General features: G+C 33.8%; 60 protein-coding genes and 1 tRNA gene (2 of these 61 only partly in view). 39 read left to right on the top strand and 22 right to left on the bottom strand.

The features are described from left to right. From C8N41_RS10635 to C8N41_RS10620, 4 genes are all read left to right on the top strand, one after another. Window positions 1-166, top strand: the end of a protein-coding gene (locus tag C8N41_RS10635; protein WP_092447139.1) for a PadR family transcriptional regulator. 176 nt of this gene lie to the left of the window's left edge; 166 of the gene's 342 nt are visible here — the last part of the coding sequence; its start codon lies beyond the left edge, outside the window; the stop codon is at window positions 164-166. Beyond that, window positions 163-1,989, top strand: a complete 1,827-nt coding sequence (locus tag C8N41_RS10630) for a PspC domain-containing protein (protein WP_115839242.1) — start codon at window positions 163-165, stop codon at window positions 1,987-1,989. The genes C8N41_RS10635 and C8N41_RS10630 overlap by 4 nt, the downstream gene beginning before the upstream one ends. Before the next feature lie 106 nt (window positions 1,990-2,095). After that, window positions 2,096-2,824, top strand: a complete 729-nt coding sequence (locus C8N41_RS10625; protein ID WP_115839241.1) for a head GIN domain-containing protein — start codon at window positions 2,096-2,098, stop codon at window positions 2,822-2,824. Window positions 2,825-3,081: 257 nt separating this feature from the next. Beyond that, entirely contained in the window at window positions 3,082-3,918 is an 837-nt protein-coding gene (locus tag C8N41_RS10620) for a GIN domain-containing protein (protein ID WP_244266673.1), read from the top strand. A 9-nt stretch (window positions 3,919-3,927) separates the two neighbouring features. On the opposite strand, the gene C8N41_RS10615 is transcribed toward C8N41_RS10620, so the two are convergent. The 4 genes from C8N41_RS10615 to trxB form a co-directional block, all read right to left on the bottom strand. Next, on the bottom strand, window positions 3,928-4,527 hold the full coding sequence (locus C8N41_RS10615) for a YceI family protein (RefSeq protein WP_115839240.1): 600 nt from the start codon (window positions 4,525-4,527) through the stop codon (window positions 3,928-3,930). Window positions 4,528-4,593: 66 nt separating this feature from the next. Continuing rightward, a complete protein-coding gene (locus C8N41_RS10610) occupies window positions 4,594-5,871 on the bottom strand; it encodes a hypothetical protein (protein WP_211318195.1) in 1,278 nt (425 codons plus the stop codon). Between the two features lie 33 nt (window positions 5,872-5,904). Then, a complete protein-coding gene (locus C8N41_RS10605; protein WP_115839238.1) occupies window positions 5,905-6,495 on the bottom strand; it encodes a YceI family protein in 591 nt (196 codons plus the stop codon). A 173-nt stretch (window positions 6,496-6,668) separates the two neighbouring features. Continuing rightward, entirely contained in the window at window positions 6,669-7,652 is a 984-nt protein-coding gene (trxB, locus tag C8N41_RS10600) for a thioredoxin-disulfide reductase (protein ID WP_115839237.1), read from the bottom strand. 160 nt (window positions 7,653-7,812) lie between these two features. Between trxB and C8N41_RS10595 the strand changes: the two genes are divergently transcribed. Then, complete coding sequence (locus C8N41_RS10595; RefSeq protein WP_092447132.1) at window positions 7,813-8,292, top strand: hypothetical protein; 480 nt, start codon at window positions 7,813-7,815, stop codon at window positions 8,290-8,292. 128 nt (window positions 8,293-8,420) lie between these two features. Here C8N41_RS10595 and C8N41_RS10590 read toward each other — a convergent pair whose 3' ends face one another. The 6 genes from C8N41_RS10590 to C8N41_RS10565 all read right to left on the bottom strand — a co-directional run bounded on the left by C8N41_RS10590 (window position 8,421) and on the right by C8N41_RS10565 (window position 11,034). Then, complete coding sequence (locus tag C8N41_RS10590) at window positions 8,421-8,582, bottom strand: DUF1328 domain-containing protein (RefSeq protein ID WP_092447131.1); 162 nt, start codon at window positions 8,580-8,582, stop codon at window positions 8,421-8,423. A gap of 196 nt (window positions 8,583-8,778) precedes the next feature. Next, entirely contained in the window at window positions 8,779-9,228 is a 450-nt protein-coding gene (locus tag C8N41_RS10585) for a ferritin-like domain-containing protein (protein ID WP_092447130.1), read from the bottom strand. Between the two features lie 326 nt (window positions 9,229-9,554). Continuing rightward, on the bottom strand, window positions 9,555-9,989 hold the full coding sequence (locus C8N41_RS10580; RefSeq protein WP_092447129.1) for a hemerythrin domain-containing protein: 435 nt from the start codon (window positions 9,987-9,989) through the stop codon (window positions 9,555-9,557). Between the two features lie 153 nt (window positions 9,990-10,142). Further along, the gene (locus tag C8N41_RS10575; protein ID WP_092447128.1) at window positions 10,143-10,349 is read right to left on the bottom strand and encodes a DUF6327 family protein; all 207 of its coding nucleotides are present in this window, start codon (window positions 10,347-10,349) and stop codon (window positions 10,143-10,145) included. A gap of 1 nt (window position 10,350) precedes the next feature. Next, window positions 10,351-10,698: a hypothetical protein gene (locus C8N41_RS10570; protein WP_115839235.1), complete on the bottom strand. Its 348-nt coding sequence runs from the start codon at window positions 10,696-10,698 to the stop codon at window positions 10,351-10,353. Window positions 10,699-10,701: 3 nt separating this feature from the next. Beyond that, entirely contained in the window at window positions 10,702-11,034 is a 333-nt protein-coding gene (locus C8N41_RS10565) for a YtxH domain-containing protein (RefSeq protein WP_092447126.1), read from the bottom strand. A gap of 195 nt (window positions 11,035-11,229) precedes the next feature. Between C8N41_RS10565 and C8N41_RS10560 the strand changes: the two genes are divergently transcribed. Together C8N41_RS10560 and C8N41_RS16950 are read left to right on the top strand one after the other, a co-directional pair. Further along, the gene (locus tag C8N41_RS10560) at window positions 11,230-12,594 is read left to right on the top strand and encodes an NAD-dependent succinate-semialdehyde dehydrogenase (RefSeq protein ID WP_115839234.1); all 1,365 of its coding nucleotides are present in this window, start codon (window positions 11,230-11,232) and stop codon (window positions 12,592-12,594) included. 12 nt (window positions 12,595-12,606) lie between these two features. Further along, on the top strand, window positions 12,607-12,759 hold the full coding sequence (locus C8N41_RS16950) for a hypothetical protein (RefSeq protein WP_170137114.1): 153 nt from the start codon (window positions 12,607-12,609) through the stop codon (window positions 12,757-12,759). On the opposite strand, the gene C8N41_RS10555 is transcribed toward C8N41_RS16950, so the two are convergent. After that, complete coding sequence (locus tag C8N41_RS10555; RefSeq protein ID WP_115839233.1) at window positions 12,756-13,721, bottom strand: bile acid:sodium symporter family protein; 966 nt, start codon at window positions 13,719-13,721, stop codon at window positions 12,756-12,758. The genes C8N41_RS16950 and C8N41_RS10555 overlap by 4 nt on opposite strands. Window positions 13,722-13,963: 242 nt before the next feature. On the opposite strand from C8N41_RS10555, the gene C8N41_RS10550 reads away from it, so the two are divergent. The 6 genes from C8N41_RS10550 to C8N41_RS10525 all read left to right on the top strand — a co-directional run bounded on the left by C8N41_RS10550 (window position 13,964) and on the right by C8N41_RS10525 (window position 19,942). After that, window positions 13,964-14,329, top strand: coding sequence for a hypothetical protein (locus tag C8N41_RS10550; protein WP_115839232.1), 366 nt, complete (start codon window positions 13,964-13,966; stop codon window positions 14,327-14,329). A gap of 307 nt (window positions 14,330-14,636) precedes the next feature. Next, window positions 14,637-15,560, top strand: a complete 924-nt coding sequence (locus C8N41_RS10545; protein ID WP_115839231.1) for a hypothetical protein — start codon at window positions 14,637-14,639, stop codon at window positions 15,558-15,560. Beyond that, window positions 15,560-17,548, top strand: a complete 1,989-nt coding sequence (locus C8N41_RS10540; protein ID WP_115839230.1) for a TonB-dependent receptor plug domain-containing protein — start codon at window positions 15,560-15,562, stop codon at window positions 17,546-17,548. Before C8N41_RS10545 ends, C8N41_RS10540 begins: the two co-directional genes overlap by 1 nt. 4 nt (window positions 17,549-17,552) lie before the next feature. After that, a complete protein-coding gene (locus C8N41_RS10535; protein WP_147298952.1) occupies window positions 17,553-17,990 on the top strand; it encodes a hypothetical protein in 438 nt (145 codons plus the stop codon). After that, window positions 17,977-18,843 carry an MbnP family protein gene (locus C8N41_RS10530; protein WP_092447119.1) on the top strand — a complete coding sequence of 289 codons (867 nt, stop codon included), beginning with the start codon at window positions 17,977-17,979 and terminating at the stop codon, window positions 18,841-18,843. The genes C8N41_RS10535 and C8N41_RS10530 overlap by 14 nt, the downstream gene beginning before the upstream one ends. A 73-nt stretch (window positions 18,844-18,916) precedes the next feature. Next, window positions 18,917-19,942: a cytochrome-c peroxidase gene (locus C8N41_RS10525; protein WP_115839229.1), complete on the top strand. Its 1,026-nt coding sequence runs from the start codon at window positions 18,917-18,919 to the stop codon at window positions 19,940-19,942. Here C8N41_RS10525 and C8N41_RS10520 read toward each other — a convergent pair. After that, complete coding sequence (locus C8N41_RS10520; RefSeq protein WP_115839228.1) at window positions 19,939-20,313, bottom strand: Fur family transcriptional regulator; 375 nt, start codon at window positions 20,311-20,313, stop codon at window positions 19,939-19,941. The genes C8N41_RS10525 and C8N41_RS10520 overlap by 4 nt on opposite strands. A 110-nt stretch (window positions 20,314-20,423) precedes the next feature. On the opposite strand from C8N41_RS10520, the gene C8N41_RS10515 reads away from it, so the two are divergent. Next, on the top strand, window positions 20,424-20,828 hold the full coding sequence (locus tag C8N41_RS10515) for a MerC domain-containing protein (RefSeq protein ID WP_115839227.1): 405 nt from the start codon (window positions 20,424-20,426) through the stop codon (window positions 20,826-20,828). A 380-nt stretch (window positions 20,829-21,208) separates the two neighbouring features. On the opposite strand, the gene C8N41_RS10510 is transcribed toward C8N41_RS10515, so the two are convergent. Beyond that, window positions 21,209-21,283: transfer RNA gene (locus C8N41_RS10510), tRNA-Pro, on the bottom strand. A 127-nt stretch (window positions 21,284-21,410) separates the two neighbouring features. On the opposite strand from C8N41_RS10510, the gene C8N41_RS10505 reads away from it, so the two are divergent. From C8N41_RS10505 to scpA, 6 genes are read left to right on the top strand one after another with little or no spacing between them, the layout of a single operon-like run. Next, window positions 21,411-22,511, top strand: a complete 1,101-nt coding sequence (locus C8N41_RS10505; protein ID WP_092447115.1) for a PQQ-dependent sugar dehydrogenase — start codon at window positions 21,411-21,413, stop codon at window positions 22,509-22,511. After that, entirely contained in the window at window positions 22,508-22,936 is a 429-nt protein-coding gene (locus C8N41_RS10500) for a c-type cytochrome (RefSeq protein WP_092447114.1), read from the top strand. Before C8N41_RS10505 ends, C8N41_RS10500 begins: the two co-directional genes overlap by 4 nt. Before the next feature lie 57 nt (window positions 22,937-22,993). Continuing rightward, window positions 22,994-23,599 (top strand): uridine kinase, encoded by a 606-nt coding sequence (gene udk, locus C8N41_RS10495; protein WP_092447113.1) that lies wholly within the window; start codon window positions 22,994-22,996, stop codon window positions 23,597-23,599. Further along, window positions 23,599-23,925, top strand: a complete 327-nt coding sequence (locus tag C8N41_RS10490; protein ID WP_092447112.1) for an FtsB family cell division protein — start codon at window positions 23,599-23,601, stop codon at window positions 23,923-23,925. The genes udk and C8N41_RS10490 overlap by 1 nt, the downstream gene beginning before the upstream one ends. Further along, window positions 23,918-25,300 carry a methylmalonyl-CoA mutase subunit beta gene (locus tag C8N41_RS10485; RefSeq protein ID WP_115839226.1) on the top strand — a complete coding sequence of 461 codons (1,383 nt, stop codon included), beginning with the start codon at window positions 23,918-23,920 and terminating at the stop codon, window positions 25,298-25,300. The genes C8N41_RS10490 and C8N41_RS10485 overlap by 8 nt, the downstream gene beginning before the upstream one ends. 55 nt (window positions 25,301-25,355) lie before the next feature. Continuing rightward, the gene (scpA, locus tag C8N41_RS10480; protein ID WP_115839225.1) at window positions 25,356-27,479 is read left to right on the top strand and encodes a methylmalonyl-CoA mutase; all 2,124 of its coding nucleotides are present in this window, start codon (window positions 25,356-25,358) and stop codon (window positions 27,477-27,479) included. Between the two features lie 56 nt (window positions 27,480-27,535). On the opposite strand, the gene C8N41_RS10475 is transcribed toward scpA, so the two are convergent. Continuing rightward, window positions 27,536-30,301, bottom strand: coding sequence for a M16 family metallopeptidase (locus tag C8N41_RS10475; RefSeq protein WP_115839224.1), 2,766 nt, complete (start codon window positions 30,299-30,301; stop codon window positions 27,536-27,538). A gap of 310 nt (window positions 30,302-30,611) precedes the next feature. Here C8N41_RS10475 and C8N41_RS10470 point away from each other — a divergent pair, with 310 nt between their 5' ends. The 9 genes from C8N41_RS10470 to C8N41_RS10430 all read left to right on the top strand — a co-directional run bounded on the left by C8N41_RS10470 (window position 30,612) and on the right by C8N41_RS10430 (window position 40,408). After that, entirely contained in the window at window positions 30,612-31,550 is a 939-nt protein-coding gene (locus C8N41_RS10470) for an alpha/beta hydrolase (RefSeq protein WP_147298951.1), read from the top strand. Window positions 31,551-31,652: 102 nt separating this feature from the next. Continuing rightward, window positions 31,653-34,490 carry a M16 family metallopeptidase gene (locus tag C8N41_RS10465; protein WP_115839222.1) on the top strand — a complete coding sequence of 946 codons (2,838 nt, stop codon included), beginning with the start codon at window positions 31,653-31,655 and terminating at the stop codon, window positions 34,488-34,490. Between the two features lie 138 nt (window positions 34,491-34,628). Further along, window positions 34,629-35,396 carry a ParA family protein gene (locus C8N41_RS10460; protein WP_092447106.1) on the top strand — a complete coding sequence of 256 codons (768 nt, stop codon included), beginning with the start codon at window positions 34,629-34,631 and terminating at the stop codon, window positions 35,394-35,396. Then, window positions 35,396-36,298: a ParB/RepB/Spo0J family partition protein gene (locus C8N41_RS10455; protein WP_092447105.1), complete on the top strand. Its 903-nt coding sequence runs from the start codon at window positions 35,396-35,398 to the stop codon at window positions 36,296-36,298. The genes C8N41_RS10460 and C8N41_RS10455 overlap by 1 nt, the downstream gene beginning before the upstream one ends. Beyond that, window positions 36,288-36,875 carry a DUF5683 domain-containing protein gene (locus C8N41_RS10450; RefSeq protein ID WP_092447104.1) on the top strand — a complete coding sequence of 196 codons (588 nt, stop codon included), beginning with the start codon at window positions 36,288-36,290 and terminating at the stop codon, window positions 36,873-36,875. Before C8N41_RS10455 ends, C8N41_RS10450 begins: the two co-directional genes overlap by 11 nt. A gap of 1 nt (window position 36,876) precedes the next feature. Continuing rightward, window positions 36,877-37,578 (top strand): 4-hydroxy-tetrahydrodipicolinate reductase, encoded by a 702-nt coding sequence (gene dapB, locus C8N41_RS10445; RefSeq protein WP_115839221.1) that lies wholly within the window; start codon window positions 36,877-36,879, stop codon window positions 37,576-37,578. Between the two features lie 62 nt (window positions 37,579-37,640). Beyond that, window positions 37,641-39,248, top strand: coding sequence for a signal peptidase I (gene lepB, locus C8N41_RS10440; protein WP_115839220.1), 1,608 nt, complete (start codon window positions 37,641-37,643; stop codon window positions 39,246-39,248). A gap of 178 nt (window positions 39,249-39,426) precedes the next feature. Then, on the top strand, window positions 39,427-40,047 hold the full coding sequence (locus C8N41_RS10435; protein WP_115839219.1) for a WbqC family protein: 621 nt from the start codon (window positions 39,427-39,429) through the stop codon (window positions 40,045-40,047). A 52-nt stretch (window positions 40,048-40,099) separates the two neighbouring features. Further along, a complete protein-coding gene (locus C8N41_RS10430; RefSeq protein ID WP_115839218.1) occupies window positions 40,100-40,408 on the top strand; it encodes a DUF6122 family protein in 309 nt (102 codons plus the stop codon). Between the two features lies 1 nt (window position 40,409). Here the strand turns inward: C8N41_RS10430 and C8N41_RS10425 are convergent, their stop codons facing one another. From C8N41_RS10425 to C8N41_RS10390, 7 genes are all read right to left on the bottom strand, one after another. Then, a complete protein-coding gene (locus C8N41_RS10425; RefSeq protein WP_092447099.1) occupies window positions 40,410-41,432 on the bottom strand; it encodes an endonuclease/exonuclease/phosphatase family protein in 1,023 nt (340 codons plus the stop codon). Window positions 41,433-41,529: 97 nt separating this feature from the next. After that, the gene (locus C8N41_RS10420) at window positions 41,530-42,399 is read right to left on the bottom strand and encodes a rhomboid family protein (RefSeq protein ID WP_115839217.1); all 870 of its coding nucleotides are present in this window, start codon (window positions 42,397-42,399) and stop codon (window positions 41,530-41,532) included. A 2-nt stretch (window positions 42,400-42,401) separates the two neighbouring features. Beyond that, a complete protein-coding gene (locus tag C8N41_RS10415; RefSeq protein WP_115839216.1) occupies window positions 42,402-43,223 on the bottom strand; it encodes a rhomboid family intramembrane serine protease in 822 nt (273 codons plus the stop codon). 3 nt (window positions 43,224-43,226) lie between these two features. Continuing rightward, window positions 43,227-45,086, bottom strand: coding sequence for a DNA mismatch repair endonuclease MutL (gene mutL / locus C8N41_RS10410; protein ID WP_115839215.1), 1,860 nt, complete (start codon window positions 45,084-45,086; stop codon window positions 43,227-43,229). Beyond that, entirely contained in the window at window positions 45,086-45,370 is a 285-nt protein-coding gene (locus tag C8N41_RS10405; protein ID WP_115839214.1) for a riboflavin synthase subunit beta, read from the bottom strand. Before C8N41_RS10405 ends, mutL begins: the two co-directional genes overlap by 1 nt. Window positions 45,371-45,849: 479 nt before the next feature. After that, the gene (gene ribH, locus C8N41_RS10395; RefSeq protein WP_115839213.1) at window positions 45,850-46,356 is read right to left on the bottom strand and encodes a 6,7-dimethyl-8-ribityllumazine synthase; all 507 of its coding nucleotides are present in this window, start codon (window positions 46,354-46,356) and stop codon (window positions 45,850-45,852) included. 3 nt (window positions 46,357-46,359) lie between these two features. Then, window positions 46,360-47,124, bottom strand: a complete 765-nt coding sequence (locus tag C8N41_RS10390; protein ID WP_115839212.1) for a tetratricopeptide repeat protein — start codon at window positions 47,122-47,124, stop codon at window positions 46,360-46,362. Window positions 47,125-47,264: 140 nt separating this feature from the next. On the opposite strand from C8N41_RS10390, the gene recF reads away from it, so the two are divergent. The 10 genes from recF to C8N41_RS10340 all read left to right on the top strand — a co-directional run bounded on the left by recF (window position 47,265) and on the right by C8N41_RS10340 (window position 56,249). Beyond that, window positions 47,265-48,344, top strand: a complete 1,080-nt coding sequence (gene recF / locus C8N41_RS10385) for a DNA replication/repair protein RecF (RefSeq protein ID WP_115839211.1) — start codon at window positions 47,265-47,267, stop codon at window positions 48,342-48,344. Then, entirely contained in the window at window positions 48,341-48,760 is a 420-nt protein-coding gene (locus C8N41_RS10380; RefSeq protein ID WP_092447090.1) for a hypothetical protein, read from the top strand. Before recF ends, C8N41_RS10380 begins: the two co-directional genes overlap by 4 nt. Window positions 48,761-48,812: 52 nt before the next feature. Beyond that, window positions 48,813-49,109, top strand: coding sequence for a DUF721 domain-containing protein (locus C8N41_RS10375; protein WP_092447089.1), 297 nt, complete (start codon window positions 48,813-48,815; stop codon window positions 49,107-49,109). 222 nt (window positions 49,110-49,331) lie between these two features. Beyond that, window positions 49,332-51,749, top strand: a complete 2,418-nt coding sequence (locus C8N41_RS10370) for a penicillin acylase family protein (protein ID WP_115839210.1) — start codon at window positions 49,332-49,334, stop codon at window positions 51,747-51,749. Continuing rightward, window positions 51,742-52,107, top strand: coding sequence for a hypothetical protein (locus tag C8N41_RS10365; RefSeq protein ID WP_115839209.1), 366 nt, complete (start codon window positions 51,742-51,744; stop codon window positions 52,105-52,107). Before C8N41_RS10370 ends, C8N41_RS10365 begins: the two co-directional genes overlap by 8 nt. Before the next feature lie 109 nt (window positions 52,108-52,216). Further along, entirely contained in the window at window positions 52,217-52,999 is a 783-nt protein-coding gene (locus tag C8N41_RS10360) for a hypothetical protein (protein ID WP_115839208.1), read from the top strand. Between the two features lie 197 nt (window positions 53,000-53,196). Then, the gene (locus C8N41_RS10355) at window positions 53,197-53,436 is read left to right on the top strand and encodes a ribbon-helix-helix domain-containing protein (RefSeq protein WP_115839207.1); all 240 of its coding nucleotides are present in this window, start codon (window positions 53,197-53,199) and stop codon (window positions 53,434-53,436) included. Beyond that, on the top strand, window positions 53,429-53,710 hold the full coding sequence (locus tag C8N41_RS10350; protein ID WP_115839206.1) for a type II toxin-antitoxin system RelE/ParE family toxin: 282 nt from the start codon (window positions 53,429-53,431) through the stop codon (window positions 53,708-53,710). Before C8N41_RS10355 ends, C8N41_RS10350 begins: the two co-directional genes overlap by 8 nt. Before the next feature lie 189 nt (window positions 53,711-53,899). Continuing rightward, window positions 53,900-54,583, top strand: a complete 684-nt coding sequence (locus C8N41_RS10345; protein WP_115839205.1) for a DUF6891 domain-containing protein — start codon at window positions 53,900-53,902, stop codon at window positions 54,581-54,583. Between the two features lie 289 nt (window positions 54,584-54,872). Next, on the top strand, window positions 54,873-56,249 hold the full coding sequence (locus tag C8N41_RS10340; protein ID WP_115839204.1) for an FG-GAP-like repeat-containing protein: 1,377 nt from the start codon (window positions 54,873-54,875) through the stop codon (window positions 56,247-56,249). Window positions 56,250-56,461: 212 nt separating this feature from the next. Here C8N41_RS10340 and C8N41_RS10335 read toward each other — a convergent pair whose 3' ends face one another. Beyond that, window positions 56,462-57,671, bottom strand: partial view of a T9SS type A sorting domain-containing protein gene (locus C8N41_RS10335; RefSeq protein ID WP_115839203.1) — the 3' portion only. It continues 266 nt past the right edge of the window; only the last 1,210 of its 1,476 coding nucleotides appear in the window; its start codon lies beyond the right edge, outside the window; its stop codon occupies window positions 56,462-56,464.

Raw genomic sequence — 57,671 nt, 5'->3', positions numbered from 1 at the left:
AGGATTACTCAACTACCGTTGGGAAGAATCAACTTCGGGTCCACCAAGAAAATATTATGGACTCACCGAAACTGGGAAATTATTTCTCAATGAATTAAACTCCACTTGGAGCGATTTACAAAACGCCGTTAACCTAGTAACCAATACAAAAACACCACAGAAATGAATAAAACAGTCAATATAAATTTAGCCGGTATATTCTTCCATATAGACGAAGATGCATACCTCAAATTATCACGCTATCTTGAGGCTATAAAACGTTCATTTACAGATTCTCAAGGTCGTTCTGAAATCATTGCAGATATTGAAGCTAGAATTGCTGAATTGTTTGCAGAACGCATTCAAAATGAAAAACAAGTTGTTGGTATTAAACTCGTTGACGAAGTCATCACCATTATGGGACAACCTGAAGACTATTTAGTCGATGACGAAATTTTTGAAGATGAACCACAACAACAGCACAAACAGAAAACTGGTGCAACCAGACGTTTGTTCAGAGATACAGACAACTCTTATGTTGGAGGTGTGTCGGCAGGTTTAGGGCACTATTTTGGTTTAGATGCTTTGTGGGTTCGTCTACTTTGGGTGCTTTTAATTTTTGGATTCGGAACTGGAATTTTACTATACATTTTGCTTTGGGCATTAATTCCGGAAGCTAAAACAACTGCAGAAAAATTAACCATGACAGGTGACGCTGTAAATATCAGTAACATCGAAAAAAAAATTAAAGACAGCATTGATACCGTATCCGAAAACTTTAAAAACGTAGATTTAAAAAAACACGGAGATAAAATAAAAGAAGGCTTTGACCATGTTTCAGATAATATATCCGAAACTGTGAAAAATGTCGATTTTCAAAAACAGGGTAGTAAACTCAAATCGAGTTCTCAATCTTTTTTTGAAACCATTGGTTCTATCATTATGTTTTTCTTAAAAGTGGTAGCGAAATTTATCGGTATTATCTTAATTATCGTCGGTATTAGCGTTTTAATTGGATTAATTATTGCGTTTTTCACAGTTGGAATTACAGACGCTTTACATTTTCCTGGTATGGATTTTATAGATGCTTCTAATGCTGCAAACATTCCGATTTGGTTAATGTCTTTATTACTATTTTTTGTAGTCGGTATACCCTTCTTTTTTGTCTTTTATTTAGGCTTAAAGATTTTAGTCAATAACTTAAAATCTATAGGTAATGTGGCTAAGTTTACCTTATTAGGCCTTTGGATAATGGCTATAATTGGCCTCATTATTATGGGAGTAAAGCAAGCTACTGAGTATGCATATGATGCTACTATTGTACAAGAAGAAAAACAACTAAATATTTCTGCCATGGACACATTGAACTTAAGTATGATGAGCCATGATATTTATAACGAAAATTTTTCTAGAAATTATGAGCATTATAAAATTAACCCAATAGACAATGGACAGAACATTATTTCTAGTTCAGATATTAGAATTGTGATTAAACAGAGTTCAGATTCTTTGGCTAGTATTAAAATTCACTCGTATGCAAGCGGAAGTAACTACGATTTGGCCCGAGAACGAGCTCAAAATATCCATTACAATTATGCTTTTAATACAAATAAACTGAAATTAGATGCCTACTTTACTACTGAAGGATTTAATAAATTTAGCGATCAGCATATAGAAATTTACCTTTATTTACCGGTAGGAACAGTGATCCATACCGATAATTATGTTTCGCGTTATAGAAAATTTTATAATTCACCACATAATTTGTTACAACGAGATATGGAAAATCATTATTACAAAATAATTTCAAATGATACCGAATGTTTAGATTGTTTAGAAGCAATTGAAGATGAAGAAATTGAAAAGGACGTAGATCTTGATGACGTTATAGAAGCAGCCGCTAAAAAAATCATTCTAGAAGACGAAGAAAGCTCAGATACCTCGGCCTCTGGCGTAAATATTAATATTAGTGACGATGATGGTGTTAATATTGAAGTTATTGACAATTGATACTTAAAATTCTACAACTCATCCTTTTAAATTAAATCATCAAATTTCAATCGTATAAATTTACATCATCAATAACATTTCATCAATCAAAAAACCAACAGAAATCATGACCACACTATCAAGAATTATTATCATCAGTATTATTAGTTTTTTATTGCTATCGTGCAATTTCTCTATGAATTTAGGTCCAGGCGTTGACGGCAATGGCAATGTCGTTACCGAAGAGAGAACGATATCACCAGATTTTAATGAAATAAAAGTCAGCCAAGGGCTAGACCTATACATTTCACAATCAGACGCTGTAGGTCTTAGTGTAGAAGCCGATGAGAATCTACAAGACTTAATTATGACGGACGTTGAAAATAGTATATTACGTATATATACTACAGAGAACATCAGAAGAGCTCAATCTAAAAAAATAATATTGAGTATTGAAACCATTTCAGCTATTAAAGCTACAAGCGGAAGCGATGTCTACTCTTCTAATACCATTTCTTTATCTAATCTAGACCTTCATGCTACAAGTGGAGCAGATATAACTATAGATGTTATTACGGAGACCTTAGAATGTAAATCTACAAGCGGAAGTGATATTAAGGTTACTGGTACTACTACCAACTTTATGGCTGAAGCTACTAGTGGTAGCGATATTGACGCTTCAAATTTAAAAGCAGAAATTTCAAATGTAAAAGCCACAAGTGGTGCGGATATTTCTGTACATACGTCTAAAGAACTCACTGCCAATGCTACTAGTGGTGGAGATGTAAAATATTCAGGAAACCCAAAAAAGGTAAACAAATCTGATAATTCTGCTGGTAGCGTAAAGCAACATTAAGTAATATCGCAAAACATTATTTTTTTTATTTATATTTACAGTAAACAACTACCAATCAACCAACTGCAAACCATCTTAAATTCTTTTTAGAGTTTGGGATGGTTTTTGCTTATCTTAGTTTATTAACTTTTAATTGACCAATATTAAGCAGAAATCCTTAATATTGACAATCGGAACATCATAACGTAGTCTAAAACATAATAAGTGACTTATCTTATGGGTTTTGTGTCTCTTAAAAAGACAGTAAACATTAGAACATGAAAAAAACAGTACTCATTCTGCTTTTAATGGTTGTTGCTTCACCACTAGTGCAAGCGCAAGCGGAAGACAAAATTAAAGGCGACAGAAATGTTACCATTAAACAAACATTTATCGATGAATTTAATTCCATTATAGTTGATGGTGATTTTTCCATTGAAATCGTATACAACAGTAAACCTTCTGTAAATATTGAAGCAGACGACAATTTACATGACGTTATTCAATTTGATGTTGTTGATGGTGTCCTTAAATTCACGGAAACCATTCGTATTACTTCAAAAAAGAAATTAAACATTACGGTTAATTATAGCGATGGTCTTAGTAATATTGAAACTAGAGGAGACGGAGAAATTAGATCGTTAACCTCAATGGAACTTGGTGATGTTACCTTAATTACTGCTGACGACTCTAGAGCGTATTTAAATGTTAATGCAAAAAATTTCACTTATAAAAGCTCTGGTAAATCAAAAACCAGATTAAATCTCACTGCAGATCAGACCAAGATAGAATTAACAGACAATAGTAAATTAGATGCTTTAATTACAAGCAAAGTAGCGGATTTTGATTTATACCTGCGTTCTGATGCTGTTATTGAAGGTAATGCCAATTCTTCTGTAATTAGAATGGATAATTCCACCAATTTTAACGGATCTAAATTTGATATTAAAACAGCGGAAGTTACTTTAGAGGATAATAGCGACTTAACCATTGCTGCTATAGACCACATTAGCATTGCAGCTTCTGGTAATAGTGAGGTTTACCTTTTTGGTAGTCCTGCTATTACAATTACGAAATTTGAAGATACCGCTAAACTGCAAAAGAAAAAGCGATGAATACAACACTTATGGCTCTAAGATTTTGAGAGAAAATTGAATCTCAATTATTGGAGAAACCTTAACCATACCTAACATTTTGGTTGGTGCCGTTAAATTAAAATCATTAATATCTAAAGGCATAACTCCGCTCACCTGAATATTGTGATCGTTGGTAATTGAAATTGGCACAGTATAAGACTTTACGATGTTACTAATAGTGATTTCGATAGTTGCCGTCGTAGTATTGTTTTGAGGCTTTACCTTAGAAATCTCTTTTAACTTCAGTATTATTTCAGGATACTCTTCCGTATTGAGAAGCTTATTAAAATCTTTATTAATTGCCTTACCTCCACAATTAAATTCTACATTTGGAAGAATTAACTTAGTGTCTGTAAACTTTATACTTTGATTGTAATCCTTGTAATGGATTCTTATAGCGTCTGAAATTGTAGTCATATCAAACTGACACTCAAAAGTACTAACATTGGTTTTACCTTTAATTTTTAAGTAACTTTCAGAAGATAAAACCACAACGGATTCTTTAGACGCTAACTCTTCTACATTAAAAAAAGTAGATAGCACAGCCCCTAGGAAAAACAATATGCTAAATGAAAATGTCTTAATCATAATTAAAAATAAAAAAATAAGACCTTCATCCCAAAGGAGTGAAGGTCTTTTTATAGAAACTAACCCTTAGAAGCTAATAACAGCTTCTAATATAACTCCATCAAATTTCCCTTCTTCAAGAAGGTCTCCCGTAGGATAATCGTTGTAGCTCTGACTAACATATTCTGCTTTCATAAGCACATTCTTTGTCATAAACCATCCAGCACCTAATTGAAATCTATCTACACTTACATCATCTCCGCTAGCTAATTCAGCACTTACCGTATTATAACGTCCACCTAAATACACATTTTCTTTTTCACCAAATCTGTAAATAACCTCTCCTGCATATTGATTAGCATCTCTTCGGTCTGCTTCTGATAATGCTTTTCCTGATGTTACTTCAATTGTACCAAATACTTCTAAGCCACCATATTTTACAAATGGATTAATCATTATTGCTGTAATTTGGTTTTTGAAGCCAGGATCAAAACGACCAGATCTAAAGTTATCACTTGTTGCTGTAGCATCTTGCATTATACTGTAATATCTAGAACCCGCTCTATCTGCAGAATATAAATACACGTTTGGTGCATAACCTGTGTTGTATAAAGATCCTGTTAATCTAAATCTAAAATCATCATTGATTTGCTTATCATATCCTACTTTAGCTAAGAATGCTGCACCACCTGTAGTTCCGTTAGATACTGTAGTACTCTGGTTTAATTTACCATTTGTAAATCCTACCATACCAAATAATCCATTATCTGCTGTATAATATACTTCTGCACCTACTTCAGTTGTAAAAGAATCCATTATTAAGTTACCTACAAATGGGTTGTAAAGTGCTTGTGCATTATCACTTCTTCTAAAGTGTGCATCACCATAGTTATTCTCCATATGACCAATTTTAATTGTCGTATGTTTCATAAGGTCTTCCATAAATCCTTCTTTGATAAAATCTAACTTATCAATTTGAAAATAACCTCCTTTTACGTAAGGCTCGTGGTGGTGTCTAGAAGATAAATACGTTCTTAAGTGCATGCTTACACCATCATATAACGCCACGTCTAAATCTAAATTAGCAGTCGCTAAGTTGAAGTTACTACCTACTTCTGATAACGGTGTTACACCAGAATTTTCATTATCTAATGCCTGATACTGAAGTGCAAATGAGCCTCCAATTCTAACGTATAGTTCATCAAACATTGTAATAGTGTCCTTTGGTGCTTCAAAAACGTTTACACCTCTTTGATCTGGTTGCCTGTAATTATTAAAGTCTCTTTTACTGGTTGTTTGCGCAGATACTGAATATCCCATTGTTAAAACAATGACTAGGGTTGCGAGTTTTAATACTGATTTCATAATTTATAATTTAAAGTTGATTTTGTGTTCTAATTATTTTTGCTCAAATACTGATTTGAATGCGATTTTAATTTTATCACCAGTTTTAATAGTACCTAATAAGGCTTTTGGCGGATCGACTCCAAAATCTGTCATATTAAATGATTTTTCTCCATTAAGTAGCACCTTGTTACCTTCTACTTTCACCGTCATATCTATGGTAATCGACTTTGTAACACCAGAAATGGTCATTTTTCCTAAAGCTGAAACTTTAAATGATTGATCTGAAACTTTAGTTACTTGTTTTAACGATGTTAAACTAAAATTCATCGTTTTATAATCATCTGTGTTTAACGCTTTGTAAGTGTTTTTATCCATTGTAGACTTACCACTCTTAAGACTCTCGGCTTCTACAGAAAACGTAAGACTACTAATCTCTAAGTCTTGAGCATTGGTAACAACTAATTTACCTGATTGCTTTTCTGTCTCTAACGTCCAATCGTGTAAAGAAGAGGTGCCATGTACTTCTAAAACAGAAGAAGAATTATTTAAAATATAGTTTTGAGATAAAGCCACCTGAAAAGAAAATAGACAGCTCGCTAAAACGGCTAAAAAGAATACTGGTTTTTTAATTGAATATTTCATAATTGAGTTTTAATGTTTCCGCAAAGATTTACATAAAAACGATTTTAAATTATGATAAAAGTCATGATTGCTCATTTTTTAGAAAATGCAATCAAAAGCCAGCTTAAATAGAAAGTAAAAAAGCCGAAGTGTTTAACTTCGGCTTTCTTTAAAATTATAAATTGTAGGTCGATTTAGTTGTAGGTTGATGTTGCTACTTCAAAATCGGAATCTTTAGATGCTAAATAACGTTCGGCATCTAAAGCAGCCATACAACCTGTTCCTGCTGCAGTAATAGCTTGTCTGTAGACATGGTCTGCCGCATCTCCACTTACAAATACACCTTCAACCGAAGTTTTACTAGTACCTGGTACAGCATTAATAATATACCCTGTTTCGTCTAAGTCCAAATAGTCTTTAAAAACATCTGTATTCGGTTTATGTCCAATAGCTACGAAGAAACCTGTAGCATCTATAACATGCTTTTCATTAGTTAGGTTGTTAAAAACTCTAACACCTGTTACTACTTGTCCGTCGCCTAAAACCTCATCAGTTTCTGTGTTGTACAAGATTTCAATATTTTCTGTATTTATAACACGTTGAGCCATAATCTTAGACGCTCTAAACTCATCGCGTCTCACTAACATTGTTACTTTTTTACAAAGTTTAGATAAATAATGAGCCTCTTCGCAAGCAGAATCTCCAGCTCCCACAATCACGACTTCCTGATTTCTATAAAAGAATCCATCACAAACGGCACAAGCAGATACACCACCTCCTAATTTTAAGTATTTTTGCTCTGAAGGTAAGTTCAAGTATTTTGCTGAAGCTCCTGTAGAAATTATGACGGTATCAGCATGGATTTCCTTCTCTTCATTTACCCATACTTTATGAATATCACCAGAAAAATCGACTTTGGTGATCCATCCATGACGAATATCTGTTCCAAATCGTTCAGCTTGCTTTTGTAATTGTATCATCATCTCAGGACCAGTGATGCCTTCAGGATATCCTGGAAAATTTTCTACATCATTAGTTGTCGTAAGCTGACCACCTGGTTGTTCTCCCTGATATAAAACAGGGTGCATATTTGCTCTAGACGCGTAAATGGCAGCTGTGTATCCTGCAGGTCCAGATCCTATAATTAAACACTTTACTTTTTCGATTGTATCAGACATATTATGTATTTTATTATATAAACAAAAGTAGGATTTTTGTACAAATCCTTACAATGAAGTTATTAACAGTAATTATACCGATATAAATTTTATAAATAGTAGCCCTTTTTACTTATAATTTCGTAATTTAAAGCTGTTTAATTGTAAAATCTTAGAAATCATGTCTTATAAATTACTACTTTTAAGTATATCCTGGATGTTTATATCTTCTTGTAAAGAGCAAAACCATGAAGTTGCAGAACATACAGAAACGACTGAAATTTTGGAAGCAACTAAAAGTCACCTCAAAGGAACATGGGAACTTGTAGGATTTTATAATTACAAAGATAATGTGGTTGTAGATTCGTTTTCTAATAATACCATATCGAGACAAGTTAAAATGTATACCGATAGTAAAGTGATGTGGTGTAAACTATTAAAATCTGATTCTATTGAATTCTTTGGCTATGGCTCTTACAAACATAATGACGATGGTTTAACCGAAACTTTAGAGTTTGGTTCTTCTTTTATGAACGATATTATACAAGAACAGCAAGAGTTTAATTTTAAGCTGGAGTTGTCTGAAGATCGCTTTGAACAAATTGAAATTGATGACGATGGCAACAAAATCTATTCTGAAAACTATATTAGAGTAGAATAATATTATTGTCTTTTATTGCGCACTAAAGCTAAGGCGATTTAATGTTTATGTAAAAAAAATACTATAAAAAATAGCCATAACAGATAATGTGTTATGGCTATTTATATGTAAAAAGTTACAATTTAACTTTATTTCTTAACGAAACCTCTTAACAATGAGATTACAAAAAGTATTAAGAAAATAAAGAAAATAACTTTAGCAATTCCTGCTGCAGCTCCTGCAATTCCTCCGAATCCAAGAACGGCTGCGATTAATGCGATTATAACGAATGTGATTGTCCAACGTAACATATTTTTTATGGTTTTAAGTTAATTGATTAGTACCTCTAACCTTCATTACAAAGATGGCGTTTAATGAGACAACAGCTTTGCTCATACGCTAGTAATCTTAATCATATCAAACGTTTACTAAGATCACAATATAAAAAAAGGAGCATATTCTATATGTAGAATATGCTCCATGTAGTTGAGAGATAAAAGTTAAATTTTATCTTAAATTCTCTAAAGATTTTACATTAGATAAATCGGATTGAATCTGATTTTTTTGTGATTCTAATATCGATTTAGTGCTACTTGGTAAAGTCGATTCCTGCAATACCTCTTCGTACTCATTTACAGAAGCTTTCTCTCCTCTTATAGCCTCTTCTAACATTGATTCTTCGTTGTCTGCAGAAAATAGTGCTTTAACGTCCATCCATGTTCTATGAGCAGATCCTGTAAAGCTACCTCCTTTATCGACTTCTTGTCCAAAGGATCTGATTTCAGATTTAAGATCGTGACCAAATGTTCTTCTTTCTTGCGACTTACGATTAAAGAAAGTTCTCAATCCTGAATGTTCTGTATTCTCAGCAGCTTTAGCATAACCTTTTTCTGCATCGTAATTTTTCTCTAATAAATCGTTGAGTTTGTTTCCTACTTGTTCTGTGTATGTTGCCATTTTTAGTGTGTGTTTTAATTATAAGGTAATTTGAAAATCAAGATGCTTACCTTTTAACATCTACAGTACTATATCTAGCACGTTTTCATTATCAAAATTAGTCATCTTTGGAGGGGTTTCTTAGTTCAAATGCTGTAGAAATTAACGCTATAAAATGTGATGATGTATCTTAACATTTTTTAAGAAAGATAAGGTTATCATAACAGTAAATTATTATGTATAGCATAAAAAAATCCTTCAAATTAAATGAAAAGAAGAGTATTCTAATTCATATACTTTAAAGGATGGTTATTAAGTTTTGCCATTAGGCCAACTGAAAGACATATTTATCTATGCGAATTCATATAATTATTATATTTTATGGCTAATTCTTTCTTTTGGTTGCTATCAAACACTTTTCCAGATAACTGAAAAAACGTGTGCTCTTCATCTTCTAAATGATGCTCTACTTTTTCTTTAAGGTTTTTAGCCACCTTTAACCATGCAGAAGAATCCATTTCTGTATTTTCTAATGCTTCTATAAGTTCATCAATTTCATGGTGCTCCGCAATTCCATGTCTGGCATAATCTTGCATCATATCTGTAGGAATTAGTGGTTTGTAAAAATGACGCTCTTCAGCGTTAGCGTGTAATGTTAGTTCTTTACGTAATGCTTTAAATAAATCGCTTCTAGTCTTTGTATCACCAGAAGTGTCTACTAATTTATCAAGTAAGTCGCGTTGAATGTCGTGATCATTTCTAATAGCTTCATATATATTCATAAGGCTTTTGGTTTTGGTTAATTTTAACTGATATCCTCAAAAATAAAGCTACAAATCCAGTCCATATGGCTGATATCATTTAAAAGTTAACGGTTTTACGAGTTTTAATTCCTCAAAGTAAATAGAGATACTAGATCACTATACATCAAATAGTTATTTTTTAAATAACCATTTTCTAATCATGGCTATAAAACTGTATTTTCCTGTTAATTTTAAGGCCGTACTAATCCAATTTAAAGGTTGTAAATCTTCTTTAAATTCGTGCTTCGTCATTCTTAATTCTTCCCAAGCAATATCGCGTTCTAATTTAAACCGTTTTAAATCGTTATCAATTTCTTCGAATGTTGAATATGTTTTCATATTAATTAAAAAATTTAAGCCCTACTTTTTTTATGATATACGCGTTGAATTTAGTCCTCAACTTATAAATGAGTAGTGCCAAAACCACATAAATACCACCTACAATTAGAAAACCAAGGGCATAGCTCTGTAAAGAATTGCCGATTTCTAAAGCAGCTGCAAAAGACAAGAACACGATGCCTGCAAATAGCAAACTCCCTACAGCAAACACTTTTGTCACTAAACTTAATGATAACGTTAGTTGCTGAAATATCTTTAATCTAAAGTATTGGTGAGACGCTTTAACGTAGCGCTCACCAACCTGAGATGCTTTTTCTGTTGTGTGGCTTATGTCGTCAAAAACACTCATTGTTTAGGCTTTTTTCTGTAAGTTCTTATTTTTTGCTTTCAGGTCTTTTAATTTAGCCTCTAGCGTGGTAATGACATCTTCTGCTTTATAACTGGCGTTAGATACAATATAATCTACTTGTTCATCCAAATTCTCTTTTTGAGATGCAATTGTACTACCAAGAGAATCTCTTAACTCAGATGCTTTTTCTGCCATTAAATCTCTTTTCGTTGCTGCTTCGTCAGCAATTCTCTGTCTTGTGACACTACCTTTTTCTGGAGCAAAAAGAATTCCGAGAGCAGCTCCTACTGCGGTTCCTGCTAATATTCCTAAAACTGTATTTCCGTTATTACTCATGATGTTTTGTTTTTGTGTTAATGTTTAATATTCAGCACGTTGCTGTGACACAAATATACTAGCAATACCAACCGTAGCTTGACTCTATAGATATTGATATTAGCTGAAAAACTAATAATGGTTAGCGTTAATCATTTTGGTAATAGAATTAATCAGTTTTATAGAGTACTTTTAAATTTGAAAAGCACTTATATTATGAAAACAGAACTTAAAACATATAACCCTTACAACGGTAATCTTCTTGAAACGTACAGACGTGACTCTGAAGCAACATTAAAAGACAAACTAAACGTAGCAGACCAAAGATTTACGTCTTGGAAACATGTTGAAATCACCGAACGTGTTGCATTGCTTCAAAACTTAGCTGACGAATTGTATAAACAGAAGAATTCACTAAGTCAATTAATGACAGAAGAAATGGGAAAACCCATTTTAGAAAGTGAAGCTGAAATTGAAAAGTGTATCTACCTTATTGATTTCTACATCAAAAATTCTGAGCAATTTCTACAAGACGATCTTATAGATACTGACGCGCATGAAAGCTTTATTAGTTACGATCCTCTAGGTTGCATTTTAGCTATTATGCCATGGAATTATCCGTTTTGGCAAGTTTTTAGATTTGCTATTCCTACGTTAACTGCTGGTAACGTTGCCTTATTAAAACATGCGTCTAATGTTACAGGTTGCGCGTTGGCTATTGAAAAATTATTTCAAGATGCAGGATTTCCTAAAGGTTGTTTTCAAACCTTAATTGCACACCATGAGCATATTGAAACGTTGATAGACCATGATATTGTAAAAGCTGTATCCTTAACAGGAAGTGAAAACGCAGGACGAAAAATTGCTGAACGTGCAGGTAGAAATTTAAAACCTTCACTTTTAGAATTAGGTGGAAATAATGCTTGTATAATTCTAGGCGATGCTGATTTAGATGAGCATATCGGTACCATTGTTAAAGCTAGAATGCAAAACTCTGGTCAAAGTTGTATTGCCGCAAAACGATTTATAGTTGTAGAATCTATTTATGATGCATTTATTGAAAAATTCACATCTAAAGTACAGGCGTTAAAATATGGTGACCCATTAGATGAGGATACCACAATATCTTGTCTTGCTCGTGTAGACTTAGCAGAAACACTAGAAGAGCAGGTGCAACAATCTATCGATTTGGGTGCTAAGGTGCTAATAGGTCATCAACGCGATGGAGCTTATTATCCACCCACAATAATAACGGATGTTACACCCAAAATGCCTGTATTCACAGCCGAAACTTTTGGACCTGTCGCTGCAGTGATTAAAGTAAAGACTGAGGATGAAGCTTATAACATGGCATCAGAAAGCAAATTTGGTTTAGGTACCATGGTTTTCTCTTCAGACTATGAAGCTGCAGCAGCACGCATTTCAGAAATTGCAGATGGTGCATTTTTTATCAATGAGATGGTAAAATCTGATCCAAGGTTGCCGTTTGGTGGTACTAAGATTTCAGGATTTGGACGTGAATTATCTAAAGAAGGGATGTTAGCCTTTGTAAATATTAAAACAGTTTATATAAACCAATAAAATATAATAATTATGAAATTTGTAAAAGATGAAGACGAAGAAAGAAGAGATTATGTTTTTCAAAAAGACACAAAAACAAGGTTTGGAGCTAAATTTATAATACTTGTGCTCATTATATTAGTAGGAGCTGTAGTGGCTTCAGGAATCCATTTTGCATGGTTTTAAGCCATTGAACTACTTTTTTGAGTTGCCAAGACACTGATAATTAATAGCTGAGTCGCATGAAATAACATTAACGGTAATAATATAATACCTAACGTAGCCATATTACCAAATAATATTTTTGAAAAAACCGTGCCATGAACTAAAGACTTTTTAGTACCACAAAATTGTGCTGTAATTCGATCTTGTATATTAAGGTGTAGTTTCTTAGCTAAAAAACCGGTTAACCCATAAACTACAGTAAACAAAACAATGACTCCCATAAAGAGTAATAATAAGTCGCTAATGGAAACGACACTAAACACATCATTCTCAAAAGAAGATGAAAAACTCTTATAAATGATTAATAAGATAATAGATTTATCAAACAAGGTTAATTTATTACTGTGCCTTCGAGCGAAATCTCCCCAATAGCGCTGAAGAATGAGACCTAAAACAACAGGAACAATAATCTGAAGAATGAGTTTGGAATAGATTGCCGTAAAATCAAAATTGGTTTGCGTACTATCTATAAATAATCCCATCCATAGAGGAGTAATTACAATACCGATAATTCCCGAAATACTAGCATTGAATATAGTCGCAGGAACATTTCCCTTAGCCATTGATACCATAACTACAGACGACGAAACGGTTGATGGCAAAGCCGCCAAGAAAAAGAAAGCCAACCAAATGGTGTCTTGCGCTTCATTTTGAATCCATGGCCGACATAGTAAAATCAACAATGGAAACATTAAAAAAGTAGAGCCCTGAACTAGAAAATGCAATTTCCAATTTTTAAGTCCTGCTTTGAGTTGCGTAGGATTCAGTTTTAAGCCGTAAAAAAAGAAGATCACGGCAATACCTATGGTACTAATCGTATCGATAGGAATCTTACTTTGCTCAGTTCCCCATTCTGGAAATAAATATGCTAATATTATAACTAGAATAATAGAAAGGACGAATTTATCAATCTTTATTTTCATTATCGACACCTTTATTTCTGTCCGTTAATTATTGAGTGCACTAAAATAACATCAAAATATTACATATAAGACAATAGCACAATCTTAATTTTAATACTAAAAAAGTGGGTTATTAAATATCAGTTGTAATTTTATTAAAAAAGCTACATCCTTTAACTAATAACGTACGCTAAAGCACTAGTTTAATGCGTTAAAAACTTAAAACGTTAGGTGATTATAAAAAAAATCAGGAACTTTGTATTGTGAAAACAGCAACCCTATTTTTAGCATTATTTATGCTTTTGAAACCGACAATTCCCTTTGTGGAATATGCTGCGTTTTACGATTATATTAAAAATGAGCTCTGTGTCAATAAGGATAAGCCTCAAATGGCTTGTAATGGTAAATGTCATTTAAAAAAAGAACTAGCTAAAGCCTCAGATTCTGATAAAAGTAACGATAAAAACCATTCATCATCTTCAGAACAACAAGTGGTTTTCTTTCAAGATATATTTGAAAACCGAATCGTTATTATCCCAACCGAAAAAAACCTAAAAATTGAATCGTCATATCACATCATTTATGAATTCGATTTTATGAATTTCATCTTCCATCCTCCTTTAGTTTAAGCCTAAATATATACTTATTAATGTATTGCATTTTTTACTGAGCAAAATCCTTGGGAAAAGAAGTTATATGTATCATTCTGTATACTCAGTATTGTATTTCAACACCTATAAAATTGAAATAACACTAGAGATGCCATACATTTTAAGTCGTCTACATTTTTCGTAGTCTTAACAAGAATCAAAGTTTCTGTTAAGTGTTTGTTATAAGGTAAAAGGTCTTTTATGAGCAATAAAACACTTCATAATCTTATGCACAACTGCTACATTTTATAAGTTTATTTTTTTTTAAATATAACACCTAAAAGTGATGAAAAAAATCATGTGCTTCGTGGCTACATTTGCTATTGTGGCCACATCATGTACCCTAGATAAAACGGATTACGAATCTGAAATTAGCACTATTGTCATAGAGCATTTTGATTACGAAGAAGCCGTTTCAATAAATGAAGGTTCTTACAAAATCATTATAACAGCTCTTAACGGCACATTTTATAAGGGTTATAATGATCTTCGATTAACCATTATAAATACCGAAACCAACGACACTATCAATTCCGCTGCTGTCACCTTTTTACCCATACTTACAAATTACAATGGCAATCATTCTTCATGTCCTCATCGCTACAATTTAGATGCAAATACTGAAGATGATTATTATAGTGGTTATGCCGTATTTACTAATGAATCGAGTGAGTTAGAAACTTGGACAATTTATATCTCATTCACTGACAACGGTCAGACTTACACTGTAAACAAGACTATTACAGTTGAAGAACAAGGTAATATGAATTTAAACATGACAGCCTTTACAGCCGATGATGGTGAACAATACTTTATTGCGTTGGTGGCTCCGCAAAAACCTAAAATTGCAGAGAACGAATTGGTTGCAGGCATATACACTTATAATTCACCGACTAGTGATGCCGGAACATTTCCCGACCCTTCTCAGTTTTCATATTCAGAAGTCGAAGACTACACCTTATTATTAGACCCAAGAATGCCAGAACCTTCAATGGGAAATCATTCTTCACCAAACAATCAAGATTTAATTCAAAGAGAAGATGGCCTATATTATGGAGTGGTCAACTATACGATGACAGGAAATTGGACATTAAATTTTAGATTACAAAATCAATTTGGAGCCATAATTAAAGGCACTGAAGTATCTACTGATTTTACACCAGGAATTGAAGGAGAACGCAGCGAACTGTATATAGACATATTATTCTAATGAGAACATTTCTTTTATTTACCCTATTACTCATTTCTTTCCGCTATTCTACTGCTCAACAAACTGAGAAAAAGAAAGATAGTATCGTTGCTTTAGACGAAGTTGAACTTATTACGGTGATTAAGAAAAAAATTGAAACAGATATGAAAATGGCCGTTTCAGTTGATGAATTCTTAGCGTCATCAGACCAAATTAGTTTTATAAAGCGCGGAGCTTACGCTTGGGAACCTTTATTAAATAATATGAGCTCTGAGCGCTCCACCATTACTATCGATGGGATGCATATTTTTGGTGCATGTACGGATAAAATGGATCCTATTACCTCGTATGTTGAAAGCAATAACTTGTCTAAAATTGATATAAAATCTGGCCAAGATGGAAATATGCATGGAGCAACAATAGCCGGAAGTATAGATTTGAAACGTAAGCACACTCCTTTTCATCCTTATAAACAATGGAATGGCGCCTACCAAACCGGATTTGAATCGAACAATAAGCAATTTTTCAATTTAGCAAGTGCCGCCTACACTAGTGAAAAGCTTGTGGTAGATGGAAGTTTAGCATATAGAAAAGCAGAAAACTACAATGACGGCAACTCAGATGAAGTACCACACTCCCAATTCACTAAATTTAATGCCTCACTTGGTGTTGCCTATAAAACAAGTACCTTATCCTCTTTAAAAGTTGAAGCCATCTATGATGAAGCCAAAGATGTTGGTTATCCTGCTCTGCCTATGGATCTGTGGTTGTCTAGAGCGCTCATAACCTCAGCCACCTATAAACAATTGTTTGAAGAAGGTTTGTTTAGAGCCCTAGATACCAAAATTTATTTCAATGCTATTGAGCATTATATGGATGACACTACACGTCCAGAAAACTTAGTACACATGGATATGCCTGGCTGGAGTACAACGTTTGGCTTACTCTCTAAGACTCATATTAAGCGTCATAATTTTAATTCAGAAATACAACTCAATGCTTACAACAATTTATCAACGGCAGAAATGCGTATGTATCCTCAAGACCGCAGCGAGCGCAGCATGTTTGCTTATAGTTGGCCTGAAGTCACAACTACATTTGCTGGTCTATCCGTAAATAACGCATGGGAAATTTCAGATAATAGTCAACTGAATTTTGGAGGATCTTTAGGAATACATTACAACCGTTCTAAATATGCAGAATTTAACTGGATTTTCCACCCAGGAACACCTCAAGAAAAAACGAGAGTATTACCAAGCTTACATACTAGCTACCAATTAAATATTAAGAACTTTGATTTTTCTGTAGGAGGAGGTTATGGACATAGAGCACCATCGGTTTCTGAAGGTTATGGCTATTATATATACAACAGTTTTGACCGTTACGACTATATAGGTAATCCTGATCTTAAAAATGAAATCTCGTACGAGGCTAATGCGAGTGCAGGTTTTAAAAATCATACGTTTAGTCTGCAAGCAAAAGTCAATTATTTCTATATTCAAAATTATATTATAGGTCGAATTTTAAGTCTAGGTAGTCCCATGAATTACCAATCTGTTGGTGTCAAAGGCTATACCGCTTTAGATTATTCTACGTTATTAAATTTTTCATTGAATGGAAGCTATACCATTTTAGATAATTTGCATTGGAAAGGCCATCTCACCTATGCACGTGGCAAAGACAATAACGCTAATAACTTACCTTTTATTAGGCCATTGAGCTACCAGACCTCGATGCATTACAAGTGGAACCAATTTAATGTTCAAACATCTATCAATGGTGATGTAGAACAAGTGCATTACAGTCCAGAATATGGAGAAGACCTAACACCATCCTATACGATTTGGAATCTATCTGCGGATTACACATTTAAAATTAAAGACTACAGAACAGTAATTCAGGTTGGAGCGGAAAATATACTCAATGAATACTATAGTACTTATGCCGATTGGGGAAATATTCCGAGAATGGGACGCAATATTTTTACCTCTTTAAAAATCAATTTTTAAATAAATGTATAAAGTTTTTAGTCTCATATTAACGTCTATCTTTCTATTTGTGGTATCGCAACAAGCAATCGTTATTATGAACTTTAAACTCAACCAAAAAGCCATTACAGAACAATTTTGTATCAATAAAGCCAAGCCAGAGCTTCAATGTAATGGAAAATGTCATTTAACTAAAGAGCTACAAGAGACCGAGCACACGGATTCTGAAAAAATAATGAATACCAAAAATTTTGATTTGGTGTACTATCAAGATTCAGAATTTAAGATTTCTAATTTTAATATCACTCAAATAAAAGTAAAATTAATTTATATAGAGTTTCAGCATTCAGAACCCTATTTAGAAGTTCTTAAACCACCTCCGCTATTAAATGAGACTCTAACATCAGTAGAATACAAAACGATTCAATTATTAATAAACAATTATAAAAATGAAACATCTTAAAAAATATATTTTATTAACCACAGTAATCTTTGCTTTTCTTTCTTGTAGCAGCGATGACGAAAATCGTGTAGCCAATAACGTTACTCTAGAATTTAGCAATACATTTAATGAAACACCTTTAGTGCTCGGTGACGCAAGCTCTAGCACAGCTACAATAAACACCTCTGATGCCGGACAAGTTCATCACTTTTCAGAATTAAAATATGTGATAAGTAATATTCGACTTATCAAAGCTAATGGTGATGAGATTCCGTATAATATTAATGATTTAGACAATGGTGCCACAGTTGTAGATCAGTCTAAACCAGAAACCTTGAATTATGTCTTAAATGAGATTCCTGTTGGAGATTATACCGAAATAAAATTTGGTTTAGGCGTAAGATCGGATTTAAATAACCTAGACGAAGTAAGCTTCCCAACATTTTATAACAATGCAGGTGCCAACGACACACAAATGCATTGGGAATGGGGAACGGGATACCGTTTTACAAAAATTGAAGGTTTCTACGATACCGATAATAAGGAACTATCCTTCCATTCAGGAAGTACATTAGAAGGTGAAGAAGGTAATTATACCCAAGGTGTTGATGCTTATAGAGACATTACCTTAGAACTACCTACAACCGCTACAGTTGGCAGTAATGCTCCTATTATATCAATCAAAGCAGATTTTGATTATTTACTTAGTGGATACAGTCATACAATAACTTTAGTGTCTACTGAGGATATTAGTAACAATGCCACACCAAGTGCTCATACAGCTACCGAAATGGAAAAGTTTGTAGATAATATTGGTGGTAATGGTACAACAGACCTTAGCGGTATGTTTTCTGTGACTTCTGTGGAAAATTAAACTTTAATGTAAAGAGTCGGCTTTAAGAAGAAAGACGTAAGCCGACTCTTTAATCCTATTTAAAATTGTAGTGATGAAAAATATATTAAGCCATATCGCATTGATGCTTTTACTGACAGGATGTGCTAGTGATCAGTCTAATTTAATAGTTTATGATAACCCTGAAATAGAATTAGAAATTCCATTAGACTTTCCTGAATTAAATAATTCAATTTATAACAATATGCCTACCCAATACGGAGTTGAGCTCGGTAAAAAATTATTTTTCGATACGCAATTGAGTACAGATAATACCATTTCATGCTCTAGTTGTCATATTCCAGAAAATGCATTTGCAGATCATAATCCAAAAGCTATTGGTATTGAGGGACGAATAGGACTTAGAAATGCTCCACCTGTACAAAATATGGCTTTTATGCAATTTTATAATTGGGATGGTAATAAACTTCAATTAGAAAACCAACCATTGGTTCCTATCATTACACACGAAGAAATGGACTCCTCTATTTTAGAGGTTATTGGTAAACTTGAAAGCGACCCTTCTTATATAGAGCTCTTTAATAAAGCTTTTAAAGGAGAAGGTATTACGGCAGATGGTATTTATAATAGTATTGCGCAATATGAATACACGCTTATAACTTCAAACAGTAAATACGATAGAGTTAAACGAAACGAAGGAGAAACATTTACAGAAAGTGAAGCACAAGGATATACTGTTTTTCAAAACAAATGTATAGGCTGCCACAGCACAGCATTATTTACAGATCAAAGTTTTAGAAATATTGGGTTTCCTATAAATCCGGATGCTGAAGAAGGAGGACGTGCCAGAATCACAGGACTTGTGGAAGATTACATGCGTTTTAGAGTACCTAGCTTAAGAAATATAGAATATACTGCTCCTTATGGTAGCTTCGGACAATTTGAAACTTTAGAAGACCTACTCGATTATTTAGATAACGGAGTATTAGAGGCAGATAACCTAGACCCTATTTTAAAAGATAATAACAACAGAATTCCACTTACAGCTCAAGAAAAAACAGATTTAATTGCTTTTATGAAAACCTTAAGCGATACCGATTTTACAGGTTTAGATAATTAAGAACAGGTGTCACAAACTCCGGTTAAAACACAATTTACATTTTCGACCAAATAACCTTCAGGAATAGAGAAATTGACTTCACTTGGTAAACATTCTATCGTTTCACACACCTTACATTTAAAATGAAAATGTTGATGCTTTTGATGGGTTTCATCACAACCATTACATAATGCAAAATACTGTTTTCCATCTTCTGCAACAACCTTATGAAGTACGCCATCATCACAAAAACGATTTAAAACCCGATAAATCGTAGCCCTATTAATATCAATTGCTATTTTTCGTTCTATCGCATCTTGGCTCATAGCTTTACCGGATTCGGTTAAAATATTTAAAACAGCCTCTTTAGTAGGTGTATTTCTTCTTTTCATTTTTAATGCGAATTATTTGCAATTACCTATTCCAACAACATTGCAATATTATAAATTAATAATATATTTGCAAAACTAAGTAATGCGACGATGTCGCCTTTATAAATAATATGACTCACAAAGTGAATAATACATCAAAAAATAACACCTTAGATCTCATTGCACTATCAAGCTCGTTAATCTGTGCAATACATTGCGCTGTTTTTCCAATACTGCTTTCATTTACCTCAATGAGTAGTCTGTATTTTTTTAATAACCCAATCATTGAATGGATATTTATAGGCTTAGGTATTGTGTTTTTGCTAACCTCACTTTGGCCAAGTTACAAAAATAAGCATCATAAGACTAAACCTCTAATAATTGCAGGATTAGGCTTTGTATTTATAGCTATTGGACGACTTCACTTTACCCATTTATGGGAAATTATCAATACTGTTATCGGCGCTGTATTACTGGCTTTAGCACATTATATGAATTGGAAATTATTACGCTTAAGGCTACAACAACAATCTTAAAACCCATTTTATAGTATTTTTAATAGACTTCAAAACAGATTTAAAAATAGCAGACGTCACTCGTTTTACATTAAAAACAGCCTCACATATTTCTTTTAATTCTTTTTTTTCCTTAAAAATGGTTGGACTTTATGCCTTCACACCTAAAGACGATAAAGATGAGGCCATGCATTGCGCTGTTGTGATTATACTATAATTTACAACCTTTAGAATGCGCCAACAACATAAAGTCGGCACTTTTTATTTAAAAAATTGATGCCTTTAGTCGTCATAACCTAATACAAAGTCCTACTATCTCAATAATGTATACAGAACCTTTCTAGATATAAAAAACAAAAAACTCTATAAATCAAAAGACTTATAGAGTTTTAGTTAAAAAGTCGGGGTGGCAGGATTCGAACCTGCGGCCTCCACGTCCCAAACGTGGCGCGATAACCGGGCTACGCTACACCCCGAAAATTTGTTTAAAATTAAAACCAAATGATTGGCTTTTCATTTTCGGAATGCAAATATAGATATTTTCTTTAATATCCAATAACATTTATTAACTTTAGTGTTTTAATCTTTTTATCCATTAATATCATGACTATGAAAAACATCATAATTGGATTAATTCTTACGAGTACACTTGCCTGTGCTCAAGATAAAAATCCTAAGAACATTGAGAATACGCATGAGGTTATAGTTTCTGATATTAATATTCCTTGGGGTTTTACATTTCTTCCTGATGAGTCTATGCTTATTACCGAAAAATCTGGGGAACTTATTCATTTTAAAAACGGTAAAAAAACGAGTATAAGGGGCTTGCCAGACATCTATCCACGTGGTCAAGGTGGATTATTAGATATTATTATACATCCTGATTACGACAAAAACGGTTGGATCTATTTGTCTTACTCCTCTTCAGAAGGTGAAGGTTCTGGCGGAAATACAACCATAGCAAGAGCTCAACTTGAAAACAATAGTTTAACAAATTTACAAGTTCTGTATAAAGCCATACCAAATACAACCAAAGGACAACACTTTGGATCACGCTTAATTTTTGATGATGCTGGCTACTTGTATTTTTCAATTGGAGAACGCGGTAACAGAGATGAAAACCCACAGGACATTACAAGAGATGGTGGAAAAATTTACCGTCTAAATGACGATGGTTCTATTCCAAGTGATAATCCTTTTATTAATAATTCCGAAGCCAAAACTGCTATTTACTCTTACGGTCATAGAAATCCTCAAGGGATGACACTTCATCCTGAAACAAGAGAGATCTGGACGCACGAACATGGTCCAAAAGGTGGAGATGAAATAAACATTATCGAAGCGGGTAAAAACTACGGTTGGCCGGTAATAAGTTATGGTATTAATTACATAGGAACAAAATTTACCGATATTACTAAAAAAGAAGGTATGGAACAGCCTCTACACTATTGGGATCCTTCAATTGCACCAAGTGGTATGGCTTTTATTAATAGCGACAAATATGGTGATTGGGATGGTAACTTATTAATAGGCTCTTTAAAATTTCAATATTTAGATATGTGCACCTTGCAAAACAACAAAGTCGTTAAAGAAGAACGTTTACTAGATGGCTTAGGACGTGTAAGATCTGTAGAACAAGGACCTGATGGATTTATTTATGTAGGCATAGAAAATTTAGGTATTGTAAAATTAATTAGAAAATGAAAAACGTTATTTTTTTAGGATGGTTCTTATTACTCTTGGCTTCGTGCAACTCTAATGCAAAAAAAGACAATCATGTTGCTCAAAAGCAGGATTCATCTGAGCTTAAAGCGAGTATACAACGTGGCAAAACGGTCTATAACGACATGTGTATAACCTGCCATTTACCCAACGGTAAAGGTGTACCAAAAGCATTTCCACCGTTAGCAGATTCCGACTATCTAAGAGAAAATCAAAAGCAAAGTATTAAAGCTGTGAAATATGGTATGTCTGGAGAAATCACTGTAAATGGCATTACCTATAATAGCACAATGTCTCCTTTAGGACTTTCAAATGAAGAAGTTGCCGATGTTGTAAATTATATTAATAATAGTTGGGGAAATACAATTGACCACTTTGTAACTCCCGAGAAAGTTTCCGAATTATAAATTCGCAATTCTACTTAAATAATTAAATTTGCAACCATCTAACAAATCAAAATTTATATGCTAATTATTGGGATCGCAGGTGGTACAGGCTGCGGAAAAACGACTGTTGTAAATACAATTTTAAAAGAACTACCTGAAGGACAAGTTGGTGTGATTTCTCAGGATTCTTATTACAAAGACACCTCACATCTAAGTTTTGAAGAGCGTGTTAAAATTAATTTTGACCATCCAAGATCTATTGATTTTGAATTATTAGAAGAGCACCTTATCGATTTAAAAAAAGGAAAAGCTATTGACCAACCTGTATATTCTTTTGTAAAACATAATCGAACAGGAGATATCATTGTCACAAAACCAAGAAAGGTTATGATTGTAGAAGGTATTTTAATTCTTTCTCATCCAGAAATTAGAGAGCTTTTTGATATTAAAATATTTGTACATGCGGACTCAGACGAGCGTTTAGTAAGACGATTAAAGCGCGACATTACAGAACGAGGACGAGACATCAATGAAGTATTGCAACGCTACCAAAACACATTAAAACCTATGCATCAGCAATTTATAGAACCAATGAAAGAGTATGCTGATATCATTATACCAAACAATAAGTACAATACCGTTGCTGTCGATATCGTTAAAACCATAATCAACGAACGCTTATAATGTCTAAATTCAACATAAAATATCTCAAACCCTTTAAGAACATTTACGTCATTGTTCTTATTGTTTTTGTGGTTTGGATGTTATTTTTTGACGCTCACTCATGGCTCTTTCACCATGAGCTAAACGGCGATATTGAAGAATTAGAATACCAAAAAGAGCACTACCGTAACGAAATGGCTAAAGACAATAAAGCCATAAAAGAACTTAGCACAGACGAGGGTATTGAGCGTACAGCACGCGAAACATACTACATGAAAAAGCCTAACGAAGATATCTTTATTATAGAATATGAAGATAGTATTCAGAAACCAAAAAAAGATGAGTAAATCATTATTTAAAGATTTTGAGTCCGTGTCTTCAAAAGCATGGAAACAAAAAATACAAGTAGACCTCAAAGGTGCCGATTATAACGATACACTAATTTGGAAAACTAATGAGGGGATTAACGTAAAACCATTTTATCACTCCGACGAATTTGATGTATTACCGGAAGTTTCTAATAGCAAAGCATCTCAATGGAAAATTAGTCAATCTATTGTAGTTAGCGATGCTAAAACAGCTAATGCAAGCATGTTAGAGGCTATTAACAGAGGTGCTGAACATTTATTATTACATGTTCAGTCTGAAACTATTGTAATTGAAGATTTATTTTATAATATCGATGTATCTCAAGTTTGTATAGACATTTCGTGCGATTTTATTTCAGAACCATTCGTAAAAGCAGTCTTATCTACCGTTAAAGATTCATATAGAGAGGTGCAGCCTCAAATTCATTTTCAAACGGATATTATAGGCCACATCGCCAAGACTGGTAATTGGTACAATAACCTCCGTGATGATCATCACAAACTGGATGCAATTGTGGAAGCAACGCATCAGATTAGTGTAAATGTAGATTTATATCAAAATGCAGGAGCTACACTAGTTCAGCAATTAGCCTATAGCATGGCTCATGTTAACGAATATTTAAACCATTTTAAAAGTCGTAACACCTGTTCAGACGCATTAGAGGTAACCTTTAACATCGCAACAGGTTCAAATTACTTTTTTGAAATTGCAAAAATCAGAGCCTTACGTCTCTTATGGTCTACATTAGCTTCGGAATACGGAGTAAACACCTCGTGTAGAATTATTGCTACTCCGAGTAAGCGTAATAAAACAATTTACGATTACAACGTTAACATGCTAAGAACTACCACTGAATGCATGAGTGCTATTTTAGGTGGCGCTAATGTGATATGCAACTTAACATATGATGCTTTATTTCATAACGCAAACGAATTTGGAGAGCGCATTTCTAGAAATCAACTTCTCGTATTAAAAAATGAGAGCTATTTTAATAAGGTAGATAACCCAGCAGACGGAGCATATTATATTGAAAATATAACCGATCAATTAGCTCAAAAAGCCTTAGATCTTTTTAAAAATATTGAAGCCAATGGCGGCTTTTTAAGTCAGTTAAAAGAAGGCACTATTCAACGAAAAATTAAGGATTGCGCCAATACTGAACAGTTAGATTTCGACTCACAAAGAATAGTATTATTAGGAACAAATAAGCATCCAAATGTCGCTGATAAAATGAGCGATAACTTAGAAGTTAATCCTTTTTTAAAAATCGAAAAACGAAAAACACTAATTGAACCTATTATTGAGAAAAGACTATCCGAAAAACTGGAAATCAAAAGACTAAGCGAAGAGTAAAACACACTATAGAAAAAACCTATTACAGTTTTACACTTAAATAAACACATTTACAATGTCTAGAAAAAATCTTCAACATATATCTCTAAAAAAGGAAGTTCCTCATTTAACAAATAGTGACAAACACGATTTTTTGACTGCTGAAAATATCCCAATAAAATCCTCTTATTCTAAGGATGATATTCAAGACTTAGAGCATTTAAATTTTGTGGCTGGGATAGCTCCAAATTTACGTGGCCCCTATTCAACGATGTATGTTCGAAGACCATGGACAATTAGACAGTATGCCGGATTTTCTACAGCAGAAGAAAGCAATGCTTTTTACCGTAGAAATTTAGAAGCAGGACAAAAAGGCCTATCCGTCGCATTCGATTTAGCGACACATCGAGGTTATGATTCTGATCACGAACGCGTCGTTGGAGATGTTGGAAAAGCAGGTGTCGCTATAGACTCTGTTGAAGATATGAAAGTATTATTTGACCAAATTCCCTTAGATAAAATGTCGGTATCCATGACCATGAATGGTGCAGTATTACCTATAATGGCATTTTATATTGTTGCCGCTGAAGAACAAGGAGTACAACCAGCACAATTAGCAGGAACCATTCAGAATGACATTCTTAAAGAGTTTATGGTGAGAAACACGTATATCTACCCACCTACTCCATCCATGAAAATTATCTCTGATATTTTTGAATACAGCAGTAAAAACATGCCGAAATTCAACAGCATCAGTATTTCGGGATATCACATGCAAGAAGCCGGAGCCACTTGCGATATAGAATTAGCATACACCTTAGCAGATGGATTAGAATATATAAGAAAAGGGCTTGAGGCAGGCATGGATATTGACACCTTTGCTCCAAGATTATCTTTCTTTTGGGCTATTGGCATGAATCATTTTATGGAAATCGCCAAGATGCGTGCTGCACGTATGTTATGGGCAAAACTTGTAAAACAGTTCAATCCTAAAAATCAAAAATCGTTAGCTTTAAGAACCCACTGCCAAACATCGGGTTGGAGCTTAACAGAACAAGACCCCTTTAATAATGTTGCCAGAACATGTATTGAAGCTGCAGCGGCTGCTTTTGGTGGCACACAAAGTCTTCATACCAATGCTTTAGACGAGGCCATTGCTTTACCTACAGATTTTTCGGCTAGGATTGCCAGAAACACTCAAATTTATCTTCAAGAAGAAACCCATATTACAAAAACAGTTGACCCTTGGGCTGGTAGTTACTATGTAGAAAAACTTACTGACGACATTGCTAAAAAAGCTTGGAAGCTTATTGAAGAAGTTGAAGATTTAGGTGGCATGACTAAAGCTATTGAAGCAGGCATACCTAAATTACGTATAGAAGAAGCTGCTGCCCGTAAACAAGCTCGGATAGACTCTACGCAAGATGTCATTGTTGGTGTTAACAAATACCGTTTAGACCAAGAAGACCCTATTTCTACCTTAGAAGTCGATAACCAAACCGTAAGACTGCAACAAATTGAACGCCTAGAGCGTATTAAAGCTAGCCGAGACACCACTGCTGTCACTGAAGCATTATCAAAATTAACAGAGGCCGCAAAAACAAGTGAAGGAAATTTATTAGCTTTAGCAGTCGATGCCGCAAGAAAACGTGCTACTTTAGGAGAAATAAGTGATGCACTAGAAGCCGAATTTGGACGATATAAAGCGCAAATTAAATCATTTTCAGGAGTGTATAGTAAAGAAATTAAAGACGATTCAAGTTTTCAAAAAGCCAGAACACTTGCCAATACATTTGCAGAACAAGACGGTCGGAGACCCAGAATTATGATTGCAAAAATGGGACAAGATGGTCACGATAGAGGTGCTAAAGTTGTTGCCACAAGTTATGCTGATGTAGGCTTTGATGTTGATATAGGACCGCTTTTTCAAACACCAAAAGAAGCTGCCAAACAAGCTGTAGAAAACGATGTTCATATATTAGGAATATCATCTTTAGCGGCAGGACACAAGACACTTGTACCTCAGGTGATTCAAGAATTAAAAAATTACGGACGAGATGACATCATGGTCATCGTTGGTGGTGTTATTCCTAAGCAAGATTATCAATTTTTATTTGATGCTGGAGCCGTTGCTGTGTTTGGCCCTGGTACAAAAATTAGTGAAGCCGCCATCCAGATTTTAGAGATATTAATTGATTAAAACAAAAAAATGCACTGTAAATAACAGTGCATTTTTTATTTGAGATAAACCGCAACCTAGTCGTCTATTTTTTTAGTATCTGTTTTCTTTATTTCAAAGTTTTCGTAATCTCCTGCATTTACTACAGTCCAGTTTTTAAATTCTTTAAAATAAGTTTTTATCGCTTTATTAACATCCTCAACAGTTAGACTTTTAACCTGTTCTTCAATTCCTTTTTGAAACATCATATCTCTATCATAATACAAGTTATTATTGATAGTGCTAGAAAGCTCATTATCTTTAGCTCTAGATACACTTTGCGCTTGCACCCAGCCTTTTACAGCATCATCTAATTCTTGCTGAGTAATACCATCCTTAATAAAACGTGCTATTTCTTCCTCAAAACCCTTTTGTACTTTGGCTTCATTTTCCGGAGCGTAAATTGCATAGATATACATCGTAGAGTTTTTATCGTCTTTATCTCCATCTACATTAACGCCTCCACCTGCTCCATAGCTTACACCGTCTTGCTGACGTAGACGCGTGGCAATACGAGAATTTAAGAACCCTCCACCAAACACAGAACCTGCAACTTGTAATGCTGCATAATCTTTATCGTATTCGCTTCCTTCAAAATTTAAGAAACCAAGTGTGAAAGCATTTTTCTTATCTGGAGTTATAATTTTTTCGTTTGCTGGCTTATTGGTTGCGTATGGATCTTTAATTTCAGAATACGGTAAATCAGATGTAAAATCAGCAAACTCTTTATCAAAATACGTTTTTAATTCCTCTTCATCTATATTTCCTATAGCAATAAGATTAGCGCTATTTGAAATACCATAAAAATCATCGTAATAAGCTTTTATAGCTTCAACCGTAATACTATTTACAGCCTCCACTTCTTCTTCTAAGGTCATATTATACAATGGATGCCCTTTTTTATACTTCTGATTGATCTCGCCTAAACGCTTTTGAACTAAAAATTGTGGCTCTGTTTTATTACTTTCTATGCTTGCTAATTCCTCAGTCTTAAGCTTCTCTAATTCTTCAGCATCAAAAGCAGGATTTTTTAACATCTCTGTCATAAGCACCAATGCCTCTTTTAGGTTATCTTTCGTAGAGCTTATATATGCTGTTGTTTTACTGTTAGAACCACTAAAGTAAATCGAAGATTTTAATTCACTTAATTTGTCTTCTATATCTTGTCTAGATTTTGAGGTTGTTCCTTTATTTAACATTCTAGCAGTATAACTTGCTAACTTCCCTTTATTCATTAAATCATCTACTCCACCGTTTCTAAACGTAAAAGAGAGGTTTACTGTCTCACCACGATTATCTTTTTCTATAAACCCATATTCAATTTTACTTTTTGAAAGTACACCTGAATCTAAAGCATTTTGAATATTTTCATAAGACACATCAAAAGCCTCGCCCGCACTCAAAGCCTCTTTGCCTTTATAGTTAGTTACCAACTCTTGCAATCCTTCTGTATGTGGAATTTCAATTCGCATAGGTGTTTTAGTCGGAATAAAATTCCCGACAGTTCTATTTGTTTTTATAAAGTAGCGTCCTAAAACTTCATTTACTTGTTCTAAAGTGGCCGACTCAATACGGTCTCTATGAATAAACATCAACCTCCAATCTCCGGCTCCAATAAATTCACTTGTATATGTCCCTAAATATGAAGAGTTTCTAAGAATCTGATCCATTTGCTTTGAGATATTTGCTTTAGCGCGTTTAAGCTCTTCTTCAGTGATTGGGTTTTCTCTTAAACCATCAAACAAATTAAGCATGGTTGTTTCAGCAGTTTCAAGCGATTTATCCGAAGGCACATCAACATTAAAATAAATAAAGCCAGGTTCTTTAGTAAAAGGAGTAAAACTCCATACCGACGATGCCTCTTTTGATTCTATCAGTGCCTTATATAAGCGCCCTGAAGGCTGATCGGTTAAAACATTTTCTATAATGTTCATAGGTGCATAATCTTCATGCGATCCTGCTGGTGTATGAAACAAAGCAGACACAAGTTGCAAATCTCCTACTCTACTAAGTTCTACTCTTTTTTCACCATCTTGAGCTGGCTCAATAGTTGGCACATCTACCAGAGACGTTTCCGGATTTTTAATTCCACCAAATTTCTCTTCAATTAAATCTAATGTTTTTTCTATATTAAATTTACCCGTAACCATTAATACAGCATTATCTGGCCTGTAGTATTTTTTGTAAAACGCTTTTAGATTTTCTATCGGTACGCGCTCAATATCCGACTTATTACCAATGGTTGATTGTCCGTAATTATGCCATAAGTAAGCTGCACTTATCACTTTTTGCATCAGTACTCTCATAGGGCTATTTTCACCAGATTCAAACTCATTTCGCACTACAGAGAATTCAGAATCCAAATCTTCTTTAGCTATGTACGAATTCACCATTCGATCAGCCTCTAAATCTAGAGCCCAATCAATATTATCTTCGGTGGCATTAAAAGTTTCAAAATAATTAGTACGATCATACCATGTGGTACCATTTGGTCTTGCACCTCGAGCTGTTAATTCTTTGGGAATATCAGGATGATTAGGCGTCCCTTTAAAGACTAAATGCTCTAATAGGTGTGCCATACCTTTTTCTCCATAACCTTCATGTCTAGAGCCGACTTTATACGTAATATTTACCGTTACGGTCTGCGAAGAATTATCCGGAAACAGTAAAACTTTTAAACCATTGTCTAACATGTATTCCGTAATGCCTTCTACAGAAGCCGTTTGTTTTGGCTGTGCTTCAATAAAACTAGATAAGCACAGTACTAAAAGCAGTACTACTGCTGAGCGAAAATTTGTTTTCATAATTGATGATGTTTTTAGTTACTTGAAAGATAAACATATTTTAAACAACCACAAATCAGTGCTTTATGTTTTTTACCATAATATAAACCCAATGATTTTTATTAGTAACTAAAACGTTCCGTGTGCTTATTTAACTAATTCTAAATTCAATAAATTCTGAACAAACAAAAAAAACCTAAACCACTTTAGTAAATGCTTTACAGAAGTGACACTAAAAGTTCTTATTTTAGCAACAAATCTAACACGTTTAAAGCAACTGCATAGACCTACTATAAAAGCACTGCCAACCCTTATTTTAAGCATCTTGGACATGTTAAAAAACAGAATTACTAAAATTTTTAAACGGACGTTTTTAATTCTGTTTGTGGTAGGATTATTGATTTTCTATTTTATTTTCCCACGTTTCATTATAGAAAGACGAAATCCGATATTAGAGTCATTTAAAACCCAAAATATTTATAATGACACTATACACCAAGAAGACGCTTCAATGTTAAAAAGAAAGAAACTAACGTTTTTAACTTATGACAACCTTGAACAATCCGCTCTATTAACCTACACACATATAGCAAAACCTAAGGGCACCATCATTTTACTACATGGTAGTAGTCATACAAAAGTGCATTTTTATGATTTAAGTAAATTTCTTGCTACAAACGGGTTTAATTCCGTGGCTGTAGACATTAGGGGATTTGGTGAAAGTGAAGGTCAGTTTTTTACGTTTGGAGTTAAAGAATCTAAAGACGTTAAAAAATTAGTCGATGTTTTAATCCATAGAGAAGGTTTAAACAATATTGGTGTTTGGGGTCAATCTGTCGGAGGTGCGCTCGCACTGCAAAGTATGGGGTCTGACCACCGAATTGCCTATGGCATTTCGGAAAGCACATACACGGATTTAAAATCGAATATACAAGGATTTTTTAAACGTCATACAGGTTTTAATCTTGCTCTTGTCAGTAATTTCTTAGTAGACAGAGCTGGGCATATTGGCGACTTTGATCCCAATGACGCTAGCCCTATTAAATATAGTAAGCAAATCATCCAACCTACACTTATTATTCATGGTGGTCAAGATGAAGCGATAGACATTTCTAATAGCGAAACTATATTTTCTACCATTAAAAGTAAGGACAAGGAATTTATAGAAGTTGAATCGGCTGGTCATATAAATCTTTGGGAAGTTGGTGGCAAAGCTCTTTTGGATAAGATTCTCCGCTTCTTAAATAATCAAGCCATAACTTACAACTAAGTATTTAGTTAAAATTATGTTATTCTTTTATATATCAATATATTATCCCTAAATTAGAAATCTATTCGGATAAAATATTAATCTATTAAAACCCATCGATCAATGAAAAAATTTATTTTCAGTGCAGCAATTTTGTTGTGCTTCACCCTTGTATTGCCTTTAAATGCTCAGAGTACAGTAGCGACTTCAAAGGTGTCTTATACGGCTACAAATCCTATTCCTTCAGATCCTAATGTTAAAACAGGAATCTTAAAAAACGGTCTTACTTACTACATTCAAAACAATCCTAAACCCGAAAACAAAGTAGAATTAAGATTGGTAGTTAATGCAGGTTCAATTTTAGAAGACGAAGACCAGTTAGGACTAGCACACTTTATGGAACATATGTGTTTTAACGGTACTAAAAACTTTAAAAAAAATGAATTAGTGGATTACCTGCAGAGTATTGGAGTAAAATTTGGCGCACATCTTAATGCTTACACTAGCTTTGATGAAACAGTCTACATTCTACCTATTCCCAGTGATGATCCTGAAAAACTTGAAAAAGGCTTTCAAATTATAGAAGACTGGGCACATAACGCACTATTAACCGATGAAGAAATAGACAATGAACGTGGTGTTGTACTCGAAGAATACCGTCTAGGAAAAGGCGCTAACGAACGCATGATGCAAACCTATTTACCTAAGATGATGCATGGCTCTATGTATGCAGAACGTCTTCCTATTGGAACAAAAGAAAATTTAGAAACATTTAAATACGAAAGCCTTAAACGCTATTATAAAGATTGGTACCGACCAGACTTAATGGCTGTTATTGCTGTGGGAGATATTGATGTAGAAACATTAGAGGAAAAGATAAAATCTCATTTTGGACATATAAAAAATCCTAAAAACCCTAAGCCAAGACCTGTGTTTGACTTGCCTAACCATGCAGAAACCTTTGTTGCAATCGCATCCGACAAAGAAGCTCCATTTTCAAATGTGCGATTAATGTTTAAGGACAAAATAAATTCGAAGCCAGATGAAACACTTGCCGACTACCGAAAATCTATGGTCGAAAACGTGTTTTCTCAAATGATTAACAATCGCTTAGATGAGATTAGAAATGGAGACAATCCTCCTTTTGTATATGGATTTACGTATTATGGTGGCACATATGCGCGAACCAAAAATGCTTTTCAATCGTCTGCTATGACTAGTCCCGAGGGTCAACTAGACGCTTTAAAAACGCTATTGGTAGAAAATGAACGTGTTCGTCAACACGGTTTTTTTAAAGGTGAATTTGAACGCGCCAAAAAAGATATTATGGCTCGTATGGAAAAAGCTTATAAAGATAGAGACAAGATGGAATCAAATAGACTTGTAGGCCTTTATATCAATAATTTCTTGGAGCAAAATCCTATGCCGAGTATGGAGTGGAGATTCGATTTTACAAAATCACAGTTACCAACCATAACATTAGACGAAGTTAATGCCTTAATTCAATCTTATATAAAAGAAGACAACCGCGTAGTCATCCTAACGGGTCCAGAAAAAGAAGGTCTAGAACAGGTTAAAGAAACGGAAGTCTTAGAACTTTTAGATCTTGTAAAGTCAATGGATTTAAAACCGTATGAAGACAAAGCAGTGGCATCGTCTTTAATGACCAAAATGCCCTCTAAAGGCAGTATAAAATCATACGAAACAGATGAAACACTTGGTACAACGACCTTAACATTAAGCAATGGTGCCATCGTTACCTACAAAAAAACTGATTTTAAAAATGATGAAATATTGTTTGATGCATTTAGTTATGGAGGAACTTCTCTTTATACAGATGAAGAATATAAAGCCACATCAAATGCCAATGGAGGTTTAACAGAAGCCGGAGTTAATGGATTTAATAAAGTAGAACTCGGTAAAATGATGTCTGGTAAAATTGCCAATGTAAGACTTTCAATAGGGTCTTATAGCGAAGGACTCTCAGGAAATACAACACCAAAGGACTTAGAAGCATTGTTTCAATTAACGCACTTGTATTTTACGGCACTAAATAAAGATGAAAAAGCATTTAAAAGCTTCGCTGATAAGCAAAAAGCATTTTTAGGCAACCTCTTATCTAGTCCTCAATTTTATTTTCAAGATCAACTCTCGCAATTTATTTATGGTAAAAACCCAAGATATACAGGGTTTCCAACTGCAGAAGACATGGACAATGCAGATTATAGCCTAGCCTACGAAAAATATAAAGAACGTTTTGCGGATGCCGGTGATTTCAATTTTTATTTTGTTGGAAATATCGATGAAAATAAACTTGTAGAATTATGCGAAACCTATCTAGCAAGTTTACCTTCAACAGGAAGCAATGAGTCCTATAAAGTTAGTGATTTTAGACCATTAACAGGTTCTCACAAAAGAATTATTGAAAAGGGAGAAGACCCAAAAAGCTCGGTAAGAATTACATATCATGGTCCTACAGAATACAACCAAAAAGAAGCACATGCCTTAAAAAGCTTAGCCGAAGTTTTAACCATTAAATTAATTGAAAAACTTAGAGAAGAAGAAGGTGGTGTATACGGAGCTGGTGCTAATGCAAGTATAAGCAATATGCCTTACGATTGGTTTAGGTTTAATATCAGCTTTCCTTGTGGGCCAGAAAACGTTGATAAGCTCATCGCTGCAACCATGAAAGAAGTGGATCTCTTAATAAAAGAAGGACCTACTGAAGAAGATTTAGAAAAAGTTAAAAAAGCTCAAATTTTAGATTATAAAGAAGATTTAAAAACAAATCGATTTTGGTTAGGGCAACTTAAAAATGCAGACTACCTAAATAAAAATCCTCATCACATCTTAAAATTTGAAGAAGCCGTAAATAGCTTAACGCGTGACGACCTTCATGAAGCCGCTAAAAAATATTTAACACAAGGCTATATTACTGGTATTCACAATCCAGAAAAATAGAAATACAACCTTAATATTGGGCAGTCTTTAATTTTTTTATTGAAGACTGCTTTTTTTTATAGAACTGTTAACAACTTCAATTTCTTAAAGTCGTAAATAATCGTAATTTTAAGCCCTTATATTTAACCAAATTATTTAATGGGTAAAATCATTGCAATAGCAAATCAAAAAGGTGGAGTTGGAAAAACGACCACCTCAGTAAATTTAGCAGCTTCCTTAGGAGCGCTAGAGAAGAAAGTACTGCTAATAGATGCAGATCCACAAGCCAATGCAAGTTCTGGTTTAGGAATTGATGTAGACACCGTTTCTTTGGGCTCGTACCAGGTTATAGAACACTCTGCAACAGCAAAAGACGCTATTATTGCGTCTAACGCACCAAATGTTGATGTGATGCCTGCACACATTGACTTAGTTGCTATTGAAATAGAACTGGTAGATAAAGAAGAGCGCGAGTACATGTTAAAAAACGCTATTATAGATTTAAAATCAGAATATGATTATATTTTAATAGATTGTGCACCATCTTTAGGCTTACTTACATTGAACGCTTTAACCACGTCGGATTCAGTTATTATTCCGATTCAGTGCGAGTATTTTGCACTCGAAGGTTTAGGCAAACTGTTAAATACTATTAAAAGTGTACAGAAAATACACAATGAAACGTTAGATATAGAAGGCTTATTACTAACAATGTTTGATTCGCGCTTACGCTTGTCTAATCAGGTTGTAGAAGAAGTACAAAAACACTTTAGTGATATGGTTTTTGATACTATTATTCAACGAAACGTACGTTTAGGCGAAGCACCAAGTTACGGAGAAAGCATTATTAACTATGATGTAAGTAGTAAAGGCGCGGTAAATTATTTGAGTTTAGCTAAGGAGCTGATTAAGAAAAATGAATTATAATGGCGAAAGCGACAAAAAAACAAGCATTAGGACGTGGACTTTCAGCTTTATTGAAAGATCCTGAAAATGATATCAATTCAGCAGAAGACACAAATGCAGACAAAGTAGTTGGTAATATTGTGGAACTCGATATAGAAAGTATTGAGGTCAATCCATTTCAACCAAGAACCAACTTTAATGAAGATACCTTAAAAGAATTAGCCTCATCCATCCGAGAGCTTGGTGTAATTCAACCTATAACGGTCAGAAAATTAGCATTTAACAAATACCAATTAGTCTCTGGTGAGCGTCGTTTTAGAGCTTCAAAATTAGTAGGTCTAGAAGCGATACCTGCTTACATTAGGATTGCAAATGACCAAGAGTCGTTAGAGATGGCTTTGGTAGAAAACATCCAACGTCAAGATTTAGACCCAATAGAAATTGCATTGTCGTACCAACGTTTAATTGACGAAATTCAATTAACCCAAGAGCAAATGAGTGAGCGTGTGGGCAAAAAACGATCTACAATTGCCAATTATTTGCGTTTACTAAAATTAGATCCTATTATTCAGACAGGTATTAGAGATGGATTTATTAGTATGGGGCACGGTCGTGCTATGGTAAATATTGAAGACCAAGTAGAACAACTTGAAGTTTACGAAAAAATTATTACCAATAAATTATCTGTAAGAGCGACAGAGCAATTAGTAAAAAACTTAAACGCTGAAGAACCAGCCAAACCTAAGGAACCTAGCTTTGAAATTCCTAAACACATTAAAAAAGGAGTTAAAGATTTTTCTGAATACTTTGGACATAAAATAGACGTTAAAATGACTAAGAGCGGAAGCGGTAAAATAACAATCCCTTTTCACTCTGAAGAAGATTTTAACCGTATTAAAAAATTAGTTCAACGTGACAAATAGAAGTTTCTACAGTTTTTTAATTGGCTTACTTTCAGTATTTTTTTCATTTGCTCAAATAGAAAAAGACAGCACAAGTATTGCCATAGAAGAAAGTCCAATTATCGCCAATGAAACTTTAGTAAAAAAAGAAATAGATCCTTTAAGACCGTCTAAAGCTGCATTTTATTCCGCAGTACTTCCTGGCTTAGGTCAGGCGTACAATAAAAAATACTGGAAAATCCCTATTGTTTGGGGTGCTATTGGTACCGGAATTTATTTTTATGTCAGAAACGATAAACAATTTGACCGCTACAGAGATGCTTACAAGCGTAGATTAGCAGGTTTTAAAGATGATGAATTTTACAATCTCATTTCAGACGACGGACTTATTAGAGCCCAAGAACAGTTTAGGAGAAATAAAGAAATGTCAATGTTAATTACAATAGGCCTATATGCTCTAAATATATTAGATGCCAATATCGATGCCCATTTACTTCAATTTAACGTTGACGAAAATCTAAGCCTAAGCCCACATTATCAATACAATGAACTGGAGAATTCTTCAGACTTAGGATTAACACTTAATTTTAAATTTTAACATGAAAATAGCTTTACTAGGTTATGGCAGAATGGGTAAAAGCATTGAAGCTATTGCAATACAACGCCATCATAATATAGTATTAAAAATTTCTGATGCGAATTCTAATTACGACTTTTCAGATGCAGATGTAGCTATAGATTTTAGCATACCATCAGCAGCAGTCACAAATATAAAAAAGGCCATAGACGCAGGTATACCTGTAGTTTCAGGAACCACAGGTTGGCTAGACGAGTATCCAGAGGTTATTGAATATTGTAAGAAAAAAGACGGTACATTTTTATATGCTTCAAATTTTAGCTTAGGGGTTAATCTCTTTTTTGAATTGAATAAAAAATTGAGTACCTTAATGTCTGGCTTTTCTGAGTACACCACAGAAATTGAAGAAATTCATCATACCCAAAAATTAGATGCTCCAAGTGGTACAGCCATTACGCTTGCAGAACAGATTATTGAGCAATCCGATTATAAAAATTGGACGCTAGATGAGCCTAAAGACTCTGAACTCCTTATTGAAGCCAAACGTATAGAAGGAGTGCCTGGCACACACGAAATCACTTATAATTCTGAAATCGATGCCATCAGTATTAAGCATAAAGCTCATAGCAGACAAGGGTTTGCGATGGGTGCTGTTATTGCCGCAGAATGGATTAAAGATAAAAAAGGCATCTTTAATATGAAAGATGTGTTAAACATTGGTTAATTTGCCAATGTTATGTAACGAATTAAAATAATTTTCAACCTACACAGACAAAATATAAGGTTATGAGCTGGACACAGTGGTTTATTTTTATACTCATTTTACAAGTTATTCATGGCTTAGGAACATGGAAATTATACATAAAAGCTGGTAGAAAAGCTTGGGAAGCATTTGTGCCAATTTACAATGCTATTGTCTTAATGAAAATTATTTCACGTTCTTGGTGGTGGGTGATTTTAATGTTTTTACCAATTGTAAATCTTATAATGATTCCTGCGGTTTGGGTAGAAACGGCCCGATCATTTGGAAAAGATACTAAGCTTGATGCGCTTTTGTGCATTGTTACATTAGGATTCTACCTCTATTATCTTAATTATGTTGCTGATGTAAATTATGTTGAAAACAGAGAACTAAAACCTAAAACAGCTACAGGCGAATGGATTACCTCTATTCTATTTGCAGTTGTTGCCGCCACGATTGTGCATACCTATTTTTTTCAACCTTTTGTAATTCCATCATCCTCTTTAGAAAAATCCTTATTAGTTGGCGATTTTCTAATCGTAAGTAAGTTTCATTATGGAGCTCGAGCTCCTATGACTACAGTTGGTGCTCCGATGGTTCATGATACCATACCTCTAATAGGAAAGAAATCCTATTTGTTTAATGATAATTTTGAAGAACGTAATACCTCTTGGATTAATAAACTTCAACTACCATTTTTTAGGTTTCCAGGTTTTGAAAGCGTTGAACGTAATGATATTGTCGTTTTTAATCAGCCAGCAGATACCTTGCTGAATATGAACGATTTTAAACCAGACCGAAATTATTACAAACCAATAGATAAAAAAACCAATTTAGTTAAACGTTGTGTCGGAGTTGCTGGTGATACGTTGGAAATAAGAAATGGTTACGTCTTTATAAACGGTAAACAGAATACATTACCTCCAAGATCTCACCTTCAGTTTTCATATGAGATAACCTTTAAAAGACAATTACAACCACTACGTATTGTTGAGATTTTAAAGAAATATGACATTACAGACGGATTAGGTTATGGTAGAACTGATGGTACATACGCTATACCTGCTGCTACAGATGAAGCTATTGCGAAACTAAGATTACATCCTGAAGTGGCATCAATTGTACCAACGAGGCAAGAAAAAGGAGTGAACGGAAATATTTTCCCTAGAGATCCAAACTACCCTTGGAACAGCGATTTTTTTGGCCCAATATGGATTCCTAAAGCCGGTGCAACAATAAATTTAAGTCCAGATAACATTGCACTATACAAACGTGCTATTGGAGAGTACGAAGGTCACAAAGTGGTGACGAGAGGTAATCAAATTTTTATTGACGATGAGCTAGTAACCTCTTATACTTTTAAGCAAGATTATTACTGGATGATGGGAGATAACAGACACAATTCTGTAGATAGCAGATACTGGGGATTTGTACCAAACGATCATATTTTTGGTAAACCTGTGTTTATTTGGATGAGTATTGATGGTATCAACGACGGACTTAAAAACTGGAGTTTCCGTTGGGATCGTATATTTACAACTGTTACAGGTTCAAAGGAACGTACCTCGTATCTTATTCCGTTTATTATACTTGTTTTAGGAATTACGTTCTTTAACAAATGGAGAAAAAAGAAAAAAGCAAATCAGAATTAATTGATAATGATTAGATGTCGTTTGAATTTATGCTTGTAATTACAAAAATTTAAAAGCAAACTTAAATAAAGCTTTCACCGCGAAGCAGTTTTAAAATGTATTGCTATGATCGTTTTTCAAACTCAAGTATATCCAATTAATTAATCATTAAATCTTAAATCCTCGATTCTCACAACAAATGAATGCTCTAATTTACCCAACCTATTTTCCAAATATTGCTCACTTTTGGACTGTGGTAAATGCGGATACCATAACTTTAGAAGTTTCTGATAACTATCAAAAACAATCTTACAGAAACCGTACGGAAATTTATGGAGCTAATGGTAAATTAGCCTTAACCGTACCAGTAAGTTATACTCAAAAAAACAGGCAGCTTTATAAAGATGTTAAAATAGCAAATGATGAACAATGGCAATTGTTACATTTAAAATCGCTGCAATCAGCTTACAGCATGTCTCCTTTTTTTGAATATTATATAGATGACCTAATGCCACTATTTGAAGCGCATTTTAAGTATATTTTAGACTTCAACTTAAAATGCTTTGAAGTGTTGCTAAACAGTCTTCAATTAGACATTCTACCAACTAAAACTACAATCTTTGAAAAAGAACCTCTATACAAAACGGATTACAGAAGTTTAGTAAAACGAAATTCAGACGTAAAACATATAATACCCTACACTCAGGTTTTTACAGAGAAGCATGGCTTTATTGCTAATCTTAGCATTTTGGATTTAGTGTTTAACGAAGGACCAAATACAGCGTTGTATTTAAAAAAACTAAATTTATCCATAGATTAATTTTTAGAGCTGTTTAGTAGTTATACGAGCTCATTATATAATTCATCCTGTTATGCTTCAATCCTTAATTCATTACGGTATACATTTTGGCTTGCCGTTAGTTATAGCCATCGTATGTTATAAAACGTATTGGTTAAAAGCGTATGCAATAATGCTACTAGGCATGTTAATTGATTTAGATCATTTATTGGCAAATCCTGTATTTGATCCTAACCGTTGTAGTATTAACTTTCATCCACTGCACTCCTACTACGCTATAGCAGTCTATTTATTTTTATTAATCCCAAAGAAAACACGAATAGTTGGCATCGGGTTGGTTATACATATTATAGCCGACTTTGCAGATTGTGCTCTAATGTAATTTATGGTAAGCTAAGTGTAGTTTTTATAGGATAATGATCAGATAACTTAACATCGAATGTTTTAAAGCTATTGACAGCAAACGCTTTATCTGCTAAAATAAAATCGATTCGCATAGGAAAAAACTTAAAATCATAAGTTCTACCAAACCCATTCCCAGCGGCTTCAAAAGCATCTTTTAAGTCCTCACCTTTTACTTTTCTGTAAATATAAGAGTAAGCCGTATTATTGAAATCTCCGGTAACAATCGTTTTATAATTGGACTTAGATTTATGCTCTAAAAATAATTCTACTTGTCCTTGCTGTGCTTTAAAAGTTGCTCCAACTTGCTTAAAGAGATGACTCGATGTTTCTTTCTTAAGTTTTTCTACATCGGTTTCAATACCTGAAGATTGTAAATGAAAGGTATAAACTCTAATGGTATCTCTTTGTTTGACGATATCAACAAAAATGGCATTGTTACTCGTATTCGGAAACTCTAAAGAGCCAGAATTAATAATAGGAAACTTTGAAAAAATCGTTTGTCCAGACTTTACACCTTCAACATGTCGTGCATTAAAATTGTAATAACCATCGAGATCAATAGGATCACCTGTTCTATATTCTTGAAGACATAAGATATCGGGTTGTTCAGTATTTATAAAATTTAAAATATCCTCTTTAACGGTAGGTTCTGGCAACCAACCAAACTTATTAAATAATCTAACGTTAAACGACATAACAGAAAAATCAGATGTTCCTATATCATCAGACGAATATGAAAATTTGTACATAGAATTAATATAGTTCCACCCCAACAATAATACCACCAAGGATAATAACATTTGTTTTTTAACACGAAGCAACCAATACATAAAGAATACACCGTTGAGGATAATAAGCAAAGGTACACCTAAGCTTAAAACAGATAATGACGCAAAACTTTTTGGCGGAATATAAGGCAAGATATAAGACGTAAGCAATAAAAATGCGACCAACGAATTGATGACAAATATAATTTTACTACCTAGTTTTAAACCTTTCATGTGCTTTTCTATTGTTCCATTAAGGTCGCATGCTGCTCGCTAGTAAACATTTTACTGTGGAAATTATATTTTAAATCGATTGGTTTCACTCTAATTACTATTTACCTGCTTTAAATAAAAACTCCTTTTCTTCAGCAGTTAAACTCTCGTAACCACTTTTGCTAATTTTATCGAGAATTAAATCTATTTTCTTCTGATTATTAAACGCATTAAATTCATCTTTAGTCTTACCTGCATACTGCTTTTTTTTAGGCTTACGATACACTGTTTTTAAGTTAGATTTTGGTTTAAACCAACTCATAACGGTATCCATAGTACGCTCAAAACCTTTTCCTATATCTGAACCTTTTAGCAATTTTGTAGCATATACATAGCCTAAAAGATAACCGCCAAAATGCGTCACATAACCACCTTGATTAAGACCCGATATCATTCTAATAAAATCTAAGCCTACAATTACCATCGCTACATGCTTCCATTTAACATTAAACGCATTAAACAATCTAATCTCTGTATTTGGCATGTAAGTCGCCACAAATAAAAGCAAGGCGCTAACACCAGCTGAAGCACCAACTAGTACTCCATTGACACCATAAAAACTAGAAGGCACCAAATTAGAGAACGCCAAATAGGCCAAACCACCAAAAATAATACCTAAGAAGTAGATATTCAATACCATTTTTGGACGAAATAAATTTGTTGTCATTTGTGATAAATAATACAAAAACAACATATTGAACGCCAAATGCAACAAGCCATTATGTAAAAATCCGTAAGTAATTATAGACCATGGTTGAAACAGGAAATCCATAATATCGGATGGCATTTCGAAATAAGTAAATAAGTTAAATCGTAATAAAGATTTAAAGATGAGTCCAATGATAAACACGATAACATTGATAGCTATGATTTTACCAAAGGCATCTAGGTTATTAAACTTATATTTTAAATCTTGAATTGTACTCATAATTAGTTCCAACGGAATTTATTCATGTCATTTTTTTTCCAATACCACATTATTAAAAAACCAATAACCGCTCCACCAACGTGTGCCATATATGCGGTATTGCTTGGACTAAAGAAAGAGGTTCCTGTAATTGCAGAAATCACATCTAAGAGTATAATTCCTGGAATAAAATATTTCGCTTTAATAGGTATAGGCAAGAATATCATCATGAGTTCAGCATTAGGATTCATCATTCCAAAAGCAGCTAAAACACCCATTATACAACCCGAAGCTCCTACCATAGCACTTCTATTTAAAACATTTAAATCGAATATGGCTTTAAACTGATCGTTAGAAATCGGTGTTGTAAAATTAGCCTCATTCAATAATGGTATCATTTTTTGATGCAGTATTTCTCCTTGAATATAATCTCCAGATAACGCATTGATATTCATTATTTGATGTAACAATTCAGATCCAAAATTTAAATCCGCTATACTTTGCATGGCCGAAAAATAATCGACATAATAGTAGCCTAACTGAAAAAGCAAGGCTCCAAAACCAGCAGAAAAATAGACAAATAGGAACTTTTTAGTCCCTAAACGCTGCTCTACAGGTGTCCCAAACATCCAAAGCGCAAACATATTAAATAGGAGGTGTGCTGGGCCAGCATGCATAAACATATGTGTAACCACTTGCCATGGCTGAAACATATCGTTTGTAGGAAAGAACATAGTAAATAAACTATCAAACAACTTACCATCTCCCAATGTTAATGTTCCGATGAACACGACAACATTAATGATTATTAAGTGCTTTACTCCGTCAGTTATATTAAATCTCATAGTCTACATGAATTTTTTTTCAATATCATCAACTGCCATTGTAATAAATGTTGGTCTATTAGTTGGTGACACATTAGGTTCCTTACAGGCAAATAAACTATTTACCATATGCTCTTGCTCTGTACTATTTAGCGATTGCCCATTTTTTATAGCCAAGCTCTTTGCCATTGATTTTGCTAATAAATCTGCAGCACTAAAATTAGTATCTGGGACATCATTTTCTACATCACTAATTAATTGTTCTAAAATAATAGAAACCTCACTCTCTGGCACACCAACAGGAACTCCTGTTATCGTAATACCATTTGCGTTTAATTCTGAAAACACAAAACCTGTGTGTTCTAAATCAGATTTAAGACTGTCAATAATTTTAGTTTCATTTGGAGTATAATGCAACTCTAACGGAAATAATAATTGCTGACTTGTAGCTTCCTTTATAGTTATGTGCTTTAAAAAGTTCTCATATAAAATACGTTGATGCGCTCTATTCTGATCAATGACTAGCATCCCAGATTTTAAAGTGCTTACAATATATTTTTGTTGTAATTGAAACGTTGTTTTGGTTGTTTCAATGGACGAATCACTAAAAATAGATTCGTTCTTAGTTTCACTTTCAAAAGTGACCTGACTAAACTCGGAAGATGAGTTATTGCCCTTTGATTCTAAACCAACATACAAACTGTCCCATGACGCTGTAGGTGCTGATTTAAATCCGGTATTATGACTTGTAGATCTTACTTTTACAGCAGACTCGTCCTGAAAAGGATTAAAACTACGATCGACTTCAATTGCAGGAGTAGATGCTTTTTTATCTTTATACTCGTATGGAGTATTTAGATTACTCTGATGTTCAAAATCTAAAACCGGAGCAATGTTAAATTGCCCTAAACTATGTTTCACCGCAGAACGTAAAATAGCATAAAGCGTGTGCTCATCATCAAACTTAATTTCAGTTTTTGTTGGGTGAATGTTAATATCAATCGATTTTGGATCTACGGTAAGATTTAAAAAATAACTGGCGTGATAACCTTCTTTTAGTAAGCCTTCAAATGCCGATTTAATTGCATGATTTAAATACGGACTTTTAATAAAACGTTGATTTACAAAAAAGAATTGTTCTGATTTTGTTTTCTTAGAAAAATTAGGCTTTCCTACAAAGCCAGAGATTTTTAACACCTCCGTTTCCTCTTCCACAGGTACTAACTTTTCATTGGTTTTAGTCCCAAAAATATGTACTACACGTTGCCTGTAATTTTCTTGTGGCACATTAAATAAATCATTTCCGTTATGGTAAAAAGAAAAAGCAATATTAGGATGCGCTAAAGCAACCCGATGAAACTCGTCTGTAATATGACGTAATTCTACAGCATCTGACTTAAGAAAATTGCGTCTTGCAGGAATATTAAAAAATAAGTGCTTTACAGCCACCGAACTCCCAGTTGGAGTAACAGTAACCTCTTGCGATTTTACTTCACTGCCTTCAATAATTATAGCTGTACCTAAATCGTCTTCAGCTTGTTTTGTTTTTAGTTCAACATGTGCAATAGCCGCAATACTCGCTAAAGCTTCACCTCTAAAACCTTTAGTATTGAGTTGAAACAAATCTTCCGCTGCACTAATTTTTGAGGTAGCGTGACGCTCAAAACTTAATCGTGCATCTGTAACACTCATACCCTTACCGTTATCAATAACCTGGACTAAGGTTTTACCGGCATCTTTAATAATAAGTTTTATTTCTGTGGCGTTAGCGTCAATAGCATTTTCTAATAGTTCTTTCACTACTGAAGCTGGACGCTGAACGACCTCACCAGCTGCTATTTGGTTGGCAACATGGTCTGGTAAAAGTTGAATAATATCTGACATTAGCTTTTTGGAAGAAAAATAGATAGGTCGAAACCAATAATAAATAAAAACAACAATAATAAAATCGCAACTATAATGATTACCCGTTTATTAACGTTTTCATCTGGATTATGCCTATAGTCATTAACTGCGGCATCTATTTTACCTTTTATTCCTTTGGCAGGAGACACTGTTGTTCGGTGTTCATCAAATTTATGTTTAAGCTCAAAAGGACTCCCTTCACCTTTATAAAAGCGAGGTTTATAACTGTACTTTCGATTCTTCTTCATTTTCATTAATCCCATAATTTCCTTATTTTATATATCCGTTGAGGATATAAATTAAAACAAAAAGCGAAACTAACATGATTATTAAAGCAGGAAGCGATGTTAAAATACTTCCACGTTTTTTACCATTGCTTTTAATCTCATTCCATTTCGTCTCAAAGTCGTCCTTCGACTCTTTTTCTTCGGAATCCTGAAAGCGTGGCTTATATGAAAAACGTTTATTTTTTCTTTGCTGAAACAAGTGACTCTCTAATTAAACTTGATTAATCTCAAAAGTACTGAAAATACAAGGAACTAATGCTTAAGGATTCCTTAAAATTATTAACAAAAAGAATGCCATAGTTAGCTGCAGACGGTTGGCAGAAGTAATTCTGATAATTACTAAAACTGTAAATTAACGTCGTTTTACAAAAACCTTAAAGTGTTATTGCCATGGCCTACACAAAACCAATGAACAACAAGCGCGATAGTTTAAAAGTTAACAAAATGGCAAAAACTTATAAAGTTTCCTTACGTAAAGCGGCCATTTTTATAGCAGCAATTGCGGCTTCTGTACCTTTATTGCCATGGATTCCTCCAGAGCGGTCAATAGACTGTTGCTCGGTATTATCGGTAAGAACACAGAAAATAACAGGAATATCGCCTTTTACATTAAGATCTTTAATGCCCTGAGTAACACCTTCGCAAACAAAATCGAAATGTTTTGTTTCTCCTTGAATCACACAACCAATCACAATAATAGCATCTAACATCCCAGAGCCTGCATAAATACTTTTGCTCATTCTTGATGCTCCATAGGTCAATTCAAAAGCACCAGGCACATTCCAGCGTACAATATTTTCTTTTACAGCTCCACAATCTAGAAGCGCATCGAATGCTCCTTGCCATAAGCCTTCGGTAATTTTGTCATTCCATTCTGAAACAACAATCCCAAACCGAAAATCTTTCGCGTTTGGGATTGTTGTTTTATCGTAAGCCGATAAATTATGATTTACAGTAGCCATACACTATAAGCTTGCTTCTACTTTTCCTATTAACACATCTGCCGTTTTTGCTTCAGTTGAAGCAGAAAACTCATTTTTTATACGCTTTAAATACTCTAAAGCTTTAGTGTTTTCACCCAAATCGATAGCCACACGAGCAGCTTTCATTAAGTATAATGGAGTTGTAAAATCATTAACATTAGCTTTAAATGCTTGTTCGTAATATCCTAAAGCATCCGATTTTTGATTTAACTGCACAAATGCATCACCAATTCCGCCTTTAGCGATTGGGTTTAACATCTTATCTTCACTAGAAAAATTCCCTAAATGCTCTACTGCATTTTGATAATCTTTTAAGTTTAAATAAGCCATACCAGCATAATAGTTAGCTAAATTGGCTGCAGGTGTTCCGCTATATTCATTTATAATATCTAGCATACCGTATTTACCTTCACCACCTTCTAAAGACATTCTATAAAGAGAGTCTGAAGACACACCAATTACAGCATCATCAAAATACTTTTTAGCAGTATACATTTCGTTCATAGCCTCCTTTTGTTGTGGCTCGGCTACTAAATTATTGTAACCTAAAACTGCGAGTACCACTAAAGCTACGGCTCCGACGATACCTAGAATATATTTTTGATTTTTAACAGCCCATTCTTCTGTTCTTGAAGCACCTTCATCTAAAGTGTTAAACACTTCTGCTGTTGTTGATTCTTCTTCAAAAACCTCTTCCTTCTCTTTAACTGCCTTCGGTTTGTAGCCTCTTTTCTTATACGTTGCCATAAATTGTCATTTTGTGCGTCCGCAAAAATAAAATTTTTATTGGGATTTAAAAGCCTATTTATTTGTTATTTTTGAATTATTAATTACAAGCTCAAAATGCGTTGTTACATCAGTAAAATTAGGCATAACGTTATCTTTTCATGAATCTAAACACACTATCTTTAGTTAATTATAAAAATTTTGAAAGTCAGGTTTTCGATTTCGACGTCAAAATCAATTGTTTTGTTGGCGCCAATGGTATCGGAAAAACAAATGCGTTAGATGCCATTTATCATTTAGCGTTCGGAAAAAGTTACTTTAATCCTATTGCAGTTCAAAACATCAATCATAATGCAGGTTTTTTTGTAGTTGATGGTCATTTTACTAAAAATGATCGATCGGAAAAAATTATAGTCTCTTTAAAACGTGGTCAGAAAAAAGTCATCAAAAAAAATGGCAAAGCATATGAAAAATTTAGCGAGCATATTGGGTTTATTCCATTGGTCATTATCTCGCCAGCAGATCGCGATCTCATTATTGAAGGTAGTGACACCAGAAGAAAATTTATAGATAGTGTGATTTCGCAGAGTGATAAGAACTACTTATCAGAACTCATAAATTATAATAAGGTATTATCGCAGCGAAATGCATTATTAAAATATTTTGCACTAAATAATACCTTTAATGCAGATACGCTTTCTATATACAACGAACAATTACATAACTACGGTACTGAAATCTTTACAAAACGAGATCGATTTTTAAAAACCTTCATACCTATTTTTAAAGCGCGGTATGAAGCCATTAGTCAAAGCAAAGAAGCCATAGATTTAAAGTATAAAAGTGATTTGTTTGAAAATAAATTATTAGACCTCTTAAACAAAACCATTAATAAGGATAAAGCCTTACAATATACTAGTGTTGGAACCCACAAAGATGATTTGGTGTTTCTTATTGATGACTTTCCTATTAAAAAATTTGGAAGTCAAGGGCAACAAAAATCATTTTTAATTGCCTTAAAGTTGGCACAATTCGATTTTATTAAGCAGCAAAGTGGAGTGTCGCCTATACTCTTATTAGATGATATCTTTGACAAATTAGATGAAAACCGTGTGGCACAAATTATCAATTTAGTAGATGATGAGCATTTTGGACAAATTTTTATTAGCGATACGCATGCCGAACGCACTGAAGATGTCATAAAACAAACGCATCAATCGTATAAAATTTTTAAATTATGAAAAATTATTTTTGGCTGTTCTGCCTGTTTCTTTGCAGCTGTTCAACCAATCCAGAAACCTATATAGCACATGTAGAAGGCTATTGGGAAATTGATGAAGTAACTATGGCTGATGGTAGCACCAAAGCTTATAAGTTTAATGAAACCATAGACTATATCAGTATTAACGATAGCTTAAAAGGGTTCAGAAAAAAGCTAAAACCAGGCCTTAATGACACCTATTACACCTCTGATGATGTGGAGGCAATTCAATTAAAAATGGAAGCCAACCAACTAATGATCTATTATACGACTCCATATGCCAAGTGGTCTGAGCGTGTGTTAGAAGCCACACCAACCCATTTAAAACTTATTAATGACAGCGAAAATGTGTATCTTTATAAACGTTACACTCCGATAAAACTAGATTTAGAGTAATTTTGGCAATCTAAATATCAAAATAACTACAATTCTTAAAAGACAATAAGCCATGGCAAAACGAAATAACGACAACCAACCGATACAAGATATTTTAAAAGAATTTGTACAAACCAACAACTTACAATCGGGTTTAGATAAGGTCGATGTTCGTGAAGCTTGGGCAAATCTTATGGGCAATGGTGTTAATAATTACACAACCGCCATTGAGTTAAAACACGATACACTTTATGTACAGCTTAGCTCTAGTGTACTCCGTGAAGAATTGAGTTACGGCACCGAAAAAATCATTAAGATGCTTAACGAATCTCTGCGGAAGGAAATCGTAAAAAAACTAGTACTGCGTTAAAACTAGCGCCTTATTATTAGCTTTTATATATTCCATTCTCAACACTCACTTTTAGTCCTTGGTTCCATAACCTTAATATGTTTTGTAATGAGGAGCTCTTAGCGTCATAAAACCAAAATACATTCAACTCTATTTATTAGAAATTCGCTGTTATAATTCATGCTATAGTAATTGACTTTAACAATAATTTTCCTATTTTTAAATTCTCTATAAACTAATTTCATGAACTATTCTAAACTCATTCTTTCCTTCGTGCTGACGATAGCCATTTTCTTTGCGCTAAACTCGAAGTTCGGATCCATTCCTCCTATTGGCAAATTCTTAAATCCATATACTGGAGTCTGGCAGAATGAAACCGACGAATCCATCTCTGGATCTATCTCGATACCTGAGTTACAAGATGAAGTTACGGTACATTATGATGCCCAATTAATTCCGCATGTATTTGCACAAAACGACGTCGATTTGTACAGAGCTCAAGGTTATATTACCGCAAAACACAGGTTATGGCAAATGGAGTTTCAAACCTTTGCTGCTTCTGGTCGTTTATCTGAAATTATTGGCGATGCAGCGCTAAATTACGACCGACAAGAACGCAGACGTGGTATGGGTTACGGAGCCGAACAAACATTAAAAAAAATGGCTGAGGACAAAACCACAATGGCTTTGGTACAAGCTTATGCAGATGGTGTAAACAGTTACATTGATCAATTAGACCCTAAAGATTTACCGGTTGAATATAAATTACTCGATTACCAACCTGAAGCATGGACTCCTAAAAAAACAGCACTATTATTAATGTATATGACCAAAATGTTGGCTGGTGGAGACGAAGATATGGCAAACACTAACGCTTTACGTTTGTTTGGAAAAGAACGCTTCGATTTACTGTTTCCTGATTTTTTTGATATAACAGATCCTGTGATTTCAAAAGAAACGGATTGGAGTTTTATTGATGTTCCACAAACACCATCACCTCACAGCGACCCTGTTTTAGATTCCATTTCCGAAATTATAGACCAACCAAATCCTGATAACGGAAGTAATAATTGGGCTATTTCTGCTGACAAATCGGCTACAGGATATCCAATTTTAGCTAATGATCCGCATTTAGGGTTAAACCTTCCTTCGATTTGGTTTGTAATGCAATTAAGCACACCAGATCACAATGCCTTCGGTGCCACGTTACCAGGAGCACTAGCTGTGATTTCGGGTTTTAATCAATATATTGCTTGGGGAGAAACCAATGCCACCAGAGACGTTATAGATTGGTATAAAATTGAATTTAACGACGACCGAACGCAGTATAAACTAGATGATAAATGGAAAGATGTTTCCGTAAGAGTTGAAGAGATTAAAATAAAAGGAAAACCAACATACAAAGATTCTGTACGCTACACACACCATGGTCCTGTTGTCTATGATAAGAATTTTAAATCTGACGAAGCGTTAGCTGGCTATGCTATGCGCTGGACAGGGCATATTCCTGGCAATGGGCAAAAAACGTTTACGGAACTCAATAAAGCCAAAAATTACAATGATTATTCAAAGGCTCTAAAAAATTGGGTAGCACCTGCACAAAACTTTGTGTTTGCTTCTACGGAAGGGGATATTGCATTATGGATACAAGGGTTGCTTCCTAATAAATGGGAAGGACAAGGCAAATTTATTATGGATGGTAGTAAATCTGAAAACGATTGGCAAAGTTTTATTCCGCAAGAATTTAATGCACACACAAAGAATCCAGAACGCGGTTTTGTAAGTTCTGCAAATCAGCATCCAGTTGATGAAAAATATCCGTATTACGTATTTAATGATGGTTATGAAACCTATAGAAATCGCGTCATTAATGCATTCTTTAATGCTAAAAAAACATTTGATGTTCAAGATTTTAAGGATTTACACAATAATAATTACAACCTAAAAGCCGCAGAAATAGTACCATATATGTTAGAACACATGGATCGCTCTAACCTTACTCCTGATGAAAAGGCGATCTATAATGAGATTAAAGATTGGTCATTTAACAATGATATTAACGAAGTTGGCCCTAGTATTTTTAGACAATGGTTTGGAAAACTGTATGATTTAGTTTGGGATGAATTTGATGTAGACGACACTGTTTTAGAAAAACCATATACCTACCAAACCATCTATTTATTAAAAAATAAAGGAGATGATGCCTTTATGGATATTGTAGACACACCAGAAAAAGAAACCGCTAAAGATTTGTTTTTAATAGCTTTTAAAGAAGCCGCTATACGACTTAAAGAGATTAAAACCGAAAAAGGAGATTACACTTGGCTTCGCTACAAAGCCACGCATGCCGATCATTTATTACAAGGTTTACCTGCGTTTTCTGTTTTTGATATTCCCATTGGAGGAGACCGAAGCATTGTCAATGCCACCTCAGAAGACCATGGACCATCTTGGAGAATGATTGTGGAAATGACCTCACCTCCAACAGGCTTGGGCATATATCCTGGAGGTCAATCTGGAAATCCTGGTAGTAAATATTACGATAATTTTATAGACGATTGGGCAGCTGGAAAGTATCACAGTTTAAATTTTCTACAATCTTCTACAGCAACTGATGCTATTATTAGCACACAAACTTTAACACCAACAACTGATGAGTAAAAATATTATCAATTTCATAATCACTATTGTATTAGCTTACGTGTTATCCTTATTTCTACCATGGTGGTCTATAATGACAGCCTCGTTAGCTACGGCATTATTTATACCTTTAAGAAAGGTAGCGGTATTTTTAGTTCCATTTTTAGCCATTCTATTGCTTTGGTTTGTGTTAAGTTATTTCTTAAGCAGCGGGAACGACTTTATTTTAGCCAAACGTATAGCTATTCTCTTACCTATAGGAGGAAATCCTTATGTTTTGATGTTAGTTACTGGAATTATTGGTGGTTTAGCAGCAGGAATTGCAGCTGTTTTTGGAAAGCAGCTAAGTATCGCTCTAAAAGCACGCATACAAGCTTAAAAAAGTGCACTTATCCCTAGAATATAATGGGATTCAATTAATATTTATTTGGATATAACTAGTTGGCAACAAGCTGAAAAAAAAAAAACCTTAACTAAAAATTAAAAATATGATTAAAAATTACATTTTCGTTTTATTTACACTTCTGATTTTAATCTCTTGTGGAAAAAGTAAAGAGGAAATAGAATTAGAAAAAGCCAAAATTGAGTTAGAAAAAACCAAACTTGAATTAGCAGAAAAAACGAAACTTGAATTAGCAGAAAAAACGAAAAAAGAAGAGGAAAATAAGGTTAAAAAACAAAAAGCGGAATTAAACAAAATTCACGAACAAAAAGTTAACGTTGGTAAAAGAAAAAAAATTACCGAATTGAATTTAATGCTTCAAAAATTACCTCAAGCAATCGAAAAGGCTGAACAGAACATTAGAGAAATAAATCAATTCAAAATTGGACGTTCTTCTTCAACTAAAGAGAAACAACTTCAAGAAGCGAGAACTCAACTTCGTGAAATTCGTGACTATGGAGAAAAAATAAAAAATGAAATTGCTCAATTGGAATATCATAAAACATTTGATTTCCAAAAAGCCCCAGCAAGTGTTATGAAATACATTTTTGAGTCTGCTAAAAAAGGAGATTTTTCAAATTTTAGAAATTTATGCGACCCTTATGGAGAAAATGATTCTGACGTTAATCAAATTTGTTATGCAGAAATGCTAATGGAAAAGCAACAAGCGGATTTAAAGAGGGAATTTGAAAATGGTCGAGTAATAGGAAAAGCCAAAATTAATGGAGATAAAGCGGAAGTTGAATTCGCATTTGGACCAAGTGCAAATCGACTTGAGAAAATGAAAATGATTAAGCGAAATGGACTTTGGTATTTAGGAGCATTTTAGAATAAAGCCAGTTGCCAACAACGTATAAAATTAATTGCTGGTTTTAGCCTATTTACGAAAGTCCTCGCGGACTTTCTATCTGTGATTTATTTGCTAACTTTAGTGCTTAAAACGCGCAACTAATCTTATACAAACACGTTAGCCACAATTTTTAAATGATTCGTTTTTGGTGTATATTTACATCAAATAATTAAATTATGTCAAGACAAAGTATATCTTTTACAAAACCAAACGATGAGTGGTTAAAAGCCCAAGTGGACAATAAAGAATATACTAGCAAAAGCGAATTAGTGAACGATTTAATTAGACAAGCAAGAAAACAGCAAGTTCAAATTGACTGGATTCGAGCTAAAATCGAAAAAGCTGAAAACAGTGGATTTACGAATGACAGTAAAGAAAGTATTTTAGCTCAATCGAAGTCTTTGCTAAATGGCTAAATACAAACTAACAAATGAAGCGAAAAATGACATGATTCGGTTTCACCATTACGTAGTTAAAAAATTTGGAATGACCCTAGCGGACAAATATTTTGAGTCTTTTTTTGGATATTTTGATATTATTGCTGAACGTCCTTTTTCCTTTGAATCTGTTGACTATATAAAAAAAGGATACAGACGTTATGTCTGTGAAGTTGATAGTATTTTCTATAAAGTCAATGAAAATATTGTTGAAATAATGACAATAGTTGGAAGACAAGATTTGAAGGAATAATTATAATGGAATAAAAATAACTGTAGCTAACAAAGTATATAATTTATTACTAGTTCTTACCTCCTTACTAATACTACTGCGGCATATTCTATTCGGTTTTTATTTGCTAAATCAGGTGCTTAAAAACATAACTACTCATTGCCGAGACCATTGGGCGGAATGCAAAAAAACAACGAACTACTATAAAATATGAAACAAGAAATCAAAGACGAAGCAATTGAACAACTTGAAAAGGATATACTTTTTGGGTTTGAAAATGAAGATGAATTACTTGATAGTATATGTGCAATGTTTTATGACGAAAGTGATTTTGATGAAAAATGGTTAAAGCAAGAAATCGACATCAGATTAAAAAAACATCAAGCTGAAAGTCAACAATGGGAAAAACCAACAGATTTTGATAGATTGGTAAAATCCTTTGATGAACTGAATAAAAATAAAATCGTTTCTCTTCACAGAGCTGGTTATACGAAAAGCGACGGAGAAGAAGATTGTTATGAAATTATCACCGACCTGAAAGAAATCGGAATTAGCGTTAAAGGATATTGCTATTATCATACACAGGATTTAGAAAGAGCAATTGGAGAAGAAAAGATGCTTTTTATAGGTTTTGACAGTTATAATCATGATGATGAACTTGCGAAAGAAGTTGCCGAAAAAATTGTTAGTGTTTTAACTGATAATGGATTTAAAACTAATTGGAATGGTTCAGTCGACTCACGAATTGAAATCTTAAATATCGATTGGAAAAAAACAGTTGATAATATCGATTACAATTATGGACGAGTATTTGAGATTATCAAAAAATACCATAAACCAGAAACAGAGAATACTGAAGAAAAGCGTAAAAACTCATTTTGGAAAATATGGTAGAGGAAAAGTACTATACACAGATATAAATAAAATTAATTGCTAGAGTCTTTCCTACTTGAGAAAGTACTCGAAGATTTTCTACGCGGTTTCACTTACCAACTGAAAAAAACTTATGAGATTCAGTTTAATGTATAAATTGGAGTTTATGACATTATAGTCATCAAAATAAATTTATATAAATAAAACCCATTACAATATCAACATCATTCACTCTGACAACCTAACCTACTCACAAACATATACATAGATTTTAACTTCCATTTATATTTACTAAATTAGAGGAAAAACTATGCCAAGCTTTTATCATATTAATGCTCAAGGAATGAATCGATTTAAAACCGTTACTAACCTCATCGTTACCATTGTATTATTATATACCTCAAATATATTTGCGCAATTTGCCGATCCTATACTCATAGAGTCAAACACTGGCCTAATCACTAATATTATAACAGCAGACCTCAATAACGATAATCTAGAAGATATCATTATTATAAAAAAGTTTTCTACCAATAGCCTTATATCTTATTACTTAAACCTAGGAGACCTTAATTTTGGTCCAGAAACAACCATTGCTACAGGAAATAGCCAAGTAACCAATATTGCGGTTGGTGATTTTGACCATAATAATTGGCTAGATATTGTAAGTATCGGTGATGCTAGTAATGCTGTGACGCTACATATGAATAACGCCTTATCATTTACCTCAGAAATCATTGATACGTTTTCGTTTTTTGAAAGTGATATTGCAGTCTCTGATATTGATAATGACAATGATCTCGATATTATTGCAATTGGAGGTTCTACTTTTAAAGTGTATTCTAACGATGGCTCCGCCGATTTCACCTCTCAAACCGTAACTGGCCCAATCGAAGATTTTTTTGATATTACTATAGGAGATATTAATGCCGATGGCTTTACTGATGTCATTACAGGAGGGAGCAATATCTCTGTGTATAAAAATAATAATGGTAACTTTAGTTACGACGACGAGCTAAGTTCTCAGATACCAAATACATTTAATTTATTTGTAAGATTAAAAGATATTGACAATGATGGAGACTTAGACCTATTTAGCGAAGACAACAACTCTAATGGTGTGAGATGGATGAAAAATGATGGTGACGGTAACTTTTCTAATTTGCAACTTATAGATCCCACAGCCCTGAATATACGATCTGGTGCTTTACAAGACTTTGATAATGATAATGATTTAGACTTTATAATCATTAAAGATTTTAACCTGTATTTATATGCGAATGATGGTTTTGGTAATTTTAGTGCACCAACTCACGTTCAGGATACCGAAACAATTATCAGCACAATTGCAGCTGCGGACTTTAATAATGATGGACGAGCGGATATTGTATGGTCCGCTGATTTATCCATTCAAGAAAATACATTTCCATTATCTCATACAGACTATGTCAACCCTTCTAATTTTATAAACATCTACCCAAACCCTACTTCCAAAATTGTGTTTGTTGATAGTCCACAGGAAGGCACTTTGAGTATATTCAACTCAAAAGGTCAAGTCGTTTACAATCATATCGTTTTAAAACAGGGAATAAATGAGTTAAATACAGAGTTAAGTCCTGAGACTTACATCTTTAAAATAGATTTAAAACCAAATATCTCATTAACAAAGAAAGTCATAATAAAATAGATCGCTGTAAGGTTAATTAATGACTTATTTTAAAGTGCTTTAAAATTTCTATATCGTTTTTAACCTAACAAAAATGAATAAGTATTAAGATTATCCTTGACGTCTATACGGTTTTGTAACATTAGAATTACACTCAACCTTCTTAAAATAAATAAAGGTTATCTAAAATTTTCATTTCAGATAACCTTTGTACTATCGAAGTGTAAAACGTTTTATTTAATTACAAGCTTTTTTGTTGCTCTAGCATTTTCACCTTGCAACTCTACCAAATACATACCAGCACTTAAATTAAGATTTAAAGCATTTGATCCGACATGTAGTGACTCTTGCATAATTAATTTCCCTTGAATACTATATACATTCATTTGGGTAAACAATGTATTATGATCCAAGTTAAGGTTACCAGTTGTTGGGTTAGGATATAAACGCACTTCATTAGAGGTCATATCATCCACACCTAAAAATCCACAATCCACAGGATCGAAAGTTACCAAACCTAAACTTGGAATATCATTTTGGTGTGAAATTACAGCTTCCGCATCAGCAAGTGTAAGTGTGGCGTTGGTTTCATCCCAGCAATTGTGCATGGCAGTTAATGCATTGTCTGTATTGTTGTAAAGTGCAAATGTAAGACCTCCATTACCATTTTCAGAAAATACATTCTGACCAATATTACCATCATTGTCACCTAGGTTAATCATAGATTCCCCTTGAAGTGTGATTCCCCATAAATTTCTACGAATTTCATTTCCACTTGCAATAATTTCATTGCCTTCTGCAGATGCAACCAATGAAATACCACTACCACCAAGATTTGGATTACCCTGAGTATCGTTGTCTTCAATTACATTATTTCTAATAAACGCAGAAACATTGTTACTCTGTATAGTAATTCCATAACGGTTATTAGTTACAGTATTATTATCGATAACAGCATTTACACCTGCTGTACCTAATAAATCTGAAACTGATACACCACCCACAGAGGTTAAAGTTCTATCTCCTATAATAATATTCTGTATAATTTCAGTTGGACTATCAGTTAAAGAAGGTCCTAAATTAATTTGAGGACGGTTAGAGTTTGCCTGATTATTTCCTTCAATATAATTATTAAATATATAAGGTGATACTTGGTTTGTAGCTCCAGAACCTATAGCTGTTGTTTCATTAAAAGTAATCGTATTATTTGTAATTTGAGGAGTCCCTCTAGATAGACCAAGAACACCACTAGAAGAGACACCAGAAACGTTGTTTGTTAATAAACAGTTATCAATAGTGAATGTTTCGGTAAGGACACGCAAACCACCTCCATATTGTATCGTTGCATTTTGAATGGAGATATCTGAAAATTCTTCAAATCTAAAACCATCATAAGGCGCTGCTGTATCTATAGCCGTGAAAACAGCATTATCTGCATCTACA

This window comes from Winogradskyella sediminis (assembly GCF_003387355.1).
Classification (GTDB): domain Bacteria; phylum Bacteroidota; class Bacteroidia; order Flavobacteriales; family Flavobacteriaceae; genus Winogradskyella; species Winogradskyella sediminis.
Note: the sequence above shows the minus strand (reverse complement) of the source record. Positions and strands in the feature narration are given on the sequence as shown.

What these genes read in the sequence shown, in the direction of transcription:
- mutL (WP_115839215.1), bottom strand. Translation starts at nt 45,086, where the DNA reads ATGTCAGATATTATTCAACTTTTACCAGACCATGTTGCCAACCAAATA.
- C8N41_RS10350 (WP_115839206.1), top strand. Translation starts at nt 53,429, where the DNA reads ATGGCTAAATACAAACTAACAAATGAAGCGAAAAATGACATGATTCGG.
- C8N41_RS10630 (WP_115839242.1), top strand. Translation starts at nt 163, where the DNA reads ATGAATAAAACAGTCAATATAAATTTAGCCGGTATATTCTTCCATATA.
- C8N41_RS10420 (WP_115839217.1), bottom strand. Translation starts at nt 42,399, where the DNA reads ATGAGTACAATTCAAGATTTAAAATATAAGTTTAATAACCTAGATGCC.
- C8N41_RS10475 (WP_115839224.1), bottom strand. Translation starts at nt 30,301, where the DNA reads ATGAAAACAAATTTTCGCTCAGCAGTAGTACTGCTTTTAGTACTGTGC.
- C8N41_RS16950 (WP_170137114.1), top strand. Translation starts at nt 12,607, where the DNA reads ATGAAATTTGTAAAAGATGAAGACGAAGAAAGAAGAGATTATGTTTTT.
- C8N41_RS10560 (WP_115839234.1), top strand. Translation starts at nt 11,230, where the DNA reads ATGAAAACAGAACTTAAAACATATAACCCTTACAACGGTAATCTTCTT.
- C8N41_RS10530 (WP_092447119.1), top strand. Translation starts at nt 17,977, where the DNA reads ATGAAACATCTTAAAAAATATATTTTATTAACCACAGTAATCTTTGCT.
- C8N41_RS10590 (WP_092447131.1), bottom strand. Translation starts at nt 8,582, where the DNA reads ATGTTACGTTGGACAATCACATTCGTTATAATCGCATTAATCGCAGCC.
- ribH (WP_115839213.1), bottom strand. Translation starts at nt 46,356, where the DNA reads ATGGCTACTGTAAATCATAATTTATCGGCTTACGATAAAACAACAATC.
- lepB (WP_115839220.1), top strand. Translation starts at nt 37,641, where the DNA reads ATGAGCTGGACACAGTGGTTTATTTTTATACTCATTTTACAAGTTATT.
- C8N41_RS10585 (WP_092447130.1), bottom strand. Translation starts at nt 9,228, where the DNA reads ATGGCAACATACACAGAACAAGTAGGAAACAAACTCAACGATTTATTA.
- C8N41_RS10380 (WP_092447090.1), top strand. Translation starts at nt 48,341, where the DNA reads ATGAAAAATTATTTTTGGCTGTTCTGCCTGTTTCTTTGCAGCTGTTCA.
- C8N41_RS10425 (WP_092447099.1), bottom strand. Translation starts at nt 41,432, where the DNA reads ATGAAAGGTTTAAAACTAGGTAGTAAAATTATATTTGTCATCAATTCG.
- C8N41_RS10370 (WP_115839210.1), top strand. Translation starts at nt 49,332, where the DNA reads ATGAACTATTCTAAACTCATTCTTTCCTTCGTGCTGACGATAGCCATT.
- C8N41_RS10545 (WP_115839231.1), top strand. Translation starts at nt 14,637, where the DNA reads ATGAAAAAAATCATGTGCTTCGTGGCTACATTTGCTATTGTGGCCACA.
- C8N41_RS10615 (WP_115839240.1), bottom strand. Translation starts at nt 4,527, where the DNA reads ATGATTAAGACATTTTCATTTAGCATATTGTTTTTCCTAGGGGCTGTG.
- C8N41_RS10360 (WP_115839208.1), top strand. Translation starts at nt 52,217, where the DNA reads ATGATTAAAAATTACATTTTCGTTTTATTTACACTTCTGATTTTAATC.
- C8N41_RS10520 (WP_115839228.1), bottom strand. Translation starts at nt 20,313, where the DNA reads ATGAAAAGAAGAAATACACCTACTAAAGAGGCTGTTTTAAATATTTTA.
- C8N41_RS10460 (WP_092447106.1), top strand. Translation starts at nt 34,629, where the DNA reads ATGGGTAAAATCATTGCAATAGCAAATCAAAAAGGTGGAGTTGGAAAA.
- C8N41_RS10535 (WP_147298952.1), top strand. Translation starts at nt 17,553, where the DNA reads ATGTATAAAGTTTTTAGTCTCATATTAACGTCTATCTTTCTATTTGTG.
- C8N41_RS10565 (WP_092447126.1), bottom strand. Translation starts at nt 11,034, where the DNA reads ATGAGTAATAACGGAAATACAGTTTTAGGAATATTAGCAGGAACCGCA.
- C8N41_RS10595 (WP_092447132.1), top strand. Translation starts at nt 7,813, where the DNA reads ATGTCTTATAAATTACTACTTTTAAGTATATCCTGGATGTTTATATCT.
- C8N41_RS10345 (WP_115839205.1), top strand. Translation starts at nt 53,900, where the DNA reads ATGAAACAAGAAATCAAAGACGAAGCAATTGAACAACTTGAAAAGGAT.
- C8N41_RS10430 (WP_115839218.1), top strand. Translation starts at nt 40,100, where the DNA reads ATGCTTCAATCCTTAATTCATTACGGTATACATTTTGGCTTGCCGTTA.
- C8N41_RS10340 (WP_115839204.1), top strand. Translation starts at nt 54,873, where the DNA reads ATGCCAAGCTTTTATCATATTAATGCTCAAGGAATGAATCGATTTAAA.
- recF (WP_115839211.1), top strand. Translation starts at nt 47,265, where the DNA reads ATGAATCTAAACACACTATCTTTAGTTAATTATAAAAATTTTGAAAGT.
- C8N41_RS10505 (WP_092447115.1), top strand. Translation starts at nt 21,411, where the DNA reads ATGACTATGAAAAACATCATAATTGGATTAATTCTTACGAGTACACTT.
- C8N41_RS10465 (WP_115839222.1), top strand. Translation starts at nt 31,653, where the DNA reads ATGAAAAAATTTATTTTCAGTGCAGCAATTTTGTTGTGCTTCACCCTT.
- C8N41_RS10485 (WP_115839226.1), top strand. Translation starts at nt 23,918, where the DNA reads ATGAGTAAATCATTATTTAAAGATTTTGAGTCCGTGTCTTCAAAAGCA.
- C8N41_RS10355 (WP_115839207.1), top strand. Translation starts at nt 53,197, where the DNA reads ATGTCAAGACAAAGTATATCTTTTACAAAACCAAACGATGAGTGGTTA.
- C8N41_RS10525 (WP_115839229.1), top strand. Translation starts at nt 18,917, where the DNA reads ATGAAAAATATATTAAGCCATATCGCATTGATGCTTTTACTGACAGGA.
- C8N41_RS10575 (WP_092447128.1), bottom strand. Translation starts at nt 10,349, where the DNA reads ATGAAAACATATTCAACATTCGAAGAAATTGATAACGATTTAAAACGG.
- C8N41_RS10470 (WP_147298951.1), top strand. Translation starts at nt 30,612, where the DNA reads ATGTTAAAAAACAGAATTACTAAAATTTTTAAACGGACGTTTTTAATT.
- C8N41_RS10540 (WP_115839230.1), top strand. Translation starts at nt 15,560, where the DNA reads ATGAGAACATTTCTTTTATTTACCCTATTACTCATTTCTTTCCGCTAT.
- C8N41_RS10625 (WP_115839241.1), top strand. Translation starts at nt 2,096, where the DNA reads ATGACCACACTATCAAGAATTATTATCATCAGTATTATTAGTTTTTTA.
- scpA (WP_115839225.1), top strand. Translation starts at nt 25,356, where the DNA reads ATGTCTAGAAAAAATCTTCAACATATATCTCTAAAAAAGGAAGTTCCT.
- C8N41_RS10605 (WP_115839238.1), bottom strand. Translation starts at nt 6,495, where the DNA reads ATGAAATATTCAATTAAAAAACCAGTATTCTTTTTAGCCGTTTTAGCG.
- C8N41_RS10580 (WP_092447129.1), bottom strand. Translation starts at nt 9,989, where the DNA reads ATGAATATATATGAAGCTATTAGAAATGATCACGACATTCAACGCGAC.
- C8N41_RS10515 (WP_115839227.1), top strand. Translation starts at nt 20,424, where the DNA reads ATGACTCACAAAGTGAATAATACATCAAAAAATAACACCTTAGATCTC.
- C8N41_RS10375 (WP_092447089.1), top strand. Translation starts at nt 48,813, where the DNA reads ATGGCAAAACGAAATAACGACAACCAACCGATACAAGATATTTTAAAA.
- C8N41_RS10620 (WP_244266673.1), top strand. Translation starts at nt 3,082, where the DNA reads ATGAAAAAAACAGTACTCATTCTGCTTTTAATGGTTGTTGCTTCACCA.
- C8N41_RS10390 (WP_115839212.1), bottom strand. Translation starts at nt 47,124, where the DNA reads ATGGCAACGTATAAGAAAAGAGGCTACAAACCGAAGGCAGTTAAAGAG.
- dapB (WP_115839221.1), top strand. Translation starts at nt 36,877, where the DNA reads ATGAAAATAGCTTTACTAGGTTATGGCAGAATGGGTAAAAGCATTGAA.
- udk (WP_092447113.1), top strand. Translation starts at nt 22,994, where the DNA reads ATGCTAATTATTGGGATCGCAGGTGGTACAGGCTGCGGAAAAACGACT.
- C8N41_RS10570 (WP_115839235.1), bottom strand. Translation starts at nt 10,698, where the DNA reads ATGAGTGTTTTTGACGACATAAGCCACACAACAGAAAAAGCATCTCAG.
- C8N41_RS10405 (WP_115839214.1), bottom strand. Translation starts at nt 45,370, where the DNA reads ATGGGATTAATGAAAATGAAGAAGAATCGAAAGTACAGTTATAAACCT.
- C8N41_RS10415 (WP_115839216.1), bottom strand. Translation starts at nt 43,223, where the DNA reads ATGAGATTTAATATAACTGACGGAGTAAAGCACTTAATAATCATTAAT.
- C8N41_RS10555 (WP_115839233.1), bottom strand. Translation starts at nt 13,721, where the DNA reads ATGAAAATAAAGATTGATAAATTCGTCCTTTCTATTATTCTAGTTATA.
- trxB (WP_115839237.1), bottom strand. Translation starts at nt 7,652, where the DNA reads ATGTCTGATACAATCGAAAAAGTAAAGTGTTTAATTATAGGATCTGGA.
- C8N41_RS10365 (WP_115839209.1), top strand. Translation starts at nt 51,742, where the DNA reads ATGAGTAAAAATATTATCAATTTCATAATCACTATTGTATTAGCTTAC.
- C8N41_RS10500 (WP_092447114.1), top strand. Translation starts at nt 22,508, where the DNA reads ATGAAAAACGTTATTTTTTTAGGATGGTTCTTATTACTCTTGGCTTCG.
- C8N41_RS10610 (WP_211318195.1), bottom strand. Translation starts at nt 5,871, where the DNA reads ATGAAATCAGTATTAAAACTCGCAACCCTAGTCATTGTTTTAACAATG.
- C8N41_RS10435 (WP_115839219.1), top strand. Translation starts at nt 39,427, where the DNA reads ATGAATGCTCTAATTTACCCAACCTATTTTCCAAATATTGCTCACTTT.
- C8N41_RS10490 (WP_092447112.1), top strand. Translation starts at nt 23,599, where the DNA reads ATGTCTAAATTCAACATAAAATATCTCAAACCCTTTAAGAACATTTAC.
- C8N41_RS10455 (WP_092447105.1), top strand. Translation starts at nt 35,396, where the DNA reads ATGGCGAAAGCGACAAAAAAACAAGCATTAGGACGTGGACTTTCAGCT.